Source organism: Aeromonas sp. R7-5 (assembly GCF_040908015.1).
Taxonomy (GTDB): domain Bacteria; phylum Pseudomonadota; class Gammaproteobacteria; order Enterobacterales; family Aeromonadaceae; genus Aeromonas; species Aeromonas caviae.
Map to the genome: position 1 here is coordinate 55606 of NZ_JBFOCZ010000035.1, position 56262 is coordinate 111867.

The 56262-nt window shown below is 63.1% G+C and carries 53 protein-coding genes and 3 pseudogenes (2 of these 56 cut by a window edge); 30 read left to right on the forward strand and 26 right to left on the reverse strand.

The genetic code is table 11. The features are described 5' to 3' along the window. The 3 genes and pseudogenes from glgA to rsmC form a co-directional block, all read right to left on the reverse strand. On the reverse strand, positions 1–1083 hold the 5' portion of the coding sequence (gene glgA / locus AB5Y53_RS20140) for a glycogen synthase GlgA (protein WP_368183040.1). The gene continues 378 nt to the left of window position 1, outside the view; 1083 of the gene's 1461 nt are visible here — the first part of the coding sequence; its start codon is at positions 1081–1083; its stop codon lies beyond the left edge, outside the window. Beyond that, a pseudogene (glgC, locus tag AB5Y53_RS20145) lies at positions 1073–2293 on the reverse strand (glucose-1-phosphate adenylyltransferase); the annotation flags it as partial. The pseudogene glgC and the gene glgA, both read right to left, overlap by 11 nt. Positions 2294–2439: 146 nt before the next feature. After that, positions 2440–3468: a 16S rRNA (guanine(1207)-N(2))-methyltransferase RsmC gene (gene rsmC / locus AB5Y53_RS20150; RefSeq protein ID WP_368183041.1), complete on the reverse strand. Its 1029-nt coding sequence runs from the start codon at positions 3466–3468 to the stop codon at positions 2440–2442. 278 nt (positions 3469–3746) lie between these two features. Between rsmC and dapA the strand changes: the two genes are divergently transcribed. From dapA to AB5Y53_RS20165, 3 genes are all read left to right on the forward strand, one after another. Continuing rightward, positions 3747–4619, forward strand: coding sequence for a 4-hydroxy-tetrahydrodipicolinate synthase (gene dapA, locus AB5Y53_RS20155; RefSeq protein ID WP_368183042.1), 873 nt, complete (start codon positions 3747–3749; stop codon positions 4617–4619). A gap of 95 nt (positions 4620–4714) precedes the next feature. Beyond that, a complete protein-coding gene (locus AB5Y53_RS20160) occupies positions 4715–6361 on the forward strand; it encodes a diguanylate cyclase (RefSeq protein WP_041211732.1) in 1647 nt (548 codons plus the stop codon). 182 nt (positions 6362–6543) lie between these two features. Continuing rightward, complete coding sequence (locus tag AB5Y53_RS20165; RefSeq protein WP_368183044.1) at positions 6544–7134, forward strand: HAD family hydrolase; 591 nt, start codon at positions 6544–6546, stop codon at positions 7132–7134. A gap of 136 nt (positions 7135–7270) precedes the next feature. On the opposite strand, the gene hfq is transcribed toward AB5Y53_RS20165, so the two are convergent. After that, positions 7271–7630, reverse strand: coding sequence for an RNA chaperone Hfq (hfq, locus tag AB5Y53_RS20170; protein ID WP_039040603.1), 360 nt, complete (start codon positions 7628–7630; stop codon positions 7271–7273). Positions 7631–7806: 176 nt separating this feature from the next. Here hfq and AB5Y53_RS20175 point away from each other — a divergent pair, with 176 nt between their 5' ends. From AB5Y53_RS20175 to AB5Y53_RS20185, 3 genes are read left to right on the forward strand one after another with little or no spacing between them, the layout of a single operon-like run. Further along, positions 7807–9078, forward strand: coding sequence for a paraquat-inducible protein A (locus tag AB5Y53_RS20175; RefSeq protein WP_043152840.1), 1272 nt, complete (start codon positions 7807–7809; stop codon positions 9076–9078). Next, positions 9071–10717 carry an intermembrane transport protein PqiB gene (gene pqiB / locus AB5Y53_RS20180; RefSeq protein ID WP_069651939.1) on the forward strand — a complete coding sequence of 549 codons (1647 nt, stop codon included), beginning with the start codon at positions 9071–9073 and terminating at the stop codon, positions 10715–10717. The genes AB5Y53_RS20175 and pqiB overlap by 8 nt, the downstream gene beginning before the upstream one ends. Then, positions 10717–11286 carry a membrane integrity-associated transporter subunit PqiC gene (locus AB5Y53_RS20185; RefSeq protein ID WP_043152838.1) on the forward strand — a complete coding sequence of 190 codons (570 nt, stop codon included), beginning with the start codon at positions 10717–10719 and terminating at the stop codon, positions 11284–11286. Before pqiB ends, AB5Y53_RS20185 begins: the two co-directional genes overlap by 1 nt. Positions 11287–11340: 54 nt before the next feature. Here AB5Y53_RS20185 and ompA read toward each other — a convergent pair whose 3' ends face one another. Both ompA and AB5Y53_RS20195 read right to left on the reverse strand, forming a co-directional pair. Next, positions 11341–12372, reverse strand: a complete 1032-nt coding sequence (gene ompA / locus AB5Y53_RS20190; RefSeq protein WP_010675746.1) for a porin OmpA — start codon at positions 12370–12372, stop codon at positions 11341–11343. 281 nt (positions 12373–12653) lie between these two features. After that, positions 12654–13661, reverse strand: a complete 1008-nt coding sequence (locus AB5Y53_RS20195) for an SGNH/GDSL hydrolase family protein (protein WP_368183045.1) — start codon at positions 13659–13661, stop codon at positions 12654–12656. A gap of 234 nt (positions 13662–13895) precedes the next feature. On the opposite strand from AB5Y53_RS20195, the gene AB5Y53_RS20200 reads away from it, so the two are divergent. Further along, the gene (locus AB5Y53_RS20200; RefSeq protein WP_039040598.1) at positions 13896–14276 is read left to right on the forward strand and encodes a YgiW/YdeI family stress tolerance OB fold protein; all 381 of its coding nucleotides are present in this window, start codon (positions 13896–13898) and stop codon (positions 14274–14276) included. Between the two features lie 57 nt (positions 14277–14333). Here the strand turns inward: AB5Y53_RS20200 and mltC are convergent, their stop codons facing one another. The 5 genes from mltC to AB5Y53_RS20225 all read right to left on the reverse strand — a co-directional run bounded on the left by mltC (position 14334) and on the right by AB5Y53_RS20225 (position 19405). After that, a complete protein-coding gene (gene mltC / locus AB5Y53_RS20205) occupies positions 14334–15437 on the reverse strand; it encodes a membrane-bound lytic murein transglycosylase MltC (RefSeq protein WP_010675743.1) in 1104 nt (367 codons plus the stop codon). A 119-nt stretch (positions 15438–15556) separates the two neighbouring features. Then, positions 15557–15829 (reverse strand): oxidative damage protection protein, encoded by a 273-nt coding sequence (locus AB5Y53_RS20210; RefSeq protein WP_010675742.1) that lies wholly within the window; start codon positions 15827–15829, stop codon positions 15557–15559. Next, a complete protein-coding gene (mutY, locus tag AB5Y53_RS20215; RefSeq protein WP_103259506.1) occupies positions 15826–16911 on the reverse strand; it encodes an A/G-specific adenine glycosylase in 1086 nt (361 codons plus the stop codon). Before mutY ends, AB5Y53_RS20210 begins: the two co-directional genes overlap by 4 nt. Before the next feature lie 167 nt (positions 16912–17078). Then, positions 17079–17762 (reverse strand): GspB family T2SS assembly factor variant ExeB, encoded by a 684-nt coding sequence (gene exeB, locus AB5Y53_RS20220; RefSeq protein WP_368183046.1) that lies wholly within the window; start codon positions 17760–17762, stop codon positions 17079–17081. After that, complete coding sequence (locus tag AB5Y53_RS20225) at positions 17762–19405, reverse strand: ExeA family protein (RefSeq protein WP_010675739.1); 1644 nt, start codon at positions 19403–19405, stop codon at positions 17762–17764. Before AB5Y53_RS20225 ends, exeB begins: the two co-directional genes overlap by 1 nt. 228 nt (positions 19406–19633) lie before the next feature. Here AB5Y53_RS20225 and AB5Y53_RS20230 point away from each other — a divergent pair, with 228 nt between their 5' ends. After that, positions 19634–20872: a multifunctional CCA addition/repair protein gene (locus AB5Y53_RS20230; protein ID WP_045522083.1), complete on the forward strand. Its 1239-nt coding sequence runs from the start codon at positions 19634–19636 to the stop codon at positions 20870–20872. A 102-nt stretch (positions 20873–20974) separates the two neighbouring features. Here the strand turns inward: AB5Y53_RS20230 and AB5Y53_RS20235 are convergent, their stop codons facing one another. Together AB5Y53_RS20235 and AB5Y53_RS20240 are read right to left on the reverse strand one after the other, a co-directional pair. Then, the gene (locus AB5Y53_RS20235) at positions 20975–22240 is read right to left on the reverse strand and encodes an inorganic phosphate transporter (protein WP_039040595.1); all 1266 of its coding nucleotides are present in this window, start codon (positions 22238–22240) and stop codon (positions 20975–20977) included. A 25-nt stretch (positions 22241–22265) separates the two neighbouring features. Then, positions 22266–22946 carry a TIGR00153 family protein gene (locus tag AB5Y53_RS20240; RefSeq protein WP_010675736.1) on the reverse strand — a complete coding sequence of 227 codons (681 nt, stop codon included), beginning with the start codon at positions 22944–22946 and terminating at the stop codon, positions 22266–22268. 169 nt (positions 22947–23115) lie between these two features. Here AB5Y53_RS20240 and AB5Y53_RS20245 point away from each other — a divergent pair, with 169 nt between their 5' ends. Then, entirely contained in the window at positions 23116–24069 is a 954-nt protein-coding gene (locus tag AB5Y53_RS20245) for an inorganic triphosphatase (RefSeq protein ID WP_368183047.1), read from the forward strand. A 77-nt stretch (positions 24070–24146) separates the two neighbouring features. Here the strand turns inward: AB5Y53_RS20245 and AB5Y53_RS20250 are convergent, their stop codons facing one another. The 7 genes from AB5Y53_RS20250 to hslR form a co-directional block, all read right to left on the reverse strand. Then, positions 24147–24617, reverse strand: coding sequence for a glycine zipper 2TM domain-containing protein (locus AB5Y53_RS20250; RefSeq protein ID WP_010675734.1), 471 nt, complete (start codon positions 24615–24617; stop codon positions 24147–24149). Positions 24618–24748: 131 nt separating this feature from the next. Continuing rightward, positions 24749–25201, reverse strand: coding sequence for an N-acetyltransferase (locus tag AB5Y53_RS20255; RefSeq protein WP_042014844.1), 453 nt, complete (start codon positions 25199–25201; stop codon positions 24749–24751). 137 nt (positions 25202–25338) lie between these two features. After that, a complete protein-coding gene (locus tag AB5Y53_RS20260; RefSeq protein ID WP_368183048.1) occupies positions 25339–27141 on the reverse strand; it encodes an aminopeptidase P family protein in 1803 nt (600 codons plus the stop codon). A 33-nt stretch (positions 27142–27174) separates the two neighbouring features. Then, entirely contained in the window at positions 27175–27840 is a 666-nt protein-coding gene (locus AB5Y53_RS20265; protein WP_029314822.1) for a GntR family transcriptional regulator, read from the reverse strand. Positions 27841–28013: 173 nt separating this feature from the next. Continuing rightward, positions 28014–29639, reverse strand: coding sequence for a phosphoenolpyruvate carboxykinase (ATP) (gene pckA / locus AB5Y53_RS20270; RefSeq protein WP_010675730.1), 1626 nt, complete (start codon positions 29637–29639; stop codon positions 28014–28016). A gap of 149 nt (positions 29640–29788) precedes the next feature. Further along, positions 29789–30673 carry an Hsp33 family molecular chaperone HslO gene (gene hslO, locus AB5Y53_RS20275; protein WP_010675729.1) on the reverse strand — a complete coding sequence of 295 codons (885 nt, stop codon included), beginning with the start codon at positions 30671–30673 and terminating at the stop codon, positions 29789–29791. A gap of 104 nt (positions 30674–30777) precedes the next feature. Next, a complete protein-coding gene (gene hslR / locus AB5Y53_RS20280; RefSeq protein ID WP_368183049.1) occupies positions 30778–31176 on the reverse strand; it encodes a ribosome-associated heat shock protein Hsp15 in 399 nt (132 codons plus the stop codon). Positions 31177–31389: 213 nt separating this feature from the next. On the opposite strand from hslR, the gene exeC reads away from it, so the two are divergent. The 14 genes and pseudogenes from exeC (at position 31390) to exeN (ending at position 43128) form a co-directional block, all read left to right on the forward strand. Next, positions 31390–32241 carry a GspC family type II secretion system variant ExeC gene (gene exeC / locus AB5Y53_RS20285; protein ID WP_368183051.1) on the forward strand — a complete coding sequence of 284 codons (852 nt, stop codon included), beginning with the start codon at positions 31390–31392 and terminating at the stop codon, positions 32239–32241. Between the two features lie 21 nt (positions 32242–32262). Beyond that, positions 32263–34317 (forward strand): GspD family T2SS secretin variant ExeD, encoded by a 2055-nt coding sequence (exeD, locus tag AB5Y53_RS20290; RefSeq protein ID WP_010675726.1) that lies wholly within the window; start codon positions 32263–32265, stop codon positions 34315–34317. Beyond that, positions 34317–35822, forward strand: a complete 1506-nt coding sequence (gene exeE / locus AB5Y53_RS20295) for a GspE family T2SS ATPase variant ExeE (RefSeq protein WP_042014784.1) — start codon at positions 34317–34319, stop codon at positions 35820–35822. The genes exeD and exeE overlap by 1 nt, the downstream gene beginning before the upstream one ends. A 1-nt stretch (position 35823) precedes the next feature. Beyond that, positions 35824–37044: a GspF family T2SS innner membrane protein variant ExeF gene (exeF, locus tag AB5Y53_RS20300; RefSeq protein WP_039040588.1), complete on the forward strand. Its 1221-nt coding sequence runs from the start codon at positions 35824–35826 to the stop codon at positions 37042–37044. 189 nt (positions 37045–37233) lie between these two features. After that, the gene (exeG, locus tag AB5Y53_RS20305) at positions 37234–37665 is read left to right on the forward strand and encodes a GspG family T2SS major pseudopilin variant ExeG (protein ID WP_010675723.1); all 432 of its coding nucleotides are present in this window, start codon (positions 37234–37236) and stop codon (positions 37663–37665) included. A gap of 47 nt (positions 37666–37712) precedes the next feature. Next, positions 37713–38276: a GspH family T2SS minor pseudopilin variant ExeH gene (gene exeH, locus AB5Y53_RS20310; RefSeq protein ID WP_010675722.1), complete on the forward strand. Its 564-nt coding sequence runs from the start codon at positions 37713–37715 to the stop codon at positions 38274–38276. A gap of 74 nt (positions 38277–38350) precedes the next feature. Continuing rightward, positions 38351–38695 (forward strand): GspI family T2SS minor pseudopilin variant ExeI, encoded by a 345-nt coding sequence (gene exeI, locus AB5Y53_RS20315; RefSeq protein ID WP_039040586.1) that lies wholly within the window; start codon positions 38351–38353, stop codon positions 38693–38695. Positions 38696–38739: 44 nt separating this feature from the next. After that, positions 38740–39381, forward strand: a complete 642-nt coding sequence (gene exeJ, locus AB5Y53_RS20320) for a GspJ family T2SS minor pseudopilin variant ExeJ (RefSeq protein WP_160836642.1) — start codon at positions 38740–38742, stop codon at positions 39379–39381. Between the two features lie 25 nt (positions 39382–39406). Continuing rightward, a pseudogene (locus tag AB5Y53_RS20325) lies at positions 39407–39481 on the forward strand (type II secretion system protein GspJ); the annotation flags it as partial. A gap of 25 nt (positions 39482–39506) precedes the next feature. Next, positions 39507–39581 (forward strand): annotated as a pseudogene (locus tag AB5Y53_RS20330) (type II secretion system protein GspJ); the annotation flags it as partial. Next, a complete protein-coding gene (gene exeK / locus AB5Y53_RS20335; RefSeq protein ID WP_201890335.1) occupies positions 39571–40590 on the forward strand; it encodes a GspK family T2SS minor pseudopilin variant ExeK in 1020 nt (339 codons plus the stop codon). The pseudogene AB5Y53_RS20330 and the gene exeK, both read left to right, overlap by 11 nt. A gap of 110 nt (positions 40591–40700) precedes the next feature. After that, positions 40701–41885, forward strand: a complete 1185-nt coding sequence (exeL, locus tag AB5Y53_RS20340) for a GspL family type II secretion system protein ExeL (RefSeq protein WP_183148953.1) — start codon at positions 40701–40703, stop codon at positions 41883–41885. Continuing rightward, a complete protein-coding gene (gene exeM, locus AB5Y53_RS20345; protein ID WP_010675717.1) occupies positions 41882–42373 on the forward strand; it encodes a GspM family type II secretion system protein ExeM in 492 nt (163 codons plus the stop codon). Before exeL ends, exeM begins: the two co-directional genes overlap by 4 nt. Then, the gene (gene exeN / locus AB5Y53_RS20350) at positions 42370–43128 is read left to right on the forward strand and encodes a GspN family type II secretion system protein ExeN (RefSeq protein ID WP_257711584.1); all 759 of its coding nucleotides are present in this window, start codon (positions 42370–42372) and stop codon (positions 43126–43128) included. The genes exeM and exeN overlap by 4 nt, the downstream gene beginning before the upstream one ends. 48 nt (positions 43129–43176) lie before the next feature. Here exeN and AB5Y53_RS20355 read toward each other — a convergent pair whose 3' ends face one another. After that, on the reverse strand, positions 43177–43986 hold the full coding sequence (locus AB5Y53_RS20355; RefSeq protein WP_052815529.1) for a helix-turn-helix transcriptional regulator: 810 nt from the start codon (positions 43984–43986) through the stop codon (positions 43177–43179). A 145-nt stretch (positions 43987–44131) separates the two neighbouring features. Here AB5Y53_RS20355 and tyrS point away from each other — a divergent pair, with 145 nt between their 5' ends. Then, positions 44132–45397 carry a tyrosine--tRNA ligase gene (gene tyrS, locus AB5Y53_RS20360; RefSeq protein ID WP_368183053.1) on the forward strand — a complete coding sequence of 422 codons (1266 nt, stop codon included), beginning with the start codon at positions 44132–44134 and terminating at the stop codon, positions 45395–45397. Here the strand turns inward: tyrS and AB5Y53_RS20365 are convergent. Continuing rightward, positions 45392–46297: a LysR family transcriptional regulator gene (locus AB5Y53_RS20365; protein ID WP_368183055.1), complete on the reverse strand. Its 906-nt coding sequence runs from the start codon at positions 46295–46297 to the stop codon at positions 45392–45394. The genes tyrS and AB5Y53_RS20365 overlap by 6 nt on opposite strands. 116 nt (positions 46298–46413) lie before the next feature. Between AB5Y53_RS20365 and AB5Y53_RS20370 the strand changes: the two genes are divergently transcribed. Then, positions 46414–47520, forward strand: a complete 1107-nt coding sequence (locus AB5Y53_RS20370; protein ID WP_368183057.1) for a HisA/HisF-related TIM barrel protein — start codon at positions 46414–46416, stop codon at positions 47518–47520. A 79-nt stretch (positions 47521–47599) separates the two neighbouring features. Here the strand turns inward: AB5Y53_RS20370 and yrfG are convergent, their stop codons facing one another. Continuing rightward, positions 47600–48268 (reverse strand): GMP/IMP nucleotidase, encoded by a 669-nt coding sequence (gene yrfG / locus AB5Y53_RS20375; protein WP_368183059.1) that lies wholly within the window; start codon positions 48266–48268, stop codon positions 47600–47602. A gap of 147 nt (positions 48269–48415) precedes the next feature. Between yrfG and nudE the strand changes: the two genes are divergently transcribed. The 3 genes from nudE (at position 48416) to AB5Y53_RS20390 (ending at position 51561) form a co-directional block, all read left to right on the forward strand. After that, positions 48416–49024 (forward strand): ADP compounds hydrolase NudE, encoded by a 609-nt coding sequence (gene nudE, locus AB5Y53_RS20380; RefSeq protein WP_039040577.1) that lies wholly within the window; start codon positions 48416–48418, stop codon positions 49022–49024. Positions 49025–49068: 44 nt separating this feature from the next. Further along, positions 49069–49881, forward strand: coding sequence for a 3'(2'),5'-bisphosphate nucleotidase CysQ (gene cysQ, locus AB5Y53_RS20385; protein ID WP_368183060.1), 813 nt, complete (start codon positions 49069–49071; stop codon positions 49879–49881). 411 nt (positions 49882–50292) lie between these two features. Beyond that, the gene (locus AB5Y53_RS20390) at positions 50293–51561 is read left to right on the forward strand and encodes an aromatic amino acid transport family protein (protein WP_368183061.1); all 1269 of its coding nucleotides are present in this window, start codon (positions 50293–50295) and stop codon (positions 51559–51561) included. 83 nt (positions 51562–51644) lie between these two features. Here AB5Y53_RS20390 and AB5Y53_RS20395 read toward each other — a convergent pair whose 3' ends face one another. From AB5Y53_RS20395 to metJ, 3 genes are all read right to left on the reverse strand, one after another. Further along, positions 51645–51983: a tRNA-binding protein gene (locus AB5Y53_RS20395; RefSeq protein ID WP_103243741.1), complete on the reverse strand. Its 339-nt coding sequence runs from the start codon at positions 51981–51983 to the stop codon at positions 51645–51647. An 84-nt stretch (positions 51984–52067) separates the two neighbouring features. Further along, on the reverse strand, positions 52068–52826 hold the full coding sequence (locus AB5Y53_RS20400; protein ID WP_368183062.1) for a helix-turn-helix domain-containing protein: 759 nt from the start codon (positions 52824–52826) through the stop codon (positions 52068–52070). Between the two features lie 35 nt (positions 52827–52861). Beyond that, on the reverse strand, positions 52862–53185 hold the full coding sequence (gene metJ, locus AB5Y53_RS20405) for a met regulon transcriptional regulator MetJ (protein WP_005327165.1): 324 nt from the start codon (positions 53183–53185) through the stop codon (positions 52862–52864). 223 nt (positions 53186–53408) lie between these two features. Here metJ and metB point away from each other — a divergent pair, with 223 nt between their 5' ends. Continuing rightward, a complete protein-coding gene (gene metB / locus AB5Y53_RS20410) occupies positions 53409–54587 on the forward strand; it encodes a cystathionine gamma-synthase (RefSeq protein WP_010675705.1) in 1179 nt (392 codons plus the stop codon). Beyond that, on the forward strand, positions 54587–56262 hold the 5' portion of the coding sequence (locus tag AB5Y53_RS20415; RefSeq protein WP_103259521.1) for a bifunctional aspartate kinase/homoserine dehydrogenase II. Its footprint extends 778 nt past the window's final position; the window shows 1676 of its 2454 coding nt (coding positions 1–1676); its start codon is at positions 54587–54589; its stop codon lies off the right edge, out of view. The genes metB and AB5Y53_RS20415 overlap by 1 nt, the downstream gene beginning before the upstream one ends.

The window sequence follows — 56262 nt, forward strand, 5'->3', positions numbered from 1 at the left end:
ATTGATGAAGGCAAACTTGTCGGGATGCTGCTGGGCAATGCATTGCAACTGGGCGGCGAGAGAGGGATCACCGGAGCCCACAATTACCACCTGGACCTGATGCTGCAAGAACTTGTCCAGCGCCGGGATGAGCAGGTGTACTCCTTTCTGCTCGGTCAGTCGACACACCATGCCATAGATGGGGAGGTTGCCGACGGGGAGCCCCGTCTCCTGCTGCAGGATGCGCTTGCAGGTGTGTTTGCCATCCAGGTTGTCGGCATCATAGGTGGCGGGCAACAGAGGATCGAAGGCGGGATCCCAGTCCTGATAGTCACAGCCGTTGAGGATGCCACGCAGGTCAGCTGCCCGCTGCTGGAATACGCTGGCCATGCCGTGAGCGCCCAGGTGTGTCAGCAGCTCGCTGGCGTAGTTGGGGCTGACCGCATTGATCTTGTCTGCGTAGAGCACACCGCACTTGAGCAGATTGATGTGACCATAGTCGTAGTTGATGCGCTGCTCGTAGTCGTGGATTTCCGGCACGGCCCAGAACTGCTGGCGATCGAACACGCCCTGAAAGGCCGCGTTGTGAATGCTGATGACCGACCGGGTGCGCTGGAAGAAGGGGTTGTGGGCATGACGGGTTTTCAGCAGCAGCGGCAGCAGACCGGTGTGCCAGTCGTTGCAGTGGGCGATGTCGGGAGCGAAACCCAGCTGTTCGCACGCATGCAGGGCCGCCGCGGCCAGAAAGGCAAAGCGTTCACCGTTGTCGGGATAGGCCTGGTTGTTCTCGGCATAGAGCTGGGGGCGGTCGAAATAGTGCGGGCAATCGAGCAGATAGACGCAGATCCCGTCCAGTTCCAGCTGATGGATGCGATAGCTGATATCACTGCGATCCTGGGGGGTGGGGAGCCAGCGCGAGGCGAGGAGGGTGGCCTCGTCCCGGCGCTTGATGGTCTTGTAGAAGGGCATAATGATGCGCACATCGTGCCCCTGACGGGCGAGATGCTGCGGCAGGGCCTTGGCCACATCTGCCAGGCCCCCGGTCTTCACCAGCCCCTCAACCTCCGAGGCTACAAACAGGATTTTCAGTGGGTTAATAGCCAACTCTTGCTCCCTTAGGTACCACGACGATACCGCCTTCGGATACGGTAAACCGCTCTCTGTCATGGTCCAGATTCTCACCGATCACGGTGCCGGGTGCAATTTCAACGTTTTTGTCGATGATGGCGCGGCGAATGGAGCAACCTTCGCCGATTTTCACATCCCCCAGCAGCACGGATTCACTGATGTGGCTGCAGGGGCCTATGTTGCAGCGAAATCCCAGTATGGATCGCTGGATCTGGCTGCCCTGAATGAAGCAGCCACCGGAGATCAGGGAGTTGGCGATCTTGACCTTGCAGTCGTCGGTATCGATGAAGGTGGCGGGGGGCAGGGGCGGGTAATGAGTGTGCAGCGGCCACTTGCGATTGTAGAGAGAGAAGGGGGCATCGTCGGCCACCAGGTCCATGTGTGCCTGCCAGTAAGAGTCGAGCGTCCCCACATCGCGCCAGTAGACGTTGGGCTTCTCGCCCGGGATCACGTTGGTGCTGTAGTCGTAGACATAGACGGGGGCACGGGGGAACAGGCTGGGAATGATGTCCTTGCCGAAATCGTGACTGGAGTTCTCCTCGGCGGCATCCCGCTTGAGCTCCCGATAGAGGGCCTCGGTCTCGAAGATGTAGTTGCCCATGGAGACCAGGGCCTGTGTGGGGTCGCCGGGGATGTGTTTCGGGTGACGGGGCTTTTCTTCAAAGCCAATCATGCGCCCTTCCTGATCCACCTCGATCACCCCGAAGGCGCTTGCTTCCTCGATGGGCATGCGCAGTGCCGCGACGGTCAGGGCGGCCGCTTTCTGCTTGTGGAAGCTCACCATCTGGCTCACGTCCATCTTGTAGATGTGATCGGAGCCGAAGATGCAGACGTGCTCGGGGTCGGAGATCTCGATGAAGCGCAGGTTCTGGTAAATGGCGTCTGCGGTGCCGTCATACCAGCGTTTGCCCATTCGCATCTGGGCCGGAATGGGGTCGATGAAGCGATCCGTGATGCCGACGATGTTCCAGCCCTTCTTCATGTGCAGATAAAGGGACTGGGACTTGAACTGGGTGAGTACATAGATGCGCAGGAAGTCGGCGTTGACGAAGTTGTTGAGCACGAAGTCGATCAACCGGTAACTGCCGCCAAAGGGTACGGAGGGTTTGCTGCGGGTGGTGGTCAGCGGTTGCAGTCGGGTACCTTCACCGCCTGCCAGTATCATGGTGAGTATGCCTGCCATCGTCGTTCTCTCCCTGAGATCATGATGTTGAAAAGGTTTTCATGTTGCTGCGAAAAAACACCCCTAAAGGGGTGGTAAACGTTTTCTTGGTACCTTAGCAGATCCCGTCTGGCACTCTCTACTTGTTTTATTACAACCGTTGCACTTCTTTAAGCTTTGCTCAGATACACCTTGAATTTGGCATCGCCCGCGATCACCTCGGTCTGTTTGAAGTGCGCATCCAGTATAGGCTGGTATCGCAGGAAGGCATTGGCGACTATGGTCAGGGCGCCATTTGCAGTCAGGTACTCAGGTGCCTTTGCCAGGAAGGTTTCGGTGGCGGCGTAGAAGGTCTTGAGCCCGGCATGGAAGGGGGGATTCGAGATAATCTGTTGGAATGTTTCGGCAATGTCGGAATAGACATCGGAGGCATGAACACGTCCCCTCAGACCGTTGACCGCCAGGGTTCGGCGGCTGGACTCCAGTGCCAGGGCATTGATATCCACCATGGTGACGGCCAGGGCCGGGTTGCGCTTGGCCAGCACGGAACCGATGACGCCGGCGCCGCAGCCAAAGTCGAGTAGCTTGCCCGTCACGGGGGGGAGGCTCGCCAGCAGCATCTGGGTGCCGAGATCCAGGCCGTCTGCACTGAAGACCCCGGGCAGGGCCATGACAGTCAGGGTGGTGTCGCCCGCCTGGCACTCATAGCGACTGAACCAGGCGTCCAGCTCGAAGGGGACGATCGGTTTGTCGAGCGTGCCGTGGTAGAGAGAGCAGCGGCGCGCAGAGTCGCGCTTGATCGGTTTCTCGCCATAAGGTGCCAGCAGCTTGTCTGCCCCGTTGATGCCGCCCCGGTTCTCGCCGGCGAGGAACAGGTCGGCCCCGCTTTCGAGCAGCGGCGTCATCATGGCCAGCAGGTATTGCGCCTCGGCCTTGGCCTTGGGCATCAGCAGCAGCAGGGCATCGAATCGGGGGGCGCCACCCAGCTGGTGATCGAACAGGATGGCGTCTCCCAGAACGGCCTGCTGGGTGCGGTAATAGCAGTAATCCGTGGTGAAGACGGTCAGGCTTTGTGCCAGCTCGGCCAGTTGACGAGGATAATCATCCTCCAGGGCACCGCACACCAACAGCCGCTTGCCGACAAAGAGGGCTTGGTTACGTTCCAGCATCTGACTGACGGCACTGACAGGACGGCTCATTGGGTCTCTCCACGCATTTTTGGGCGGCCATTATACATGGCCGCTTTCGCCTTGACATTTATGCCGTGTTCCCGAAATATGCCCAGACGCCTTATTTACCCAGAGATGATGCAATGCGGTCATGCGTATCGAAACGAAAGCATAAACACAGCCTGACAATCGGGCCTGCTGGCGTGCGCGCGTAACCTCTCATCCCTGAGACGATTCAAGCCCCGGTAGCGACTCCCGTACCGGGGCTTTTTATTGACCAATCCATCTGTTTAGGAGAAGGAAATCCCATGTTTCAAGGTTCGATAGTTGCCCTGATCACCCCATTTCGACAGGGCCAGCTGGACGAGGCCGCACTGGCTCGCCTGGTGGAGTGGCACATAGAGCAGGGAACCCATGGCATAGTGCCGGTCGGCACGACCGGGGAGAGCCCGACCCTGACCCACGATGAGCATTGCCGCGTGGTGGAGCTGGTGGTCAAGCTGGTGGCCAGGCGCATTCCCGTGATCGCAGGTGCAGGCTCCAACAACCCGGTTGAAGCCATTGAATACACCCGCTATGCCGAGCAGATGGGGGCGGATGCCACCCTGCATGTGGCCGGTTACTACAACCGCCCCAATCAGGAAGGGCTCTACCACCACTTCAAGGCGGTGCACGACGCCACCACCAAACCCATCATCGTCTACAACATTCCGCCCCGCGCCATCGTTGACGTGCAGCCGGCGACCCTGGCCCGTCTGGCCGAGTTGCCGCGCATTGCCGGCGTGAAGGATGCCACCGGTGATCTGGCCCGCCCCTGGGTTGAACGCCAGCTCATCAAGAAGCCGTTTGCCTGGCTCTCCGGTGAAGATGCCACCGCCGTGGCCTACAACATCGGTGGTGGCCAGGGTTGCATCTCGGTGACGGCCAACGTGGCCCCCAAGCTGGTGGCCGAGGTGCAGAACTTGGCGCTGGCCGGTGAGTGGCAAGCTGCCCGCGAATTGCAGGACAAGCTCATTCCGCTGCACCAGGCCATGTTCGCCGAGCCGAGCCCCGCAGGGGCCAAGTATGCGGTCTCCCTGCTGGGTCTGTGCAGCGAAGAGTGCCGTCTGCCGGTGATGCCGCTCTCCGAGGCCACCCGCGAGCGCATCCGCAGTGCCATGCAGGCATTGAATCTGTTGTAAAAACTGGGCTCTGGATCTCGCTTTTGATTGCCCGGTCAATTAATGGCCGGGCTTTGCCGATATACTCGCTTGGATACAACCAAGGATGATTTGGCATGGAAGAATGGGATCCGGAGCACTTCACCAGTTTTGAACATCTCTGTGAAGTGACCTTGTCTGCGGTCAGGGAAAAAACAGAGGCTGAACAGATCTATCTGTGGCTGCGTGCTCCGACGCCCCAGCTCTATCACTATCGCCCGGAACAGGGTCTGCTCTGCCTGAGCGCCGACATCCTCTCTTCCCTCGAGTTGCCCATCCTCTTCATCGAACGTTCCCTTGCGCTTGGCCAGTTGCTGGTGGAGCCCATCGCGCCGACCCGTGCCATCTGGGAGCGGGAGAGCGTCGAACCCGAGATCCCGCGCCTGCGCGCGAGCTTCCCCCTCAAGCGTCACAAGGGGCTGGAGGCCGTGGTCTATCTGGAAACCCGCCGTCGTCTCGATCGCCTGCCAAGACGCCAGCAGCAGAGCATCCAGCTGCTCATGCATTATCTCGCTGCCGAGCTCGAGAGTCGGCGACTCGCGGGACAGGTGGATCTGGAGCGGGATCAGCGGCTCCACACCCAGGCAGACCTCGTGCGCAGCCAGGCCCTGCAGGACTCTTTCCTCAGCATGCTGCAGGCGCTGCATCAGGTGGGGGTCAAACTCTCCCGCTGCGAGAGCGAGGATCGTTTGCTGCACGACGCGGTGGCACTGGCCCGCCAGGAGTTGCAGTTCGATCGCATCGCCATTTTCCTGACTGACAGTGAATTCAAGACCATGCACGGTACCTGGGGTACCAACGAGGCGGGTGAGCTCATCGACGAGCGCCATTTCATCAGCCCCATTCCGGATCACCCCACGGTGCAGGAGGCGCTGCGTCGCAAGGACTATGTCCTGGTGCTGGAGGACACGCCTCTCTATTACGAGAAGCAGGAGGTGGGTCGCGGCTGGAACGCCATGGTGTCGCTCTGGGACGGGAGTACCCCCATCGGCTGGATCGCCGCCGACAACCTGCTCTGGCGGCGCCCCCTCAAGGCGTATCAGAGCGAGATCTTCAAGCAGTATGCCGCCGTGCTCTCCCAGTTGCTGATCCGCCAGCGCACCCAGGAGAAGCTTGAGCGCTTCAATCGGGAGCTGGAGCTGAGGGTGCAGGAGCGGACCCGGCAACTGGCCGATACCAACCGGGCGCTGGAGGAGGCCAACCGGCGCCTCTCTCTGCTGTCTCTGGAAGATCCCCTGACTGGCATCGCCAACCGCCGCCAATGGGACATCACCATGGAACGGGAGTGGGAGCGGGCTCGCCGCCATCAAGGCGTGCTGGCGGTGCTGATGATCGATGTGGACGAGTTCAAGTCCTACAACGATCACTTCGGCCACGGCAAGGGGGATCAGTGCCTGCAGCGGGTGGCGGCACTGCTGCAGGACACCGAGCGGCGGCGCACCAACCTGGTGGCCCGCTATGGGGGGGAGGAGTTTGTCATCCTGCTGTGTTCACCGCAGCCGGGAGAGGCGGAGCGGCTGGCGGAGCAGATCCACCACGGCCTTGACGCCTTGCAGATTCCCCATCCGGCCTCCCGGGTGGCGGCGACACTCACCGTCAGCATCGGGTTCAGCTATCTGGTCCCGTCATCGGACAAGGAGTGGCAAACCCTGACCGAGCAGGCGGATCAGGCACTCTATCACGCCAAATCCCAAGGGCGGGCCTGTACCCTGGCCTATCGCTGACACCTGCGTGGGGGCTGCCTGCCCGGCATCAGATCCATGCTGATCTGTATACGTGTGGGCTTTCAGATCCACGCCGCCCTGTATAAATGAGGTAGCAAGCGTTTCTCGCCATCTGGCGCATGGCGATGCGCCCGCGCTCTGGCTAGAATGGGGGCCCATTTTTCACAGACAGATCCTGCACCATGACCCTATCCGGATTTCAAGGCCTGGTTTTCGACCTCGACGGCACTCTGGTGGACTCCATGCCCTTGCACCTGGCCGCCTGGGAGCACACCGCCCGCGAGTTTGGCTTTCGGTTCGACGCCGACTGGTTTTATGAGCTGGGAGGCATGCCCAGCCGCAAGATAGCCCGGCTGGTGGCCGAAGTGCAGCAGATCGCGCTGGATCCCCTGGTGGTGACACGCTGCAAGACCGAACACTATGTCGCCAACCTGCACAAGGCCACCCCCTTCCCGGCCATGCTGGATCTGGTGGAACGCTATCACGGCCGGATCCCCATGGGCATCGGGACAGGCTCCCCCCGTATCAATGCCGAAGCGGTGCTGCGCAACACAGGGCTGGATCGGTACTTCCCCGTGGTGGTCACCGCCGACGACGTGGAGCTGCACAAACCCCATCCAGACACCTTCCTGCTGGTGGCGCGACGCCTGGGGGTCGAGCCCGGTCAATGTCTGGTGTTCGAGGACACGGGCATAGGCGCACAGGCCGGTGAAGCGGCCGACATGCAGGTCTGCATGGTCAGAGAGGGAAAACCGGTCGGGTTGACCTACTGAGTGACGAAGACGAGCGGGTCAACAACCAGCTCGGGAGAGAAGCCCCACTCTCATACGGGACAGGCGAAACATGAGAGTGGGGAGCAGATGTCACTGGCTGACGCAGCGACACCGTCAGGATGGGCAGTGGCGAGATTTACTGCTCGCTGCCGCCACCCTGGTTGTCGTCATAACGGCTGGGTGCGCCATGGGGGCGCGGCGCCATGGAAACCCGTGGCTTGCGGGCCCGCTGGATGCTGACGGCAGGACGGCCGGAGTGCATGGCAATGGTGGAAATCTTGGCCTTGTAGACCAGTTGCTGATTGCCATGGGCATCGGTCAACAGCACGCTGTACTGGTCAAAACCGCTGATGGTCCCCTCCAGCTTGATGCCGCTCACCAGGAAGATGGCGACCTGGCTACGGTTTTTGCGCAACCAGTTGAGGGCAGAATCTTGCCCGTTCCCGAGGGAGAAGGCCTGCTCGATAGTGGAGTAGCTTGGGGATTCAGTTGTCATAAATTATTGTCCCGCGGAAAAAAAGTGGCGTTTGATTGTGCTAAATGGTCACTGCCTTGTCAAAGTCATTCTCACACCCGGGCAGGATGGACAACGACAGGGCTGGTCGGCAGGGGCCGCTGCTGCAATAATTGGCGGCTCTGGCCCCGTGGCGGGCCTCATGCTGGGGTCTTATCTTGCATCCGGTTTCACACCAACATCCACCCACCTATACCCATGACGCGACCGCCTGCGAAGAATGTGACCTGCTGGTGCCGGCCACCGAGCTGGCCGTGGGGGAGACGAGCAGTTGTCCGCGCTGCGGCCATACCCTGACTCGTCATCTGCCGGAGCAGGAGCGCAGGCCCATCGCCTATGGCTTTGCGGCCATCATCATGTTCGTGCTCTCCAACGCCTTTACCTTCATGTCGTTCTCGGCCAAGGGGGTGGGGCAGGAGATGACCTTCCTGCAGTGCATCACCACCCTGGTGGATCAAGGCTACCTGTTCCTCGGGGCCGTGCTGAGCATTACCCTGATCGGGTTGCCGCTGGTCTATATCGGCTCCATCATGCTGGTGCTGTGGCGCCTGGACAAGGATCTGCACAGCAAGGCCCTGCGCTCCCTTGGCCGCCTGCTGTGCCGGATCAAGCCCTGGCTGATGGTGGACGTCTTCCTCATCGGGGTGCTCATCTCGCTGGTCAAGCTGATGGGGATGGCCGACATCAAGATGGGGCTGTCGTTCTGGGCCTTCGTTGGCTACACCCTGCTGCTCATCAAGATGATCTCCTCTCTGGATCGGATGTGGCTGTGGCAGCGGCTGTTCGGCCCGACGGCGGCTAGGGAGCTGGATCCCGAGGAGAGCGCCCTGTCGTGCGGTCTGGTGGGCTGTCACATCTGCGGCGCCCTGAACGAGCAAGATGCCCATAGTTGCGTTCGCTGCGGGGATCACCTGCACAGCCGCAAGCCGGGTGGTCTGAACCGCACCTGGGCCCTGCTGATCACCTCGGTGATCCTCTATGTCCCAGCCAACCTGTATCCCATCATGGACACCGTGTTCCTGGGGGATGACAGCCCCTCGACCATCATGGGCGGGGTGGTGCTGCTGTGGGCCATGGGCTCCTACCCCATTGCCGCCGTCATATTCTTCGCGAGCGTGGTGGTACCGCTGGTGAAGATCCTGGCGCTGCTGTGGCTCTGCTACGTGGTGCAGCGCGGCCAGGGGACATCTCCCCTCGGCAAGCTCAAACTCTATCGCATGACCGAATTTGTGGGGCGCTGGTCGATGATCGACGTCTTCGTGGTGGCCATCCTGGCCGGTCTCATCCGGCTCGACAATCTGATGACCATCTACCCTGGCCCTGCGGCCGTCGCCTTTGCCGGGGTCGTACTGGTCACCATGGTGGCTGCCATGAGTTTCGATTCCCGCCTGATCTGGGATTTACAACAAGGAGAACGCGAACGTGAGTGAGCGTAAGACAAGGTGGAAACCGGGCTCTGATTTCATGAGTTCGGCCGCCGCTATCTGGATGGTGCCTTTGCTGGCGCTCTTCATCGGCGCCTGGATGCTGTTCCAGCACTGGTATTCACAAGGGCCGAGCTTCACCCTGACGGTGGCGACCGCCGAGGGCATAGTGGCAGGCAAGACGGTGATCCGTTCTCGTGAAGTGGAGGTGGGCCGTATCGAGACGGTGGAGCTCAGCGAGGACTACAGCCATGCCGTGCTCAAGGCTCGCCTGACCAATGCCGCCGCCGGCATGCTCAAGAAAGACAGCCAGTTCTGGGTGGTCAAGCCCAGGGTCGGGCGTGAGGGCGTTTCCGGTCTTGGCACCTTGCTCTCCGGTGCCTATATCGAGCTTTCTCCCGGCAAGAAGGGCAGGGCGCGAAGCGAATACGCCATGCTGGACAGGCCACCCCTGGCATCCCTGGATGCCAAGGGATTGCGGCTCTCCCTGTCCAGCCGGGATGCCAACGCGCTGGGCGCGGGCTCCCCCATCAGCTATCAGGGATTCACCATCGGCCAGGTCGAAGAGGCCAAGTTCCTGCCCGAGAAGAGCGAGATGCAGTACCAGCTCTTCATCAACGCGCCTTATGACGTCCTGGTGAGCAGCAACTCCCGGTTCTGGCTGACGCCCGGCTTCGAGGTCTCCATGAGCAGCGAGGGGATGAAGGTGAAGATGGACTCGCTGGAGAGCCTGATCAACGGCGGCATCACCATGGGGCTGCCTCCCGGCTGGTTGCCAGGGGAACCGGTGAAACAGAACGACGAGTTCGTGCTGTTCAAGGACGAGGAGAGCGTGCTGGCCGGTAGCCTGGATCAGTTCATCGACTATGTCTTCCTGTTCGACAATGATGTGGGCGGGCTGCATCCCGGCGCGGCGGTACAGTATCGCGGCATCCGGGTCGGTACCGTGATCTCGGCACCCTATCTCATCGACGACAAGGGCGTCCAGCTGTTCAAGAGCCGACAGATCCCGGTGCTGGCGCGCATCGAGGTGCAGCGTCTCTCCCACCGTTATGCCAATGCGGAGAAGGAGCAGTGGCGGGCCCTGTTCAACAAGCAGTTCAAGGAAGGGCTGAGGGCCAGCCTCAAGACCGCCAGCCTGCTGACGGGGGGCAAGGTGATCGATCTGAACTTCTATCCGGATGCGCCTGTCTATCAGCCGCTCAAGATGGCGGGCTATCAGGTCTTCCCGACCGCCCAGGCCGGGCTGGATCAGATCGAACGCAAGGTGAACCTCATCCTCGACAAGTTCGTCGACATGGACATGGCCACCACCCTCACTCAGGTCAACAGCACCCTGATGACGCTGGACAAGACGCTCAAGCATGTCAGTGCCGTGAGTGCGAATCTGGAGCAGTTTACCGGTCAGCAGTCGACCCAGCAGTTGCCGGCCTCCCTCAACCAGAGCCTCAAGCAGTTGCAGGAGACGTTGCAGACCTATGATGCCGGTTCCCAGACCAATCAGGAACTGCGCCAGTCGGTGCAATCCCTCAACCAGCTGATGAGCGAGTTGCAACCTCTGGTCCATTCACTGAACGAGCAGCCGAGTTCACTGATCTTTGACCGCGCTCGTCCGCGGGATCCCGAGCCCAAGCGAGGAAAATGATGAAAAAACGGATGATGACGCTGGCCTTGCTGGGCCTGCTGGCGGGATGTGGCAGTGCGCCGACGACGCTGCATTACTATTCGCTGGATGCCGACACGGCGCCGTCGAGTGTCACCACGGCGCAGCCGCAGCACCAGTTGGTGCTGCGCCCCGTCGCCCTGTCCGGTCAGCTTGACCGGATGAGCCTGGTCTATCAGCTGGAGGGAAAGGAGCTGCACTTTGCCGAGTACCATCGCTGGGCAGGTTCCCTCGATGCCCAGTTGAACCAGTTGACCCTCAATGGCCTCTCCAGCCGCCTGCCTGGCTGGGTGGTGCGTCAGGACGGGGCCCGCAAGGGGCCTGTGCTGAGCATCTCGGTCGAGCGTTTCCAGGGGCGGCACGACGGCCGCGCCCTGCTTAGCGGTCGCTGGCGCCTGCTGACGGAGGAGGGGGTCGTGTTGAGAGATGTTCCCTTCCAGCAGGAGCGGGTGCTGCCTGCCGATGGGTATGGCGCCCTGGTGAACGAGCTGGGGCAGGGCTGGCAACTGTTGCTCGATCAGATTGCGGCGGATGTGCGCACGCGCAGCTGAGGGAGCATAAAAAAAGACGGGAGGCCATGGCCTCCCGTTTTGTTTGGGTCGTCGTTATTGCTGTACTTCCGAGACGCCCTGTACCTTGACCTCTACCCGGCGATCCGGGGCCAGGCAGACGATCAGCTCGCGCTTGGATTTGCTGGTGCAGCTGTCGCCGGTGACGGGAGACTGCTTGCCACGCCCTTCCACATTGACCTTGCCGGCAGGCAGGCCCTTGCCAATCAGGTAATCGGCCACGGTCCGGGCACGCTGCTCGGACAACTTCTGGTTGTAGGCCTCGGAACCGATGCGGTCGGTATAGCCGATGACGGTGGCTGACCCGTCTTTGGGCCTGGCCTCTTCAATCTGGCTGTAGAGGGTATCCAGCGCCTGCCCGGCCTGGGGCTTGAGGGTGGCCTTGTTGAAGTCAAACAGCACGTCCGAGCTCAGGGTGAACTGCTTGTCGACCATCACGGGCTCGGGCGCGGGGGCGGGAGCTGCGACCGGCAGAGCCGGTGCAACCTGACCGAAGCGATAGACGGCGGCCAGGGAGAGCAGGCCGTTGTCCATGCGCAGGCCGGTATCGTCACGGCTGCCATACGGGGTGCTGTACTGGTATTCGAGGCGGGCTGCCCAATCCAGGCTCAGGGCATACTCCGCACCGAGCGCGCCGACGAAGGTGAAGCGGCTGTCGTTTTCCAGCTGATCGCTGTCGGTCCAGCCATAGCCGCCCCCGACACGGCCGTAAAGGTCCAGATTGTCCGCAACCGGGAAGCCCAGTTTCAGCGTGAGCTGAGCCAACTGGGCTTGCACGGAGTCATTGAAGGCCGCGCCATTGCGGGTGCCGCTGTACTTGAGCTTGCCAAGGTAGTCATAACCGAGTTCGACACCCAGATTCTGGTTGATCTGGTAACCGGCGAAGGCACCGGCGCCGACTTCATCGTCGTCTTTGTCGGTGATGGCGATGGCGTTGCTCTCATCGACACCGTAGAAGTTGGACCAACCCAGTTTGGCACCGCCATACCAGGTGTTGTCTTGTCCGGCTGCCTGGGCGTTGGCCGCAAGCAAGCCTGAAACCAGCAAGGTAATCAGTGTTTTGTTCATAGATGCCTCTGCAATCTTGTGTGTGGGGAGCGCGAATTCATGTCGCCTCGCCTCGTGGGTTGGGCCTGTGTTCGACCACAACACGTTTAAACTTAGCTCGCTTTTCTCGATCTACAAGCAACTGATATAAAACATATTGTGATATCCATCTGCATCATAGTGGAGACAGAAGACCGCCGGGGAACCGTGACTCGAATCTGTGATGGGTGTCATATGGGTTGTTTTTTTCCCTTGTCGGCAAGAGGGCCGGCGAAGCGCCGGCCCTGGCAGGATGGCCTCCGTTATCGAGGGAGGAATTCGTACTCCTGTTCGATGAAGGCGGCAGCCCGCTCGCTCAGGGCGGCGTGTACCACTGTGGTGGGGTGGACCTGGTCCCAGAACATCTTGCCTTCACAGTTCAGCTCGCCCGCACTGCGGCGCGCCATGGGCGTTGCGACGGCCTGAGCCAGCAGGGGGTTGCCGGCGATGGCAAGGCGCTCCTCGGGATTGAAGGGGGCCAGCCGACTGTCGGTGGCGGCGCGGCGGGAGGCAAACGGCTTCCACACATAGCCGCCGCCATAGCAGGCGTGTTCGGTGTCGCTCAGGCCGAAGTTCTGCGGCTCGCGCAGCATCTCGGCGAACTGCTTGTCGATCTCGAACAATTTCACCATGCCGGTGGGGGCCAGCTGGCGTGCCAGGTTCAGCAGCAGCTGGTTGTGGTAGGCGGAGACATGGCTGGCCGCCTCGACCACCTTCTGGCTGCGGGCCGAGGGGTTCTGGCCCAGATCAGGCAGGTTGAACAGCAGAACCTGCCTGGCACCGTTCAATACCATGCGGTTGGCCGCATCGCTGATGGCGTCGCGTACCCGCTTGGCATCCTGCTCGGTGTTCCAGCCATAGGCCAGGTAGTCGTTGGCACCGACCCAGAGGATCACCAGATCGTCGGGCTTGAAGCCATCCTTTTGCAGGAACTGGGTCACCTCGTAATCCAGGTTGTTGATGACCTGATACTTGGGGTTCCAGGAGATCTTGTTGTAGGCCACGGCAGTGGCGCCCCCTTCCGCCTCGTTGGCGATGGCGAGGCCCGGGAAGTGCTGGTTGAGCTGCTCCAGCCAGACCGGGCCGTTGGAGAAGCGGCCCTGATGGTAGGGCGGGCTGGAGGGGAGGTAACCACGCATCTTGTCGTACATCTTGCCGGTATCGGAGAGGCTGTCACCGAACATCACGATGCGGGAGAAGGGGGGGCGCGTCTCGGCGGCATGGGCCGTGAGGGCGAAGAGACCCAATAAACACAAAAGCCATTTGTTCATGTAGCTGTTCTCATGGATGGGGCAGGGCGGGCCTGCGGGCTGTTCCTCGATGGCGGCGGGCTGGGAACCCGCATGGCCAGGCGAGAAGGTATCCACTCGAATACATTTTTGCAGCATGCCGTGGCCATTTAATCGCTTGCGATCACATCACTCCTCCCTGAATGGGGAGGCTTCACGTTTGTTTCACGCGCCCCCGGGCAAGATGCCCTCATACCGCAAAGACAGGAGCATGAAATGAACAACGCAAAAGCAATCGCCCTGGTGGCCCTGATGTCCGTCTCTTCCTTCGCCATGGCGGCCTACACCGGCCCCAAGGAGCAGAACAAGGTATCGGTCGCCCAGTTGAAAGACGTGGCCGATGATCAGTGGGTGACCCTGGAAGGCAAACTGGTCAAACACCTGGGTGGCGAAAACTACCTGTTCCGTGACGACAGCGGCGAGGTGGAAGTGGAGGTGGATGGTGACGTGTGGCGCGGTACCGAGGTGGGCCCTGACGATCTGATCCGCGTGCGCGGCGAGGTGGACCACAGCTGGAACAAGACCGAAGTCGAGGTGGAACACCTGGAGAAGGTGGGGGCAGCGCCCCTGAGCAAGGGCGGCTTCATCGCCAAGTAAGCTTTCAGGCCACAGTAAATGGGAAGGGCGCTCCAGGAGCGCCCTTCTTGCATGCCATCAGCCAGCCCGGCTTGCGACGGTTCGCTTGAACCCCTTCTCGGCCTGATTGACCTTGTAGAGATAGCGGCGAGCCTCTGCCTTGGGATGTTGTTCGGTCAGTACCTGATAGACGGCCTCGGGGGAGAGGCGGTTGATCATGCCGGGGGCCGCCTTGCGATCGTTGGAGAAGGTGTTGAGCACCCCTCCCGCACCACCGTTGTAGGCGGAGATCACCGCATAGCGGCGGGACTGGGGATCCTGGATATCCGCCAGATAGACGGTCTGCAGCAGGTGCAGGTAGGCGGTCCCCACATCGATGTTGTAGGCCGGATTGAACAGATCTTCCCTGGTCGGCTGGCCATCCTTGCCCTTGACCCTCACATAGACATCCCGCCCAGCGGTAGCCGGGATCACCTGCATCAGGCCATAGGCGTTGGCGTGGCTGACCGCATAGGGGTTGAAGCTGCTCTCGGTCTTGATCACCGCGTAGATGAGACTCTCGGCGACGCCGTACTTGCGGGAGGCATCGCGGATGATGCTGGCGTATTTGTAGCCGCGCCTGTCTTCGTGGTTGGCCACCATGGGAATGTCGATGAAGAAGATGTTGCGGATCCCGAGGGTGCGCTTCTTCATCGCGTTGGCGATCAGATAGTCGGCATAACGCTCTGCACGCCAGCTGGAGCGGATCGCTTGTCCCTGGTTGTCCAGCACCTGGCCATAGAGGAAGGGCTCGCCACCTGGCATGATCTCACGGTCCGAATAGAGGTCGACCTCTGCCGGATCGTCCGGGGTCAGCAGGGTTTCGATGATGGCGCGACGCAGGTGGGCGCGGGGATCCAGACCCGAGACGGTCTCCACCATGATGTGACCGCTGGAGAAATCGATGTGGGCGCGGCTCTTGTACTGATCCGTGTATTTGACGTAGTCAAACTTGCCCGCGAACAGCGCCTCGCGCCCCCATATCTCGTTCACGTTATGGGAGAGCGCACTGATCATGTGTTCAAAACCGCGCACGTCCTTGCCGTTGACCAGATCATCATCGCCACTCCCGCTGGTCTGGGGTGTGGATGAACAGGCAGAGAGAAACAGCAGGGCGCACAGCAGCCCAAAAAAACGACCCATAAGATCCTCAAACCGGGCGGTGGGGCCGCCCGTCACTGACTGGCCTGAGCCAGGATTGGTGTCACCCTGCGGCATATTGACGACTCAGGGGGACGCTGGCCCTTTGACTCGATTCCCGCTCACTGGCTGGGAGGGGTGTAGCCGTCGATCTGGACTTCACCCGCGTCGAACAGATAGCTGACCATCTCTTTTTCCAGCAACTGGCGGTGCTCGAGATTCATCATGTTCAGCTTCTTCTCGTTGATCAGCATGACCTGCTTCTTCTGCCACTCGGTCCAGGCTTCCTTGCTGATGTTGTCGAAGATCCGCTTGCCGAGTTCACCGGGGTAGAGTTGGAAATCGAGACCCGGCGCTTCTTTCTTCAGGCGCAGGCAAAATACGGTACGGCTCATGTTGACCTCTGTGGTTGCAAGTCTGGTTGTAAGTCCGGGTAGGCGAGCAGACGGGCCGTGGCCGCCGCCAATCCCACCTCGGCAGGATGGCGTAAGTTATACCAGAGTCGGGTATCCGCTTCCATGAGCAGGGGGGCGGGCGGAACAGCCATTTCGATCAGCAAAGGGCGGATATCGAGGTGGAAGTGGCTGAAAGTGTGACGAAATCCAGCTAGCTCCTGATAAGCGGCATCCTCCAGCCCCAACTCCCGCAGTCGTCCGGTCACCTCGGTGAGGGATTCCACCTGCGGGAAGCAGTAAAGCCCGCCCCAGATCCCTTGCGGCGGACGCTTCTCCAGCAGCAGCTGATCGCCGTGGCGGATGATCAGCATAATGCCGTTGCGTGCCGGAATGCTCTTCTTCGGCTTGCTGTGAGGGTAGGAGGTGGGGTTGCCCTGCGACAGCCCCTGGCAATCGGCCTGCACCGGGCAGCGCTCGCAGGCGGGCTTGCTGCGGGTGCAGACGGTGGCCCCCATGTCCATCATGGCCTGGTTGTACTGGGCCACTCCGACGCGCGGGGTGAGGCGGGTCGCCAGCTCCCAGAGATCGTGCTCGACCTGCTTCTGACCCGGCCAGCCCGCCAGCGCCAGCCAGCGGGTGAGTACCCGCTTCACGTTGCCATCCAGGATGGCGTGGGGCTGGCCCAGAGAGAGGGAGAGGACGGCCCCGGCGGTGGAGCGACCGATGCCGGGCAGAGCCATCACCTCTTCCAGTTGTTCCGGAAAGAGGCCGCCGTGCAGATCGCGGATCTGCTGGGCAGCCTTGTGCAGGTTGCGGGCGCGCGCGTAGTAGCCAAGCCCGGTCCAGTGATGCAGCACCTCGTCGATGGGGGCGTTGGCCAGGGCCAGCACGTCGGGGAAGCGGGCCATGAACCGCTCGTAATAGGGGATGACAGTGGCAACCTGGGTCTGTTGCAGCATGATCTCGGAGACCCAGACCCGGTAGGGGGTCTTGTCCTGCTGCCAGGGCAGGGTCTTGCGGCCGTGGATCTGGTACCAGTCCAGAATGCGGGTGGCGAAGGTGGTGTTGTCTGAGTGGCTCACAGTGTGCTCATGTTCTGATGATAAGTCCGCCCGCCATCAGGAGGGCGATCCCCGACCCGGCGCATGGCAAAGGTCGAGTGTAGGTTATTGATTAAAAAGGGGAGCTCTCGGGCTCCCTCAGAATGGGCGGTGACCCTCCCGGGGGAGGGCCACCGGATGCCGGCAGATCAGCCGCGCCAGTCTTGCAGCGCCTTGAGGCTGGCATACTGGCCGCCGACCTGCAGGACGATGTAGTCCTGGGCGATGGCTGCCAGGATGACACCGGGGGCGATCTCATTGCCCTCGCGCCACTCCCGTCCATTGAGCACGACGGCCCGCTTGGCCGGGTCGGAGGAGTAGTTGTGGGCACCATAGGTCAGGGACGGTACCTGCTGTTTCAGGGCCGGGGCCAGGGCGCCGAGGGGGATGGCACTGGTCTGGACTTGAGCCTGGGGCGCACTCTCTTCCACCAGCGGCGTGTTGTTGAGGGCGGCCATCAGCCGTTCTGCCAGACTCTGTCCCCCCTGGTTTGCGGTAGTCGCAGCCGGGGTTGCGGCAGGTCTTGGAGTGACCACGGGCTCCGGCAAGGGGGGCGGCAGCGGCCGGGTGATCATGGGCCTAGGTTCGACCCGCACGAAGGGAGGAGTCACCACTTCCTTCACTTCGACCTGCTGTTCCACGGGTTTGAGGTGATAGAGGTGCCAGCCATAGTTGGCTGCGGCGCCCATCACCAGGGCCAGGGGCACCAGGGCCCACCAGATCCAGCGGCGGTTGGGCTCCTCTTCCTGGCTCACGGGCAGGCCCATGAGCGGCATATGGGGGGTGAACTGGGGCTGGTCGGCCCGGCGCAGGGCCTTGAGCAGGGTGGACATCAGGAGGCCTCCTCGACCATGGGGTCCGTCTCATCATCTGCCACGCTGTCGAGATCGACCGGCGTGCTGGCTCGCAGGGATTCATCCTCCAGCCTGGGCATGGGTTCGCCGGAGGCCACATTCAGCCGCAGCAGGGTGTTGCTGCCGGCGATGCCGTCCGGGGTCAGTCCCTGCTCGCGCTGGAACTGTTGCAGCTTGTTCTTGAGGGTGGCATCAAAGCGGCTCACCTTGCGATCGGGTTGCTGCATGGCGCGGCTAAGGGCGTTGTCCAGCCACTGCACCTGGGCAGCCCCGGCATTGCTCGCTATCAGGGGCACGTTGCCCCTGGGCATGCGCCAGAGCAGGGTGTAGCTGCCGCCCCAGGCGTCGGAGAGCCACTGCCTGTCCACCTGCCAGCTCTGGTTGCCGATGAGCAGGGAAGCCTTGTCCGCCCCCAGGCTGACCAGGGTGGCGTAATAGAGGCCGCCGGTCTCGTCGGTGAGACTGATGAGGGCCGGATATTGCAGCGCCTGCAATTGCGCCAGGGAGGCTTCTCCCTCCTGGCAGCGCAGGCCCGCACGGGGGGCATTGTCGCAGGTTGCCTCCTCCAGCTCGGCCTGGTAGCCCCATACCTTGTAGAGATTCTGCATGGCGACGTCCGGCTCCAGCGCCTGATTGATGGCGCGGGTCAGCTGGGCTTGCTGCTCCGGCGTGTCATCCACCTTGACCGGTACCTCGACCTTGACCAGGGGGCGGGCTGGAAAGAATCCGAAGAATTGCCAGCCCCACCAGCCGGTGGCGACCAGCAGGGCGCCCACCAGGGCGACCGTGAGGCCGGATTGCCAGCTTCCCTCGTCGCGAATGCCGCTCACCTCATACGCGGACTGGCTGATGTCCCCGTGCACTATCTTGTGGCTGCCACGGGCGAAGGCGGCGATGAGGGCGCGGTCGCAGATGAGGTTGATGAGACGGGGAATGCCCCCGGAGAGGCGATGCAGGGTCTGGATGGCCCTGGGGGTGAAGATGGGCTGGACGCAGCCTGCGACCTGCAACCGGAAGCGGACATAGGCATCCACATCCTGGCGCGACAGCGGCAGCAGGTGATAGCGGGCGGTGATCCGCTGCGCCAGCTGGCGCAGCAGGGGCTGGCGCAGCATCTGTTGCAGCTCGGGCTGGCCGATGAGCACCACCTGCAGCAGTTTCTTCTCGTCTGTCTCCAGATTGGTGAGCAGTCGCAACTGCTCCAGCACGCCGGGCAGCAGGTGCTGGGCTTCATCCACCAGCACCACGCTGCGCTTGCCTGCCGCCAGATTCGCCAGCAGATGATCCCGGATAAGGTCGAACAATTGCTTGAGGCTGGCCTCTTCGCCGTAGGGCAACTGGAATTCGTCGCAGATGGCGGCCAGCAGATCCCGCTCGGTCAGAGAGGGATTGAGGATGTAGGCGATCTCGGTGTCGGCGGGCAATTGCTGCAGCAGGCAGCGGGAGACGGTGGTTTTTCCCGTACCCACTTCCCCGGTCAGCAGCACGAAGCCGCCACCGTCCTGCAACCCGTAGTTGAGGTGGGCGAGGGCCTCCCCGTGACGCTCGCTCATATAGAGGTATTTGGGGTTGGGCGAGATGGAGAACGGGGGCTCCGACAGACCGAAGAACTGTGTGTACATAAGGATCCATTCCATTGTTATGGGCGGCAGGTTAAAGCCTCCCAAAAGGGATGTCAAAGACCCGGATACCATAAGGGGAGCTGGCTCGAACCACGGGCTGAGTCGCCCGGGACGATGACGGAAAGCGGCCGCCCGGCCGAGTGATGACGAGCCCGGTGCGGTGGGGCACATCGTCTCTCTTGGCCAAAAGCGGTATCATCGGGGCAAGTTTATCGAGGGAGAGTGCGCGTGCAGATTTATCTGGTAGGAGGGGCGGTACGGGATCGCCTGTTGGGACTGCCCCAGGGTGACAGGGATCACCTGGTGGTCGGCGCCACGGTGGAGCAGATGCTGGGTCTCGGATTCACCCAGGTGGGCCGGGACTTTCCGGTCTTTCTTCACCCCAAAACTCAGCAGGAGTACGCCCTGGCGCGCACCGAGCGCAAGCAGGGGCAGGGTTACACCGGCTTCGTCTGCCATGCTGCCCCCGAGGTGACGCTGGAGCAGGATCTGCTGCGCCGGGATCTCACCATCAACGCCATCGCCGAAGATGAGGACGGGCAACTGCACGATCCCTACGGCGGCGTGCAGGATCTGGAGGCGCGGTTGCTGCGCCATGTCTCGCCGGCCTTTGCCGAGGATCCTCTGCGCATCCTGCGGGTGGCGCGCTTCGCCGCCCGTTTCCATGCCCAGGGGTTCGTGGTGGCCCCCGAGACGCTGGGGCTGATGCGCGAGATGACGGAGGCTGGAGAGCTGGCCCACCTGACCCCGGAGCGGGTCTGGAAGGAGCTGGAAAAAGTGCTGCTGGGGCCGACACCCCAGATCTTCTTCGAGGTGCTGCGCGAATGCGGCGCCCTCAAGGCGCTCTTCCCCGAGCTCGATGCCCTGTTCGGTGTGCCGGCCCCTGCCAGATGGCACCCGGAGATCGACACCGGCATCCACACCATGATGGTGCTGGCGCAGGCATGTCGTCTCTCCCCCGAACTGACCGTGCGCTTCGCGTCCCTCTGCCACGACTTTGGCAAGGGGCTGACCCCGCCCGCCTTCTGGCCGAGCCATCACGGCCATGGTCAGAAGGGGTTGCCGCTCATTCGCGATTTTTGCGAGCGCTTCCGGGTACCGAACGAGTGTCGCGACCTGGCGCTGCTGGTGAGCGACCTGCATACCCATATCCATATAGCCTTCGAGCTCAAGCCCGCGACCCTGCTCAAGGTATTCGACAAGGCCGATGCCTGGCGCAGACCGGAGCGCTTTGCCCAGCTGCTCGATGCCTGTCGCGCCGACTTCCATGGTCGTACCGGCTTCGAAGAGAAAGTCTACAGCCAGCCGGACTATGTCGCCGAGGCCCTGGAGGCGGCGCAGGCTGTGCCGGTCAAGGAGATAGTGGCGGCCGGCTTCAAGGGGGAGGCAATCCGCGAGCAGCTTGCCAAGCGGCGGCTCGATGCCATCAGCCGGGTGCGCGACGAGTGGACCTTCATCGAGGAGTAAACGCCGAAACCGATCGACGCTGAATAGACGGCGTGATATGCGCGAATCATAAAAAAAGCCCGGGTCAATGACCCGGGCTTTTTGTCGTGCGGCGTGGGCTGCTCAGGAGAAGCAGGCCTGCAACACGTAGAAGATGGCGATGGCCAGGATGGCGCCCGCGGGCAGGGTGATGACCCAGGAGACCACGATGTTGCGCAGCACGCCCAGGTTAAGGGCCGCGATGCCCCGTGCCAGACCGACGCCCATGACGGCACCCACCAGGGTCTGGGTGGTGGAGATGGGCAGACCGGTGCCGGAGGCGATCACCACGGTGGCGGCGGTGGCCAGCTGGGCGGCGAAGCCACGGCTCGGGGTCAGGTGGGTGATGCCGGTGCCGACGGTCGCCATCACCTTCTCGCCCATGGTGGCCAGACCGATGACGATGCCGATACCGCCAAGGGGCAGGATCCACCAGGCGATGTGGGAGCTGCCGCCGATCTCGCCGCCGGCCGCCACGATGGAGGCGACTGCAGAGAGCGGACCGATGGCGTTGGCCACGTCGTTGGAGCCATGGGCGAAGGCCATGGCACAGGCGGTGATGATCATCAGGATGCCGAACACCTTCTCCACGTTGGCGAAGTGCATCTTGCTGTCATCTTTCGGGTTGTACTGCTGGCCGCGGATATAGATCCAGCCAGCAAACGCCACCGCGATGGAGATGGCGACGGAGAGCAGCGCGCCTTCGCCATTGCTCAGGTGCAGACCGACGTGGGTCAGCCCTTTCTTGATGGTGACCAGGCAGATGACCAGGGACGTCAGGAACATGTAGAAGGGGACATAGCGCTTGGCGTTGTCCAGGGGATTGTCCGTGTTGAAGATGAGCTTCTGCACGCTGATGAACATGAAGTAGGCGATGATGCCCGAGATGGCCGGCGTGACTACCCAGGAGCCGACGATGCCGCCAAACTTGTTCCACTGTACCGCTTCCGGACCGATGCTCACCACGGCGAAGCCCACGATGGCGCCGATGATGGAGTGGGTGGTGGAGACGGGCCAGCCGAAATAGGAGGCCAGGATCAGCCACAGACCCGCAGCCAGCAGGGAGGCGATCATGCCGAGCACCAGCAGATCCGGCGTGTCGGCAAAGGCGTTGCTGTCAATGATGCCGCTGCGGATGGTTGCCGTCACTTCGCCACCGGCCAGATAGGCACCGGCAAATTCAAAGATCATGGCGATGATGATCGCCTGACGGATGGTCAGGGACTTGGTGCCGACCGATGTGCCCATGGCGTTGGCGACGTCGTTCGCACCAATGCCCCAGGCCATCAAAAAGCCGAACAAGGCCGCCACGAGCACCAAGGTGGTGCCGTAATTTGCGATAATGTCCATTAGTAGTGTTTACCCAGTCAGTCGATTACGAACGAGCCAGCATCAATTCCAGACGGGCGCCAACGCGCTCTGCCTGATCAGCCAGGTCACCTACCCATTCGAGGATCTTGTAGAGGAACATAACGTCGATCGGATTGTATTTGTGCTCAACGGCTTGCAGCTGTTGGCGCAGTCCGATCTGCATGGTGTCAGTATCGTCCTCGATGAGATCCAGCTGGTGGATCATCTCGGCAACCATTTCAACTTCACGTCCTTTAAAGCCGGTTTCGAGCAGCTCATCGAGTTCTCCGATGGCTTTTTCGGCTTGGGCGGTCGCATCGATACAGCGTTTGAGATAGGCCATGAAATCGGCGCGCATCTCGGTGGGGAATTCCATCTTGCGGCCAAGCATGCGACCGGAAATATCCTTGGCACGGTTGGCAATCTTGTCCTGCTGGGTCAAGAGCTCCAGCAGATCGGTACGGGCGACCGGCAGGAACAGGCCGCGAGGGAGTTTCAAGCGGATTTCGCGCTTGAGGATGTCCGCTTCTTTTTCCAGCTGGGCGATCTGTTGCCGGATCTTCTCGGCATCTTCCCAGCGGTCTTCGGCAACGGCATCAAAGAAGGGAATGAGCTGTTCGCAGCACACGTGAACCTTGACGATATGCTTCTGCAGCGGCTTGATGGGGGACTTGGCAAAAAGACCCAAAATAGTATTTACTGGCATGGCCAAACCTGTGTCGGTGAAAAAACACTCGATACGATTTTATGAGGGGCGCATGTTAACCGAACTGTGCCATCAATAAAACCGTGAATTAATCGTGAACTGTCGCTGGCATTATATCCTCGCGACCCTGAACATGCCCCCCAAAGTTGCCCGCCAGCCCGGAATGACTATGCAAACTGAGATCGAGATAAAGTTTTTCGTCACCAGCAATATTCAAGAATCACTCTCCAAGCTTCTGAATTCACTAGAGATTATCTCTTCCAATCAAGCCACTCTTGGCAACGTCTATTTCGACACGCCCGATCTGGGTTTGCGTGGGCTCGAGATGGGGTTGCGCATTCGTCGCAGCGATGATTTTTCCGAGCAGACCATCAAGTGCCGGGGGCAGGTCGTGGGCGGATTGCACGCCAGACCCGAGTACAACGCCCCGGTGGAGGGCACCATTCCGACCCTGTCTGCCTTTCCTGCCGATATCTGGCCGAGTCTGGCGGTGCGCGATGAACTCCAGAGCCGTCTGGTGGCCCAGTTCAGCACCGATTTCCTGCGCCGCCACTGGCTGATCGCATTCGGAGATGCCGAGATCGAGCTGGCCTGGGACCAGGGGGAGATTGCCGGTGCCCTGGGGCGTACCGGGATCGACGAGCTGGAGCTGGAGCTGAAATCCGGCGATGCCCGCGCCCTGTTCACCCTGGCGAGCAAGCTGGCGGCGCTGGGAGGATTGCGGCTGGGTGCCCAGTCCAAGGCGCAGCGCGGATACAGGCTGGCTGGGCTTGGCAAGCCACTGGCCGTGCAGCTCCTGCAAAGGATTGAGGGCAAAGATCAGAAGGCCAGCATTACCCTGGGTCTGCAGCACTGGCAGCATCATGAGCAGCTCTGGCTCGAGAGTGGCGATGCTGGCGAACAACAACGGGCGCTGCATGCTCTGCTCGAGGGGGTATCCCTGGTTGCCGAGGCGGCAGGCACGCTGACGGTGCCCCCCTCCTGGCTGGCCGACCTGCAGGCGCAACAGCGTCTGATGATGCAGGTGGCCGGGGATCGTGCATCACTGCATGCCCTGTTCCACCATGCCGACCTGGTGGGCCTGCAGCTGTCCATCGCGGCCTGGCTGCATCTGGGGGCGTGAATCCTCAGTGGTGCAGAGCGCAAAAAGGTGAGCCCGGGCTCACCTTTTTTATGGCAGTTGCACCTTGAGCGGCGCTATCAGTTCACCACGGCCACGTTGATGGTGCCGTTGCCCTGGGTCATGCGGACCCGGGCGCCAGGCACAAAGGTGGGGCTGGCCTTTTGTACCACCACGATGGATTCGCCGTTCTCTTTCTTGATCTCGAGCTCGACCCCGTCAACCTGGTTGAGTTTGTCCCCTGCCGCCTTGCCGGCCGCCGCACCCGCGATGGCGCCACCGGCCGCCGCGATGTCACTGCCACGACCGCCGCCTATGGTGCTGCCGAGCAGGCCGCCGACCACGGCACCGCCAATGGTGCCGATCAGGGAGTTCTCATCGGCCTGGATCTTGACGGGGCGGGTGGAGAGGATGGTGCCATAGCTGACGGTCTGTACCTGCTTGGCGCGATCCTTGGTGTAGACATCGCCGGAGTAGACGTCGCTGTTGGCACAGCCGGTGATGGCGGTGGTGGCCGCCAGCAGGGTGACGAGAGCAATACGTTTGAACATGATGGGCCTCCTGGGCGGGCATCGGATTAATCTGGTGATGAATTGCACTTTACGCCAACCAGATTGCGCATTAAACCCGCAAAGTGTAACCAATTATGTGGCCGGAAGGCTCCCGTGCCGGTGACGGATGGTCAGGTCAGGGCTTTTTCCAGCAGCAGGCGATCCTCGCCCGGCCCGAAGTAGCCTCTCTCTTCTGCCAACTGCTGATAACCCAGCCTGAAGTAGAGGCGCTGGGCCGGATTGGCGGGATCAACGGTCAGTCTGACCCGCTCAACTTCCAGTTTCAGCAGTCCCTGCTCCACCTGCAACATCATTTGTTCGGCAAGGCCGAAGCCGCGCGCTTCGGGGCGCACCGCGAGGGAGAGCAGCCAGCCCTGCGACCGATCCTGACCAAGCCCCCCCAGGGCATAGCCCAGCAGCCGGCCTTCCCGCTCCGCGACGACCAGCAGTTCGGGCCACAGATCCATGGCCTGGCGAAAGAAGAAACCGGGGTAGACATCCTCGCCGAAGACATCGGCATCTATCTGCCAGATGGCGTGCATGTCGGCGTGGGTGGCAAGGCGCAATACGGGGGACGAGTGCATCGGGGCTCCTCTGATCGGGTCTCTGCTGCGGGGCAGCCAAAAAGGAGGCACAGGGTAGAAGGGGCGGGGAGTCGATGCAAGGGGGGCATTTGTGGCATGCCGCAGATAAAGAAACAGGGCCCGCAGGCCCTGTGTCATCAGAGGAGGCTGGTCGCCTGCTCCAGCCAGGCGAGATCCTCGCCCTCCAGCTGCGGGCTCAGACGGCGGTAGACCTCCGCATGGTATTCGTTGATCCAGCGGAACTCCGCCGGACTCAGCAGGCTGCGATCGATGAGGCGGATGTCGAACGGCACATAGGTCAGTCGCTCGAAGCCCAGCATGGCGAGCTCGCCGCGGGCTTCCTGCTCGGTCACCACCACCAGGTTTTCACAGCGGATGCCGAAGGCATCTTCGCGGTAGTAGCCCGGCTCGTTGGAGAGCACCATGCCCGGCTGCAGGGCCACCAGGCTGCCCTTGGGGGCGATGCGCTGCGGGCCTTCGTGCACGCTGAGGAAGTGGCCGACTCCGTGTCCGGTGCCATGGTCGTAGTTGTAACCGGCTTGCCACAGGGGCATGCGGGCCAGCACGTCGAGCTGGATGCCGGCAGTGCCACGGGGGAAGCGGGCCTGATCCAGGGCAATATGACCCTGCAGTACCCGGGTAAACATGGCTCTGTGCTCGTCGGTTACCTCACCCACCTTGACGGTGCGGGTGATGTCGGTGGTGCCGTCCAGGTACTGGGCGCCGGAGTCCACCAGATAGATGCTGTCCTGGCCGAAGGCGCGCGGGGTACCGTTGGTGTGGCGGTAGTGGCACATGGCGGCGTTGGGGCCGAGTGCCGAGATGGTGTCGAAGCTCGGCTCCACATAGTGCTCCTGCTCGTGGCGGAAGGCTTCCAGCTGGTCGGCCAGGGTGCCTTCGTCCACACCGTCGAACTCGCCGCTGGCGATCAGGCGATCCAGCCAGGCCAGGAAGCGGGTGACGGCAACGCCGTCGCGCAGGTGGGCGGCACGCATGCCGGCCAGCTCCACGGGGTTCTTGCACGCCTTGGGCAGCATGGTGGGATCCTGGCCGGCCACCAGAATGGCGCCCGCCTCTTCCATCACGAGCTGGGTCCAGGCGTTGGCGGTGTTGGGGTCGGCCAGCACCTTCTGCTGATCCTCGCCGATGCGCTGCAACACGTCACCCAGCTTGTCGATGGGGTAGACGGAGACATCCTGCCCCACGTGCTGACTGAAGGCGAAGCAGTCGATCTTGTCGGTATCGACGAAGAAATCCATGGTGGTGTTGGCGTAGAGCACCGCAAAGCCCAGCACCACCGGCAGGCGTTCCACGTCGCGACCACGCAGGTTGAGCAGCCAGTTGATGGGTTCGGCCTGGGTCAGCAGCACCGCATCCAGCCCGCGCTTGCGCAGATCGCTGGCCAGCATTTCGCGCTTGGCCTGGCTGGACTGGCCCGCCAGCTCCTCGCTGTAGAGGATGACAGGGCTCTTGGTCGGAGCGGGACGATCGCTCCAGTGCAGATCGATGGGGTTCTCGTCGATGCGCACCAGCTCGATGCCGCGCTCGGTCAGCACGGCGTTGGCGTTCTGATACCAGGCCAGGCTGTGCAGGCGGGCATCGAAACCGACCCGGGAGCCTGAGGGCAACTGCTCCGCCAGCCACTGCACGTGGGGGTCTTCATTGAGGTGGAGAAACTCGAACAGCTCGGCCGGCGCCTGCATGCGCGCCTGCACGGTATAACGACCGTCGATGAACAGGGCCGCCCGATGCGCCATGATGATGGCGAGCCCGGCGGAGCCGTTGAAACCCGTGATCCAGTCCAGCCGCTCGGCATAGGCGGGAATGTACTCCCCCAGATGCTCGTCGTCGTGAGGAACGATGAAGGCGTCCAGCTCCAGCGTGGCCAGTGTGGCCCTGACCTGGGCGACGCGGGTTTCAATAATCTCGAAATGGTTCATGTCGTTATTGCCAGCTTGTGGTGATGTGAGTGTTCATTGATGGTGGCCGCTTGCCAGGATCTGTCTGATCGATTGGCCTGCCGCCTCGATGTGTTGCTTGAGCAGTACCACTGCCTCGTGCTTGCGCCGGGCGCGGCACAGTTCAAGGAGTCGGGCGTGCTCCCGCTCGGCCTTGTCCACGCCGCCCTGGGCGAACAGCAGTTCGAAACGCACATAGCGGTCGCAGCTCAGATTGATCTGGGCGATCAGTTCCAGTGCCTGGGGGCGATTGGCTGCCTGGTAAAGGGTGGCGTGAAAGCGGTGATTCAACTCGGCCCAGTGTTCGATCTGGGTGCCAGACTCCAGCGCCAGATCAAACTGGGCGAGGATGGCTTGCGCCTGGGCGAAGGTCTCCTCCGTCATCAGGTCGACGGCGTGGAACAGGGTATCGGCTTCGAGCAGTGCCCGCAAATAAAAGAGCTCCTCGATGGCCGAGGCATCCAGCATGGTCACCACGGCGCCGCGATGGGCCTCGAACTTCACCAGCCCCTGGGCTTCCAGTTGCATCAGGGCTTCCCGCACCGGGATGCGGCTCACCGCCAGCTCCTTGGCGATGGCGTCCTGGCGCAGGGGGGCGCCCGCTGCAAACTCGCCACGCAATATCCGGCCGCGGAGGTTCTCCATCACCATCTGGGTTCGGGTCTTGTAAGGTGGGGTCATGCTGGGGTCACGGGCAGGTTGCAAAATTGTATATTGTATAAAGTTTGGCTGAATCTAACGCGCAAGGGCCGTCAAGGCAAGGCTTGGCGGGAGCCATATGCCGCGCATCGGCCAAAAAAATACCGGCCAGCAGGGCTGACCGGTACGGGATTGCGAGACGCGAGGCGCGTTTCTTACAACTGCGGGCCCGCCGCGACCAGGCGTTTGCCTTCGTCGTTGTCGGTGAAGCGCTCGAAGTTCTTGATGAAGCGCCCGGCCAGATCGGCCGCCTTGGCATCCCACTCGGCCTGGTCGGCGTAAGTGTCTCGCGGATCCAGGATGGCGGGGTTGACGCCCGGCAGCTCGGTCGGCACTTCCAGATTGAACACTGGCAGTACCTTGGTCGGCGCCTTCTCGATGGAACCATCCAGGATGGCGTCGATGATGCCACGGGTATCCTTGATGGAGATCCGCTTGCCGGTGCCGTTCCAGCCGGTGTTGACCAGATAGGCTTCAGCCCCTGCCGCTTCCATCCGTTTCACCAGCTCCTGGCCGTACTTGGTCGGGTGCAGGCTGAGGAAAGCCGCGCCGAAGCAGGAGGAGAAGGTCGGGGTCGGCTCTGTGATGCCGCGCTCGGTACCGGCCAGTTTGGCGGTGAAGCCGGACAGGAAGTGGTACTTGGTCTGCTCCTTGGTCAGCTTGGCGACCGGGGGCAGCACACCGAAGGCGTCTGCGGTCAGGAAGATCACCTTGGTGGCGTGACCCGCCTTGGAGACCGGCTTGACGATGTTGTCGATGTGATAGATGGGGTAGGAGACCCGGGTATTCTCGGTGCGGGAACCATCGTCGAAGTCGATGGTGCCATCGGCGGCCACGGTCACGTTCTCCAGCAGCGCATCGCGGCGGATGGCGTGGTAGATGTCCGGCTCGGCCTCTTCGGAGAGCTTGATGGTCTTGGCGTAGCAGCCCCCTTCGAAGTTGAACACGCCGTGATCATCCCAGCCGTGCTCGTCATCGCCGATCAGCTGACGCTTGGGATCGGTGGAGAGGGTGGTCTTGCCGGTGCCGGAGAGGCCGAAGAAGATGGCCACGTCCCCATCCTTGCCCACGTTGGCGGAGCAGTGCATGGAAGCGATGCCGCGCAGGGGCAGGAAGTAGTTCATCATGGAGAACATGCCCTTCTTCATCTCGCCACCGTACCAGGTGCCGCCGATGAGTTGCATCTTCTCGGTCATGTTGAAGGCGACGAAGTTCTCGGAATTGAGACCCTGCTCCTTCCAGTTCGGGTTGGTGCACTTGGCACCGTTCATCACCACGAAGTCCGGTTTGAAGGTCTTCAGCTCCTCTTCGCTCGGGCGGATGAACATGTTCTTCACGAAGTGCGCCTGCCAGGCCACCTCGGTGATGATGCGCACCGCCAGGCGGGTGTCCGGGTTGGCGCCGCAGAAGCCGTCCACCACGAACAGACGCTTGCCGGAGAGCTGTTTGGTGACCAGCCCTTTCAGATGTGACCACACTTCCGGGGTAATCGCCTTGTTATCGTTTTTACCCTGGTCAGACCACCACACAGTATCCTGGGTAGTGGCATCTTTGACGATATATTTATCTTTAGGGGAGCGGCCGGTAAAGATGCCGGTGTTGACGTTGACGGCGCCAAGCTCGGTGACGACGCCACGTTCGAAGCCCTCAAGGTCTGAGCGGGTCTCTTCAGCGAAAAGCTGCTCATAGGAGGGGTTGCGAACGATTTCCTGGCTGTTTTTGATACCGTATTGGTCCAGCTTCAGTTGTTGGGCCAGGGTGGGTTCTACCACGATTGTCATTGTATTCTCCTGGGTTCAGAGGTGTGTAGGGTTCTATCTGACGATCATGCTACCACCTAGGTGGTAGTTTTTAGCGATCGCCATCAAACTTTATAAAATAGGGTATTTTTTTGTTATTTAAGTTAAAGGCGGGTTTTGCCCGCCTTTGATTAGTGTAACTGGTTTGCATCATTACCGGGAGCCCTGCTGAACAGGGTTTCGATGTCTATCCCGTCGAATTCGTAGTGGGCGCCGCAGTAATCGCAGTGCATGTCGATCTTGCCGAGCTCCTGCACCATGGATACCGCTTCCTCCTTGTCTATCTGCAGCAAGGCCCCTTCGCAACGGGCGCGGGAGCAGGTGCAGCGGAACTCGATGGCCTGGGGATCGAACACCCGTACCTTGTCCTGGTGGTAGAGGCGGTAGAGGATCTCTTCCGCGTCCAGACCGAACAGCTCCTCGTCCTTGATGGTGGTGGTGAGCTGGACCAGGTGGTCGAAATCTTCGCTGTGATCCTCGCTCTGGGCCGGCAGCTCCTGCAGCAGGATGCCCGCAGCACGGGGCTCGCCCTCGTGGTGGCCGGTGCGGATCCAGAGGCGGGTGGCCAGTTGTTCGGACTGGGCGAAGTAGTGCTCCAGGCAGGCCGCCAGGGTGTCGGCCTCCAGGGCGATGATGCCCTGATAGCGCTCTCCCTGATCCGGGGTGATGGTGATGACCAGATGGCCGTTGCCGATCAGGCTTTGCAGCTTGCCGTCCGTAGGTAGTTCCCCTTCATAGCGTGCCACGCCGCGCAATTGCTGGTTGTTGTCGCCGTTGATGACGGCCAGACGCACCGGACCGTCCCCCTGCAGCTGCACCGTGATGGAGCCTTCGAACTTTAGGGTGGCGGTCAGCAGGCTGGTGGCAACCAGCAGCTCGCCCAGCAGGTGCTGCACCTGTACCGGGTAGTTCTGGGCGTCGATGATGTGGCGGTAGGTACGATCCAGCTGGACCAGCTCCCCACGCACTTCGTACTCTTCGAACAGATAGCGATACAGGAGGTCTTGGTTACTCATCATGGTTTCCTAGGATGTTCTTGGGGAAAAATAAACACATTGTTAAACAGGTGGTTAGGAACTAATTCCTCCACCTGTCGTCATAAAGGGGCCACAGACGCGGATTAGGATTGCTTGACCCGGATAAGCTGGCGTCGCTCCTGCTTGTCGGGTCGGCGCTCCGGGCTTGGGGCAAACTGGCTGTTGAAGCGGCGGGCTTCGCTGTTTTCGGCCCGTTTCTTCAGGCTGGCCTCTGTCTCTTCATAGAGTTGCTGGGCCAGCGGGGCGGATTTGCGCTGCTCGCTCACCTCGAGCACCCGCACCTCCCGCTCGTCCTGGCCTTGCCAGAATCGAACCAGGGCGCCGACCTCGACCGCCTTGCCCGGCTTGGTGCGCTGGCCGTTGTAGTGCACCTTGCCGCCGTCGATCTGATCCCGCGCCAGACTGCGGGTCTTGTAAAAGCGGGCGGCCCACAGCCACTTGTCGAGACGGACCTGAGTGATGCTTTGTGCTGGATTCGACATGGATCGGCTCCGGGATGGCTGAAAAGGTGCCTGATTATACCAGAGGCGGGCCCCGGGATAGAAACAGGGGGCATCCGGGTGTGACGGAAACTGAATTTTCACCCCTTGGTCCCATCCGGTCGGTTGTCTCTGGGTCCATTGCCGTACACAATAGCCAACCGACTTGGATGCCAGACAATTTTGAGAAAGATGACGCTACCGTTCAGGGATGATTTGTTGACTTCCCTTCTGGCTCGCTGCAAGGCCATGCCACTCTCCCGTTTCAGCCAGCCCCTGTTCTGGCTTCTGCTGCTGTTGCTGGCCCAGCAGAGTGCCGTGCTCACCTGGCGCCTGTACGAACTGGCCCAGCCCGCTCCCCTGACCCCCTGGCAACCCTCGGTCACCTCGGTGCAGGGGAGTGGTGGCGATCGCCTCGATCTTGGCAACCTCAGCCGCCTCTCTCTCTTTGGCAAGGCGCTGCAACCCCAGGCGGACAAGGCGGCAGAGACGGTGGCGGCGGATGCCCCGAAAACCCAGCTCAACGCCCAGCTCAACGGGGTGCTGGCAAGCTCGGATCCCGCCAAGTCCATCGCCATCATCGCCCATAACGGGACACAGAACTCTTACGGCATCGGGGACTACATCGACGGTACCCAGGCCAGGATCCGCCAGGTGTTTGCCGATCGGGTCATCATCGCCCGGGACGGCCGTGACGAGACCCTGATGCTGGACGGGGAAGAGTATGGCAAGCCCCTGCCCAAACCGGCCCGCCAGGAGGGGCTCTCCTCCGTGCGCAGCGAACTGCTGGGCAACCCGGGCAAGATCACCGATTACCTCAATATTTCTCCGGTCCGGGTGGACGGTCGCATGACCGGCTATCGCCTCAACCCGGGTCGCAATCCGGAACTGTTCAATCAACTCGGACTGGTCGCCAACGATCTGGCGGTCAGCATCAACGGCCTGGATCTGCGTGACAACGCCCAGGCCATGCAGGCGATGCAGCAGGTGGCGGGCGCCACGGAAATGACCGTCACCGTCGAGCGGCAAGGACAGCTCTACGACGTCTATGTCGGCTTGTCAGAATAATGAATTGGAGTAGCACCAAGAATGACAAATAAAGGGAAGGGCTGGCGTCTGGCCACCATGGCGGCAGCCTTGATGATGGCCGGTTCTGCCTGGGCCACCGAGTATTCCGCCAGTTTCAAGAACGCCGACATCGAGGAGTTCATCAACACGGTCGGCAAGAACCTGAACAAAACCATCATCATAGAGCCATCGGTACGCGGCAAGATCAACGTGCGCAGCTATGACCTGCTCAACGAGGATCAGTACTACCAGTTCTTCCTGAGCGTGCTCGACGTTTACGGCTTTGCCGTGGTGCCCATGAACAACGGCGTGCTCAAGGTGGTGCGCTCCAAGGATGCCAAGACCTCGGCCATCCCCGTGGTGGATGACACCAACCCCGGCGTGGGTGACGAGATGGTGACCCGGGTGGTACCGGTGCGCAATGTCTCGGTCCGTGAACTGGCCCCCCTGCTGCGTCAGCTCAACGACAACGCCGGCGGCGGCAACGTGGTCCACTACGAGCCCTCCAACGTGCTGCTCATCACCGGCCGCGCCGCCGTGGTCAACCGCCTGGTGGAGGTGGTTCGCCGGGTGGACAAGGCGGGGGATCAGGACATGGACGTCATCAAGCTCAAGTTCGCCTCCGCCGGCGAGATGGTGCGGCTGGTGACCAACCTCAACAAGGATGGCAGCAATCAGGGGGCCAACGCCTCGCTGCTGCTCTCCCCCAAGGTGGTGGCCGACGAGCGCACCAACTCCGTGGTCATCAGCGGCGAGCCCAAGGCCCGTGCCCGCATCATCCAGATGGTGCGCCAGCTCGACCGGGATCTGCAGAGCCAGGGCAACACCCGGGTCTTCTACCTGAAATATGGCAAGGCCAAGGATCTGGTGGACGTCCTCAAGGGGGTCAGCTCCAGCATCGCCGCCGACAAGAAGGGCGGGGCGGCTGCCACGGCCACGGGCGGCGCCAGCATCGGCGGCGGCCAGCTCGCCATCTCCGCCGACGAGACCACCAATGCCCTGGTGATCACCGCCCAGCCGGACGTGATGGCCGAGCTGGAGCAGGTCATCGCCAAGCTCGACATTCGCCGTGCCCAGGTGCTGGTGGAGGCCATCATCGTCGAGATATCGGATGGTGACGGCATGAACCTCGGGGTGCAGTGGGCCAACACCAATGGCGGCGGCACCCAGTTCACCGACACCGGTCTGCCCATCGGCTCCCTGGCCATCGCCGCCAAGGATTACAAAGACAACGGCAACACCGACGGCCTGTCATCCCTGGCGGGCAGCTTCAGCGGCATGGCGGCAGGCTTCTATCACGGGGACTGGGCGGCGCTGGTGACGGCGCTCTCCACCAACAGCAAGAACGACATCCTCTCCACCCCGAGCATCGTCACCATGGACAACAAGGAAGCCTCCTTCAACGTCGGTCAGGAAGTGCCGGTGCAGAGCGGCTCCCAGAGCTCCACCACCAGCGATCAGGTGTTCAACACCATAGAGCGCAAGACGGTGGGGACCAAGCTGGTGGTGACGCCCCAGATCAACGAAGGAGATTCCGTGCTGCTCAACATCGAGCAGGAGGTCTCCAGCGTGGCACAGAAGCAGGCGACCGGGACCGCCAACCTGGGCCCCACCTTCGATACCCGCACCGTGAAGAACGCCGTGCTGGTCAAGAGCGGCGAGACAGTGGTGCTGGGTGGCCTGATGGACGAACAGACCCAGGAGCAGATCTCCAAGGTGCCCCTGCTTGGGGACATTCCGGTGCTGGGTTACCTGTTCCGTTCCTCCAAGACCTCCACCGCCAAGCGCAACCTGATGGTCTTCATCCGCCCGACCATATTGCGTGACGCCAATGTCTACTCCGGGGTCTCCAGCAACAAGTACACCCTGTTCAGGGCCGAGCAGCTGAGCCGGGCTGCGGAAGAGGGCTATGCCACCTCGCCGGCTCGCCAGGTGCTGCCCGCCTATGGCCAGGACGTGATGATGTCCCCCGAGGTGCAGCAGCAGATCCAGAGAATGCAGGCCCAGCAGCAGGCGACCGCCACCGGCGTGCGCGCCCAGGTGCAGGAGCAGCCCTTCGTGCAGAGCAAGCCCTGATGGCCGCCTACCAGCTCGATGGCAGCGAGCTGCCGGCTCCCCTGCCGGAACTGCCGTTCGCGTTTGCCCGCAACTTCGGGGCCATCCTGACCGAGCGCCAGGGTGCCCCGGTGCTGCTCTGTCGTCAGGGGATCTCTCCCCAGACCCTGCTGGAGGTGCGGCGGGTGGCGGGCTGTGCCTTCGCGGTGGAGCAGCTTGGCAACGACGAGTTCGAGACGCTCCTGATGGCCCACTATCAGCGTGACTCCTCCGAGGCGCGCCAGCTGATGGAGGATCTCGGCAACGAGATGGACTTCTTTGCCCTGGCCGAAGAGCTGCCCCAGAGCGAGGATCTGCTGGATGCCGACGACGACGCCCCCATCATTCGCCTCATCAATGCCATGTTGAGCGAGGCGATAAAAGAAGAGGCGTCCGACATCCACATCGAGACCTTCGAGCGGGCCCTGGTGATCCGTTTTCGCATCGATGGGGTGCTGCGGGAGATCCTGCGCCCCCATCGCAAGCTCGCCTCCCTGCTGGTGTCGCGCATCAAGGTCATGTCGCGCATGGACATCGCCGAGAAGCGGGTGCCGCAGGATGGTCGCATCTCACTGCGCATCGGCGGCCGGGCGGTGGACGTGCGTGTCTCCACCATGCCCTCCAGCTACGGCGAGCGGGTGGTATTGCGACTGCTCGACAAGAACAACGTGCGCCTCGAGCTCAAGCAGCTCGGCATGACGCTGGCCAACCGCAACATCATCAGCGAACTCATTCGCAAGCCCCACGGCATCATCCTGGTGACGGGCCCGACCGGTTCGGGCAAGTCCACCACCCTTTATGCGGCCCTCTCGGAGATCAACTCCCGGGATCGCAACATCCTGACCGTCGAAGACCCCATCGAATATGACCTCGAAGGGGTGGGCCAGACCCAGGTCAACAGCAAGGTGGACATGACCTTCGCCCGGGGCCTGCGCGCCATTCTGCGCCAGGATCCGGACGTGGTGATGGTGGGGGAAATCCGTGACCTCGAGACCGCCCAGATCGCAGTGCAGGCATCCCTCACCGGTCACCTGGTGATGTCGACCCTGCACACCAACACCGCCATCGGCGCCATCACCCGGATGCGGGACATGGGGATCGAGCCCTTCCTGCTCTCCTCGTCGCTCCTGGCGGTACTTGCCCAGCGGCTGGTGCGCACCCTCTGCCCGGATTGCCGCGCACCGCACCCTGTCACCGAGCAGGAGCGTGTTGCCATGGGCATCGAGCTTGCGCCGGATCAGCAGATCTGGCGTCCGGTGGGCTGCGAGCAGTGCAACCACACCGGCTATCGCGGCCGGACCGGCATCCACGAGCTGGTGGTGGTGGACGAGGCGGTGCGCGAGGCGATCCACAGCGCCAGCGGCGAGCTCGCCATCGAGCGGCTGATCCGGGGTCACACCCCCAGCATCCGCCGCGACGGCATCGACAAGGTGCTCAAGGGGCAGACCAGCCTCGAAGAGGTGCTGCGCGTGACCCGGGAAGACTGAGATGGCGGCATTTGAATACAAGGCCCTCGACGGCAAGGGGCGCAACAAGAGCGGCGTGCTGGAAGGGGATTCCGCCCGCCAGGTGCGCCAGTTGCTGCGCGAGCAGGGGCTGACCCCCCTCGAGGTGAACGAGACCACCGAGAAGGCCAAGCGGGAGGCGAACCGCTTCGTGCTGTTTCGCCGTGGCGCCTCCACCGCAGAACTGGCCCTCATCACCCGCCAGCTGGCGACCCTGGTGGGGGCCGGTCTCACCATCGAAGAGGCCCTCAAGGCGGTCGCCGAGCAGTGCGAGAAGGCCCACCTGCGCAGCCTGGTGGCGACGGTGCGCAGCAAGGTGGTGGAGGGGTATTCCCTGGCCGATTCGCTGGGGGCCTTCCCCCATGTGTTCGACCAGCTGTTCCGCTCCATGGTGGCGGCCGGCGAGAAGTCCGGTCACCTGGAGAAGGTGCTCAACCGTCTCGCCGATTACACCGAGCAGCGCCAGCACATGCGCACCAAGCTGCTGCAGGCGATGATCTATCCCATCGTCCTCACCCTGGTGGCGGTGGGGGTCATCTCCATACTGCTCACCGCCGTGGTGCCCAAGGTGGTGGCCCAGTTCGAACACATGGGCCAGCAACTGCCGGGCACCACCCGTTTCCTCATCGGCACCAGCGAGCTGTTGCAGCACTACGGCCTCTGGTTCCTGCTGCTCCTTGGCATTGGCGGCCTGATCTGGCGCTGGTGGCTGACCGACGACAAGCGTCGTCGTCGCTGGCACCAGGTGATACTGCGCCTGCCGGTGATCGGTCGGGTCAGCCGCGGTCTCAACACCGCCCGCTTTGCCCGCACCCTGAGCATCCTCAACGCCAGCGCCGTCCCCCTGCTGGAGGGAATGAAGATCGCCGGCGAAGTGCTCTCCAACGACTATGCCCGCATGCGCATCGGTGAGGCCACCGAGCGGGTGCGGGAGGGGACCAGCCTGCGCAAGTCGCTGGATGAAACCAGAATTTTTCCGCCCATGATGCTGCACATGATCGCCTCGGGCGAGCAGAGCGGCGAGCTCGACAGCATGCTGGAGCGGGCGGCGGACAACCAGGACAGGGAGTTCGAAACCCAGGTGAACATCGCCCTCGGGGTGTTCGAGCCCATGCTGGTGGTCTCCATGGCCGGGGTGGTGCTGTTTATCGTGATGTCGATCCTGCAGCCGATCCTGGAGCTCAACAACATGGTGAATTTGTGAGGCTGGCGTGCGTGTGACATCGGTCGATCCCGCGGTCAACTCGCTCGAGCTCAACAATATGGTGAATCTGTGAGGGTCGGGTGCCCGAATAGGCTTCGCCATTCGAACCTGCAAATTCAATCGAACGATCGTGGTTTAACAGTTAATCGTTGATGGCTCATGCCATCTCATTTCGTTAGGGAGTCAGTCATGCAAAAGCGTCGTCAATCGGGTTTTACCCTGCTGGAAGTGATGGTGGTCATCGTGATCCTGGGGATCCTGGCCAGCCTGGTGGTGCCCAACCTGATGGGCAACAAGGAGAAGGCGGATCAGCAAAAAGCGGTCTCCGACATAGTGGCGCTGGAAAACGCCCTCGACATGTACAAGCTGGACAACAACCGCTACCCGACCACCGAGCAGGGGCTGGATGCCCTGGTCAACAAGCCGACCGCATCCCCTGAGCCGCGCAGCTACCGTGAAGGGGGCTACATCAAGCGCCTGCCGCAGGATCCCTGGGGCAACCAGTACCAGCTGCTGAGCCCGGGCCAGTTCGGCAAGATCGACATCTTCTCCATGGGGATGGACGGCGAAGCCGGGACCGATGACGACATCGGCAACTGGAACCTGAAGGACTTCCAATAAGTGATTCTGCCGCGTCGTGCTCACCGGGCCACCCCGGGGCTGCCTGCATGAAGGTGGCCTCTTCGGCCCGTCACCAGGCCGGTTTTACTCTGCTGGAAGTGTTGCTGGTGGCCATGTTGATGGGACTGGTGGCGACCGCCGTCACCCTCAGCATGGGGGGCGCCAGAGGGGATCGGGAGCTCGACAAGCAGGCGCGCCGCTTCATGGCGACCCTGCAGCAGGCCCAGGAGTATTCGGTCATGGATGGCAGGCTGCTGGGGCTGCGGGTCGAGGAGAACGGCTGGCAGTTTATGTCCCGGGATCCCAAGGATCGCAAGTGGCGCGCACTGACCGGTGACAAGCTGCTGGGGCCGGTGACGTTGCCGGAGGGGATGACCCTGGCGGTGGAGCTGGAAGGTTTCAACTGGCGTACTGCGTCGGACGAACGCCAGGAGCAGGGTCGGGACGAGCGCGAGCGGACACCCCAGATCCTGGTCTTTCCGGGGGGAGAGCTCTCTCCCTTCGTGCTGACCCTGAGCCAGCAGGACGAGGATCTGCACTACCTGCGCACTGTCAGGGGGGACGAGTTCGGTCGTCTCTCCCTGTTGCAGGATGAAGAGGAAGAAGAGTGAGGAGCGTCAGGCCCGCAGGGGGCGTTCTAGCGCGTCGCACCGCTCTGTCGGGCGGCCCCGCCCAGGGGCGCGGCATGACGCTGCTGGAGGTCATGGTGGCCCTGGCGGTGTTTGCCATCGCCGGGCTGGCGGTGATGAAGACCGCGAGCGAACACCTGGCCGGCCTCAATTATCTGGAGCAGAAGACCCTGGCGACCTGGGTGGTGGAGAATCAGCTGGTGCAGCAGAAGCTCGAAGGCAAGTGGCCGGGAGACAGCTGGGTGGAAGGGGACGAGGAGATGGCTGGGCAGACCTGGTACTGGCGCTATCGCGGCGTCGCCACGGCGGACAGCAACTTCAGGGCGCTGGACATGGAAGTGCGCACCGCCCCCAAGGCCGAGAGCCCGGTGGCCATGATCCGGACCTATCTCAGCCGATGAACATTCATCAACGTGCGTCCATGATCCGGAGCCGGTGTCAGCCGATGCTCCAGAGCAACACCCGCCCATCGCACCACCGCGGCTTTACCCTGCTTGAGATGCTGGTGGCCATCGCCATCTTCGCCACCCTGAGCCTGGGGGCCTATCAGGTGCTGCAAGGGGTGCTGACCAGCGACGAGGTGGCCAAGCGCAAGGAGGCCCGCCTCTCGGAACTGCAGCTCGCCTTCAGCCTGCTGGAGCGGGACGTCACCCAGATGGTGCCGCGCAGCGGTCGCATCGACGGCGAGAACAACAAGGTGCTGCTGGCGGCGTCCCGCTTCGGCCAGCAGAGCGACGATTGGGGCATGGCCTTCATTCGCGGCGGCTGGCTCAATCCGGACGGCATACTTCCGCGCTCCGGCCTGCAACGGGTGGGTTGGCGTCTCAAGGGGCAGACCCTTGAGCGGTTGAGCTACCTCTATCCGGATCCGGCCATTGGCACCGAGCCGCGCATTCAGCCCGTGCTGACCGGCGTGACGGCGCTGCGCCTCTATTTCTACGACAAGGGACAGTGGAAGGAGGAGTGGACCCAGCGCGACCTGCTGCCCTACGGGCTGGCGGTGGAGCTGGAGCTTGAAGATTACGGCACCATCCGTCGCCAGTTCCTGATCGGAGCCGGTGGCCAGAGGGCAGAGAATGGTAACTGATCGTCGTTTTCCCCTGTCCGTCACGGAGGATGACGGCACTATTCGACGTCGCCAGTTCCTGATCGGAGCCGGTGGTCAGAGGGCAGAGAATGGTAACTGATTGCCGTTTTCCCCTGTCCGTCACGGAGGATGACGGCACTATTCGACGTCGCCAGTTCCTGATCGGTGCTGGTGGCCAGAGGGCGGACAATGGCAATTAAGCGCCCCCGCCCTCCTTTGGCCCCCGGCAGACAGCGGGGCATGGCCCTGCTGGTGGTGTTGCTCATCCTCGCGGTGATGGTGATCGTCGCCAGCAACATGAGCGGCCGCCTGCAACTGGAGCTGCGCCGCACCGCCAACCTCACCCTGGGCAAGCAGGCCTGGTGGTATGCCATGTCGGCGGAGGCCCTGGTGATCAAGGTGCTGAACCAGGACTTCAAGGATGACCCGGATCGGGTGAGTCTGGGACAGAACTGGGCGCGGGAGGACGGGGTCTTCCCGGTGGAGGATGGCACCCTCTCGGGCCGGGTGCGGGATCTGCAATCCTGCTTCAACCTCAACAGCCTGAGCGTGCCCCTCAAGGAGGGGGAGAACGGCGACGATCTCGAGGCCCAACCTTACCAGTTCAAGGTGTTCCGGGCCCTGCTCGCCCAGCTCGAGGTGGATGATTACGAAGCGGTACAGCTGACGGACGCCATCCGCGACTGGACCGACAAGGATACCCAGCTGGTCTCGAGCAACGGGGCCGAGGATGCCTACTACGAGGGACTCAATCCCCCCTACCTGGTGGCTAACCAGCGGATGCTGGGCACCGACGAATTGCGGGCGGTGCGCGGGGTGAGCGCCAGCCTGTACGCCCGGTTGGCCCCCTATGTGTGCTCCCTGCCCAATGACAAGCTGGTGGTGAACATCAACACCATCCGGCCGGAGCAGGCGGCCCTGCTGGTGGGGCTCTACCAGGGGAAGATCGGGCTGGACGATGCCAAGCGGGTGCTGACCAGCCGCCCCAAGAAGGGGTGGAAGAACAAGCAGGAGATGACGGAACAGTTGCAGGTTCAGCCGGGTGCCATCACCGGGCTGGATGGCGCCCTGGACATCAAGAGCAGCTTCTTCGAGGCCCGCCTGCTGGCGGAAGTGGGGGAGACCCGCGCCAGGCTTGAGACCGTCTTCCAGCGTGGCAAGGACAACAAGCTGGTGATGCTGCGTCGCCTGAGCGGCGGCGCCGAATAACAAGGGGGCGTGGGGCGGTTCAGCTGACCTGCGCATCTCCCGATTGGACTGCAACCCATGGCTGTGCGCCCGCCCCCTGAGGGGGCGCGGGCATGGCAGGAGAGACATTAGTGAGCGAGAGTCTGGTCATCCGTCTGGGGACCAATGCGCAGCAGCCAGTGCACTGGCTGGTCTGGTCGGCGCAGGAGCAGGAGATCATCGCCTCCGGCATCCTGGCCTCGGCGCACGCCCTCGGCGAGCTGCAGGAGCGTGCCGGTGGTCGCCCCGTGGTGACCCTGGTGCCCGGCAGCGATCTTATCTTCCGGCGGGTCAATCTGCCGGGCAAATACAGCCGCCAGAGTGCGGCGGCCCTGCCCTATCTGCTGGAGGAGCAGATCGCCTCAGACGTGGACGATCTGCACCTGGTGGTGCTCGGCCATCAGGGCCGCGAGGTGGATCTGATGGCGGTGGACAAGGGGAAGATGCAGTCCTGGCTCGGCTGGCTGGAGCAGGCAGGGCTCAAGACCCTGCACCTGCTGCCCGACGTGCTGGCGCTGCCGCTTGCCGCCGATGGCTGGTCAGCCCTGCAACTGGGGGAGGAGTGGCTGGTCCGCCAGGGCCCCCGTCAGGGCATAGTGGCGGAGGAATCCCTGCTGGCCATGCTGCTGGCAGCGCAGACCGAACCCGTCACCCTTCACTGCCATACTCCCATCCCCGCCATGGCGGCGGGCAACTGGCAGGGGGCTGACCCGGAACTGCCCATGCTGTTGCTGGCGAAAGGGGCGCTGACCTGCCAGGCCAACCTGCTGCAGGGGCCCTATCGTCCCCAGACCGAATACGCCCGCTACTGGTTGCAGTGGCGCAAGGTGGCGGTGCTGGCAGGCGTATTGTTGCTGGTGGCCCTGGTGCAACGCGGTGTGCATCTGCACCAGCTGACGGAACAGGACAAGGCCCTCAAGGCGGAGATCCGGCAGGTCTACACCCGGATCTTCCCGGGGGAGACGCGCATCGTCAACGTGCGCAGCCAGATGACCCAGCACCTCCAGCAGTTGGGGCAGGCTCCCCAGGATGGCGTCCTGTTGCTTCTGACCGAGCTGGCCCCGGTGTTTGCCGAGGTGCCCGGCCTCAAGCCCGAGGTGCTGCGCTTCGATGCAGCCCGGGGCGAGCTGAGGTTGCAGGTGACGGCCCCCGGCTTCACCGAGATCGAACGTTTCCGCGAGCTGGCGGGCAAGCGCTTCGAGGTGCAGCAGGGTGAGGTGCGAAGCACCGAAGGCAAGGTCGAAGGGGCGCTGGTGCTCAAGGGGAGGTCGTCATGATGGATAAACTGCAGAGCTGGTGGCGCGGCATCAGTGCCCGCGAGCAGCGGCTGGTGGCGGTGGGGGGCAGCGTGCTGCTCATCGGACTCTTCTACTGGGCGATCTGGCAGCCGGTGGCAAATCGCATTGCCGAGCGCGAGCGGCAGGTGGTGAACCAGCAGCAGACCCTGGCCTGGCTCAAGGAGAAGGGACAGGAGGTGCTGGCGATGCAGGGGGGACAGGGGCGCCAGATCGATACCGGCGGTACCCTGGACGGTGTGGTGAACCGCACCGCCTTCAACCAGAAGATCAAGATTGCCCGCTTGCAGCCCCAGGGTCAGGAGCTGCAGGTATGGATAGACACAGTGCCGTTCGATGATCTGCTGATCTGGCTTGCGACCCTCTCGGATCAATACGGCGTCCAGGTGCAGATCATCGAGCTGGCCCGCGAGGGGCTGGCCCCCGGGCTGGTCAAGGTCAGACGTTTGCAGTTGAGTCGTTCCCAATGAAGCGAAAAATAGTGATCGCCAGTCTCTTCCTGCTGGCCTATCTCGGTTTCCTGCTGGCCCAGTTGCCTGCATCCCTGGTGGTGCGCCATCTGCCGCTGCCCCCCAATCTGGTGCGGCTGGAGGGAGTGAGCGGCACCCTCTGGAGCGGTCAGGCCGCCCGGGTGCAATATGCCAGCGAGTCCCTCACCCAGTTGCGCTGGGATCTCGATGGCTGGTCCCTGCTGCGGCTGGCGCCCGAGGTGTCGGTGCGCTTTGGCGAGCGCAGCGGACTCAACGGGCAGGGGATCCTGGGTTGGAACGGTGCCGCTTTCGGGCGCGACATCACCCTGAATGCGCCTGCCCCCTGGGTGCTGGAGAGGGTGCCAATGAGACCCCCCTTCCCGTTGACGGCGACGGGTCAGTTGCAGCTCAAGATCGACCAGTTTGCCCAGGGCAATCCCTGGTGCGACAACCTTTACGGGGATCTTCACTGGTATGACGCACAGGCGGACACCCCGGCGGGCAAGCTGGCCCTGGGGGATCCCGAGATCACGCTCACCTGTCTCGACTCCCGGCTGGTGGCCGAGATCAAGCAGGGCTCGGAGGCGGTGCAGGTGCTGGGCAAGCTGGAGTTGCAGGCCAATCGCCAGTACCTGTTCCAGGGCACTCTGAAACCGGGTCCCGAGCTGCCGGACCAGATGAAACAGGGGCTCCCCTTCCTCGGCCAGCCCGATGGGCAGGGGCGCTTCCCGCTGCGTTATCAGGGCCGCATCTGACGGCGTTGCCCATGGTTTGAACCACCCCGCCCCGGCGGGGTGGTGTCGTTATGGGGGCGCGCCGGCTGGCGCCGTGATGAGGTGATTGAGGAAGAAGCTGAACAGCTCGGCCCGGGAGTGCAGGTTCAACTTGGCGTAGAGATGCTTGCGGTGATTCTTCACCGTGCCGCTGCCGATGCCGAGCGCACCGGCAATGGCCTCGGTATCCAGCCCCTGCAACAGCAAACCCGCCACCTGGCGCTCCCGCCGGGTTAGCTGATCTCCCCCCACACTGGCGATAGCCTGCTCCACGGCTCCCTTGAGGTCAGTGCCATCTGACCTGGCCGGGCTGCGGGCCAGGCGGGGTGTCTCTTCCCGCCAGTGCTGGCGACACAGGGAGTGGACCAGCGGGAACAGTGCCTCCAGCCTGGCCAGCTCGTCACGGCTGAGGGAGCTGCGCTTGTCGAGGCGGCCCAGAAACAGCATCAGGGTGAGGCCGCCGCGCACCGGCAGGATCAGCCCCACCTCCTCCTGCCAGCCGGTGGCCTGATAGAAGTGGTGGCGATACTCGGGGTCGAGCCGCCCCCGCGACACCTGCGCCAGGGTCCAGACCCCGGCACCCAGCCCCTGCTCCAGCGCCTGCATGAAGGGATCCTGACTGAAGTGGCGGGTGAGGTAGCGGTCGAACAAGAGGGCCCGCTGATGATGCAGGTTGTCGTAGAGGTAGACGGGGCGCAGCCCCACCCCGAGCAGCAGGGCACAGTCGAACGCCACCTGTTGCTGGATGAGGCGCACCAGGGCTGCTGGGAAGCCGCTGCCGTGCAGGGCATCGACGGCGGCGGTCAGGCTCAGGGTATCCGTGGCAGGAGACGGGGGCATGGCGATGGGCTCCGGGTCAGGGAATGGCTTCCCCACGATGGCAGGATGCTAGCACGGGAGTGGCAAAACTGTCCCCTGGGGGACATATCTGCCAGCACCGCAAACGGCGAGGATGGCCCTCTTTCTCTTGCTGTTGGAGCCCCCCATGATAAATCCTCACCTGCTCGATGAGCTGACCCAGCGCGGCCTGGTGGCCCAGAATTCCGACCCGGTGGCGCTGGCCGACCATCTTGCCACTCCGCGCACCGTCTATTGCGGCTTCGATCCCACCGCTGGCAGCCTGCACATCGGCCACCTGGTGCCACTGCTGATGCTGCGCCGCTTCCAGCTGGCGGGCCACACCCCGGTGGCCCTGGTGGGCGGGGCCACCGGCCTTATCGGCGATCCCAGCTTCAAGGCAAGCGAGCGCACCCTCAACAGCGCCGAAACGGTGCAGGGCTGGGTCGCCAGCCTGTCGGCCCAGATAAGCGCCCTGCTGCCGGCGAGCGACGGGCTGGCGGCGCCGCTGCTGGTCAACAACGCCGACTGGATGGGGCAGATGTCCGCCCTCGATTTTCTGCGGGACATCGGCAAGCACTTCTCGGTCAACGCCATGCTGGCCCGCGAATCGGTGCGCCAGCGCCTGGCCCGCCCGGATCAGGGCATCTCGTTCACCGAGTTCTCCTACACCCTGCTGCAATCCCAGGACTTCGCCGTGCTCAACCAGCGCCTCGGCTGCACCCTGCAGATCGGCGGCAACGACCAGTGGGGCAACATCACCAGCGGCATGGACCTCACTAGGCGGCTGCATCAGGCCCAGGTCTATGGCATGACGCTGCCGCTCATCACCAAGGCCGATGGCACCAAGTTCGGCAAGACCGAGGGGGGCGCTATCTGGCTCGACCCGGCGCTCACCTCACCCTACGCCTTCTACCAGTTCTGGCTCGGCACCGCAGACGAGGATGTCTACCGCTTCCTGCGCTACTACAGCTTTATGCCGCTGGCCGAGATTGAGACGCTGGAAGCGGAGGATGCGAAGCGGCAGGGGCGCAAGCTGGCCCAGCAGGTGCTGGCGGACGAGCTGACCGAACTGGTACACGGCAAGGGGGCGCTGGCGGCGGCGCAGCGCATCAGCGAATCGTTGTTCAGTGGCGAGGTAGCGCGCCTTGGGGAGAGCGATCTGGCCCAGCTGGCGCAAGATGGCATGCCAAGCAGCCCGATCAAGGGGGAAACGGATCTGGTGACCCTGCTGGTGGAGTGCGGCCTGGCCAACTCGAAGCGGATCGCCCGCGAGCTGCTGGCGGCGGGAGCCGTCAGCGTCAACGGTGCGATCCGCCAGGATGAGCCGCTCACCGCCGACGATCGGCTGTTCGGCCGCTACCTGCTGCTGCGCCGGGGTAAGAAGCAGTACCACCTGGTGATCTGCTCATGAAGGGGTGAGCGCCTCGATGACGTAGTCGAGGAAGTGGCCGACCAGGGCCGACTCGGCCCGGCGCTGGGTATAGAGGGCGTAGAAATGGGCCCCCTTGGGGCGATAGTCCGGCAGCACTTCGCGCACCACCCCCTCGGCCAGCTCGGCCGCCACCAGGTAGCGCGGCAGGCGGGCTATCCCCAGTCCCTGGCGCATCCCCTGGTGAATCGCCTTCTTGTTGCTGAAGGCCAGTTCGCCCGTTACCTCGAGAGGGATCTCGCGCCCCTGGGCAAGCAGGGGCCAGCGCTCGTGGCGGCCGTACTCCTGGCTGCGGGTGATGAGGCTGTGCTGGTGCAGATCCTGCGGTGTGGTGAGGGGCGGGTGGCGGTCGAGGTAGTCGGCGCTGGCGCAGAGCACCAGATCGTCCACCGCGATGGGGCGCGCCAGGTAGGGCTGGGTGCCGAGCTCAGTGCTGCGAAACGCCACGTGCAGGTTGTCGCGCAGCAGGTCGGCCGGGGTATTGCTGAAGTCGGCGATGATCCGCACCTCCGGGTGGTCGGCGCGAAAGCGCAGCAGCACCGGAGTCAGCACCACTTCTCCCCAGAGATCCGGCGCCGTGATGCGCAGCTCCCCGCACAGTGCCGAGCGGCGGCGCTGCAGGCCGTCCAGCAACTGCTCGTGCAGGGCGATCATCTGGTCGGCCTGGCGGTAGGCGAGCTCTCCTGCGTCGGTCAGTTGCACCCGGCGGGTGGTGCGGCTCAGGAGCACGCTGCCGAGGCTCTGCTCCAGGTGGCGCAGATCTTTTGACGCCTTGCTCGGGGTGATGCCGAGCTGGGCCGCCGCCGCGGCGAAGGATCCACAGCGGACGATGGCGACCAGCAGGCGCATCAGGTAGAGGGTGTCGAGCTTGTGGTGCCGCATGAGGGGTGGCCTATTGTGTCTTGCTGGGAATGAATGTCTTGCTTGTGTGCCTGATTATATCCTCATAGCCCGAGTTTATAGTGGCCGCCATGCCATTGCGATCCCGGGAGAGGACGATGAACAAGACACTGGGCGACAGCTTCCACTTCGAGCGAGCCGGATTGCGGCTCAAGAACCGGGCCGTGCTGGCCCCTTTGACCCACAACATGAGCGGCGCAGGCGGTGATCCCGGCCAGGCCGAGCTCGACTGGCTGGCGCGCTGCGCCCGTGGCGGCTTCGGCCTGCTCATCGCCGCCGCCACCCAGGTGCAGCCCGGCGGGCGCTGCTGGGCGGGGCAGCCTGCCCTGATGACGGACGCCCAGCAGCAGGCCTTCACGGCCCTGGCCGACAGTGCGCGGCAGGCCGGGGCACTGGCGGTGGTACAACTGCATCACGGCGGGATGCGGGCTCTGCCCGAGCTGAACGACGGGGCGCCGGTCGGCCCGTGCGCGCTGGCGCCGGGCGGGCGTTACCCCCTCGGGGTCAAGGGGCTGAGCGAGGCGGAGATTCTGACGCTCATTGACGCCTTTGTGAGCGCTGCGGAGCGGGCCCATGGCGCCGGCCTGCACGGGGTCGAGCTGCACGCAGCCCACCACTTCCTGCTCTGCAACTTCCTCAACCCCCTGCACAACCGGCGCACCGACCGCTGGGGTGGCAGCCTCGCCAACCGGGCGCGGATCCTGGTGGAGATAGTGCGCGGCATTCGCGCCCGTCTACCCCGGGGTTTCCTGGTCGGGGTGCGTCTCTCCCCCGAGAGCTATGCCCATATCCAGGGCATCGAACTGCCCCATCAGCTGGCGGTGGCGCGCCTGCTGGCGGACGAGGGGATCGACTACCTGCACTTCTCCATGGGGGACAGCTTCAAGGCGGTGGCGGGGGATCCCCACGGCGGCGCCCTGCTGGAGGCGGTAAGGGTCGGGTTGGCCGGGCGGGTGCCGCTCATGGTGGCAGGCAAGATTAGCGACGCAGATTCGGCGGAGCGGGCTCTGGCCGGCGGCGCCGATCTGGTGGCGGTGGGCACGGCGGCCCTTGGCAATCCGGACTGGATGGAACGGGTGAGCCGCGGCCTGCCTCTGCATGCAGCCCCTTTCACGGCGGCGCACCTCACGGAGGTTGGCTTCACCCCAAGCGCCCTCGACTACCTGGCCAGCATGGGGGTGCTGGCCCCGCGCGATGCGGCCTGAGGGCTTTCATGAACGGGATGCGCTCGGCAGGCTGTTGAGCTGATGTGACAAGGCCCTCGTGAAGAGGGCCTTGTGCGTGTCAGGCGCCGAGAGGGAGCAGGTCGGCGTAGTCCTCGAGCGCCGGGAAGTGCTGGAAGGTGAGCGGCGGCATCTGGCTGTCGGGGTGACGGATGCCGAGCTGGTGAGCGATGCCGAACTCGGCCGAGGCGGCCAGGATCCGCTCGCTGTCATCCACGAAGAGGGTGCGGACCGGGTCGAACGCCAGTCGCTCGGCCAGTGCCTGCCAGCAGTACTGGCTCTCCTTCGACCACCCGAGCTCATGGGTGCTCACCATCAGATCGAGGTGCTGGGCGAGGCCGAGGCGTGCATCCTTCACCGACAGGCTGGCGGGATGGGCATTGGTGAAGAGCACCACCTGCTTGCCGGCGGCCTTGAGTGCGGCAAGGAAGGGAATGACGTTGGGGCGCCACTGGATCTTCTCCAGGATCTCCTGTTTGAGGGCGCGGATGTCGAGCCCGAGCGTCCGGGTCCAGTAATCCACGCAGTACCAGTCGAGCGTGCCGTTGACCGCATGATAGTGAGTGTCTATCTGCGCCTTCGCCTCGGCCAGCGGTAGGCCGAGTCGCTCGGCGTAGCGCGCCGGCACCAGGGTTTGCCACAGATGGCTGTCAAAATGGAGATCGATCAGGGTGCCATCCATGTCGAGCAACACGGTATCAATCTGGTGCCAGGGCAGGGGAGTCGACATGGGGCCTCGCGATGTCTGTGGTGATGGGAAAAACGGGGCGCATTATAACGGATTTTTCAGACATCTTTCCCCTCTTTGCCCCGTGGTGTTCGGCAGGGGAGTCGTTTACTCTTGAAACACGATTTTTTAACGAGCAGTCAGCCCCCGATGAGCGATCCCCACAAGCGCAATCCCGTCCACCTCAGTGTCGAGACCATGGCCCATGACAAGAGCAAGCCGGAGATCCTCAAGGCCGAGATCGTGGCCGAGAGCCGGCTGTTCAAGGTGGAGTCCCTTCACCTGAAATTCTCCAACGGCGAGGAGCGGGTCTACGAGCGGATGCGCGGCGGCAATCGGGGTGCCGTCATGGTGGTGCCCCTGTTCGATGCCCACACCCTGCTGCTGGTGCGCGAGTACGCGGCGGGCACCCACTCCTACGAGCTGGGTTTCCCCAAGGGATTGATAGACCCCGGTGAAAATGCCTTCGAGGCGGGCAACCGGGAGCTGATGGAGGAGGCGGGCTTCGGGGCGAGCAGCCTGACCCTGCTCAAGCAGGTGTCGCTGGCGCCGGGGTATTTCTCCAGCCGGATGGACATCTTGCTGGCGCGGGATCTCTACCCCGAGCAGCGGGTCGGTGACGAGCCCGAGCCTCTCGAGGTGATCCCTTGGCCCCTCAACCGGATCGATGAGTTGCTGGCACGACCGGACTTCACCGAGTCGCGCAGCATCAGTGCCCTGCTGCTGGCCAGCAAATGGCTGGCGGAGCAGGGAAATTAGCCCGCAGAGGGTCTGTTTGGCAATCAGAGGCAGAGGTAAGCACCATGCAGGAGTTGTTGGCCTGGATACCCGAGGTCAAGGAGATCGCCCGTGAGGCGGGCAGGATCCTTCACGAGATCTATCGCGACGGTCAGTTCGAACGCCAGTTGAAGGAGGATGCGACCCCGGTCACCAGTGCCGATCTTGCTGCCGATGCCTACCTCAAACAGGCGCTGACGGCGCTCACTCCTCACGTTCCCGTGCTGACCGAAGAGGCGGCCGACATCCCCTTCAGCCAGCGTGCCAACTGGCGCCAGTACTGGCTGGTGGATCCCCTCGATGGCACTGGCGAGTTCATCGCAGGCAGCGGCGATTTCGCCACCCTGATCGCCCTGGTGCGGGACAATGTCCCGGTGCTCGGGGTAATCTATGCCCCCGAATCCGATCTGCTCTACTGGGCGGTGCGTGGTCACGGCGCCTTCAAGGAGGCGAACGGCGAGAGCCGTCCCATCAGCGCCATCCATCATGAACACGATCAGCCTGACTCCCTGGTGGTGGCCATCAGCCGCCGCCAGAAACTGGAGAACCTGACCCGTCGCCTCAACCCGGCCATCCACTACGAGCTGATCCCGCTCGGATCCAGCTCCCTCAAGTCCTGTCTGGTAGCGGAAGGCGTGGCGGATTGCTACGTGCGCCTGGGCCCCACCGGGGAGTGGGATACCGCTGCCGCCCAGTGCATCGTGGAGGCGGCAGGGGGGCGCATCCTCAGCCTGGCGCTGCAACCGCTGAGCTACAACGAGACGGAGTCGCTGGAGAACCCGGACTTCATCGTGATGGGGGACCCGGATCTCGCCTGGGGTCGCATTCTGGCCCACTGACGAGTCGACCAGCTCGCAGGGAATGCAATCAGGCGACCACAGGGTCGCCTGATTGCATTGGTGTGATCCACTGGCTGGTTACGGGGATTTCAGGGAGATTCACTAGTGATGGCAATAACGGCAGTGGATCATCACATCCAATCTGGCTGCACTGGCATAAATTTCATTTAATTCTGAAAACATGCATTTCATCGAAACAAAAAATCGACGTCGGTTTTAATTTTGGTTTTATATTCCTAACTTTTGGTTAATGTCAGGATTAATTGAATAATCCGGGGTGAAATTTCCTCCCAATCTCACTGGTGGAACAGGGCTTTGCCAGTGAGATCTGCCAGTCTCCATTTTTGAGAATTAAATGCTAAAGGAGCACAATGTTTTTAGATTTTAATACTACGTAAAAGTGATTTATCGATGAGTTTATCTGCAAACGTCTCACGGGAGCTGTCCGGTTCCCACTCCACCATGGCCAGCACCGGCTGGCGTCGCCACGACACCCACTGGGTCATCAGCCTGTTCGGCACCGCCGTCGGCGCCGGCATTCTGTTCCTGCCCATCAACCTGGGTCTGGGGGGGATCTGGCCCCTCATCATCGTCGCCGTGCTGGCCGGTCCCATGACCTTCCTGGCCCACCGCGGGCTGGCGCGTTTCGTGCTCTCGTCGTCGCGCCCCCAGGCCGACTTCACCGAGGTGGCCGAGGAGCATTTCGGCAAGATGGCCGGGCGCCTCATCTCGGCGCTCTATTTCCTCTCCATCTTCCCGATCCTGCTCATCTACGGCGTCGGGCTGACCAACACGGTGGAGAGCTTCATGGTCAATCAGCTCGGTCTGGCCTCCCCGGATCGGGTGATGCTCTCCGGCGTGCTGGTGTTCGCCATGATCGCCGTGATGCTGGCCGGCGAGAAGGCGATGCTGCGGGCCTTCGCCGTCATGGTCTACCCGCTGGCTGCGATCCTGCTGGCCCTCTCCTGCTACCTCATTCCCCAGTGGCAGTGGCCGGAAGTGACCGCCTTTGAAGGCACCAGCTTCCTCAACACCGTCTGGCTGGCGCTGCCGGTCACCGTGTTCGCCTTCAGCCACGCCGCCGCCATCTCGGGCTTTGCCAACGTGCAGCGCCGGGAGTACGGGGAGCAGGCCGAAACCAAGAGCGGCCTGATCCTGCGCAACACCACCGTCATGCTGGTGGGCTTCGTGCTCTTCTTCGTCTTCTCCTGCGTGCTGAGCCTCTCCCCGGCTCAGTTGGCCGAGGCCAAGGCCCAGAACGTCTCCGTGCTCTCCTATCTCGCCAACATCACCGATAACCCGGTGATCGTGACCCTGGGGCCGCTCATCGCCTTCATCGCCATCAGCTCCTCCTTCCTCGGCCACTTCCTCGGTGCCCGCGAGAGCCTGAAAAGCCTGATCGCCAAGCCCACCGGCCTGCCGTTGGCGAAGGCGGACAAGCTCGGCATCGCCCTGATGTTCTTCGCCATCTGGGGCGCCGCCATCATCAACCCGGGCATTCTGGGGTTGATGGAGACCCTCTCCGGCCCCGTCATCGCCATGATCCTCTTCATCATGCCGGTGGTGGCCATCTACAAGGTGGAGGCGCTGGCCCGTTTCCGTCACCGTTGGGTCAACGGCTTCATCCTGCTGACCGGTGCCCTGGCGGTCTCGGCCCTGCTGTTCAGCCTGCTGAAATAAGCCAGGCCGTCAGCATCAAACAAGAGAGGCGACCCCGGGGGTCGCCTCTCTTGCTTCTGCTCTCTGGTTGCCTTGCCGTCGTCTCACCCCAGCTTGGCGCCGTTCTCCACCGTCTGCTCGGGGATGGCGATCACCACGGCGCCATCCGGGCGATAGAAGCCGGTCAGCAGAAACTCCGACTGGATGGGGCCTATCTGCTTGGGGGGAAAGTTCACCACGGCGACGATCTGGCGGCCCACCAGATCCTCCGGTCGATAGAGGTCGGTGATCTGGGCGCTGCTCTTGCGCACCCCGAGCTCGGGGCCGAAATCCGCCCACACCTTGTAGGCGGGGCGGCGCGCCTCGGGGAAGGGCTCGACCCGCACCAGGGTGCCCACCCTGAGCTCCACCATCTCGAAATCCTGCCAGCTTATGGTCTGCATCTTGGCTCCTCATTGCCCATACCTTGCATGAGCCTCAGCATGCCTCGAATGCCCGGGGATTGTCTTCGGCAAAGAGCCGACTGATTACGGCAGGCAGCCGTTTTGCTGGCGCCAGAGGGAAGGAGTCAGTCCGGTCTCGGCCAGAAAGCGCTCGGCAAAGGCCCCCTGGTTCTGGTAGCCGCAGCGGCTGGCCACCTCGCCTATGGGCAGGGCGGTCTGGGCCAGCAGAGTGCGGGCCAGCGCCATGCGCCGCATCCTGAGGTAGTGGGAGACGCTCGTGCCCACCTGCTGGCGAAAGGCGTGTTTGAACTGGCTCAGGCCGAGGCAGGCGATGGCGGCGAGCCCCTCGTTGGTGAGGGGGTCTGCGAGGTGGGCATCCATATGACGCTGCACCTTGGCGATACGAGGGGCTATGCGGGGAGCGACGGCGGGGCCCATGCCGCGTCCCTCGGTCAGCAGCCCGAGCCACATCTGATCCATGCCGGCCACGTGGCGCCCCTCGGCCACCATGCGGTGCAGGAAGGCGAGGTAGTGGCGCTGGGCCTCATCCAGCTCGACGAAGGGGTGGTCCCCCAGGGCTGCCAGCAGCCAGTGGCTCTCCTGCACCAGAAACACGTGCGCCGGGTCGGCGGCGTAGTCGTGGCGAAGGCCAGGGGCGATGATGCAGGCAAAACCGGGGGCGAGGCGACATCCCCGGCCCTGCACCTCGATCTCGAGGGGGCCGACGAGGGGGATCACCAGCTGGGCGTGGTCATGACTGTGGCTCTGCATGTCGCTCTGGTAGTGACGCAGGCTGAAGGGGGAGGCGGCAGATAAGCATGACGCGGCACCGGGCCGCGTCATTGAAAGGGATGCATCGTTTGCCATGGGCAGCCGCATTACTCGGCGTCGAAGTCTTCGATCTCTTTGCCAAGGGCTTCCATGATGGCGCGGGCCTCGGCGGGGACGCTGTCCGGATGATCCTTGCGCAGGTCGTCGTCACAGGGCAGCGGCTGGCCGGTGAAGGCGTGCAGGAAGGCTTCGCAGAGCAGCTCGCTGTTGGTCGCATGACGCAGGTTGTTCACCTGGCGACGGGTGCGCTCATCGGTCAACACCTTCAGCACCTTGAGCGGGATCGAGACGGTTATCTTCTTGACCTGTTCGCTCTTCTTGCCGTGCTCTGCATAGGGGCTGACGTAGTCGCCGTTCCACTCTGTACCCATGTTCCACCTGTAGTCGTTTGGCCGTGAGCGCGGATTTTAACCCTTAAGGAATTCAATGGCAATCCAACAGCAAAGCCATTTAGACGTCTAGAAGTGTTGACGGCTTTTTTAAGGTGGCGTAGTGTGGTGCACCATGGGCCGGCAGTCCGGCCAGCGAAAATGAGAGCGGGGCTGGACGACCCACGAGGCGGACCGGCTCCGGCAACCCATCAAGGAGAGTGACATGACCCACAAGGCCACCCTGGCGGTACGCACCGGGATTGAGACAGACACGCAGCACGGTGCCGTGGTGCCCCCCATCTACCTCTCCAGCAACTACACCTTTGCCGACTTTGGCGAGCCCCGTCAATACGACTATGCCCGCTCCGGCAACCCGACCCGCACCAATCTGGCGGATGCCCTGGCGGCCCTGGAAGGGGGGGCCGGCGCCGTGGTGACCGGCACCGGCATGGGGGCTGTTCACCTGGTGACCACGGCTCTGCTCAAGGCGGGGGATCTGCTGATCGCTCCCCACGACTGCTACGGCGGTACCTGGCGTCTGTTCGAGTATCTGGCGGCCAAGGGCCACTACCAGGTGCAGTTCGTGGATCAGGGGGACGAGGTGGCGCTGGCCGCCGCGCTGGCCCAGAAACCCGCACTGGTGTGGGTGGAGACCCCCTCCAACCCGCTGCTGCGGGTGGTGGACATCGCCGCCATCGCCGAGGCCTCCCACGGGGTGGGGGCCCAGGTGGTGGTGGACAACACCTTCCTCTCCCCCTTGCTGCAACAGCCCCTGGCCCTTGGTGCCGATGTGGTGGTCCACTCCACCACCAAGTACATCAACGGCCACTCCGACGTAGTAGGGGGGGTGGCGATCGCCAAGGATCAGGCTCTGGCCGACTCCCTGGTGTGGTGGGCCAACTGCCTGGGGCTCACCTCCGGTGCCTTTGACTCCTACCTCACCCTGCGGGGCCTGCGCACCCTGGCCCCGCGCCTGCGCACCCATCAGGAGAACACGGATCGCATCCTCGCCTTCTTGCAGCAGCAGCCGCTGGTCAAGCGTATCTATCACCCCAGCCTGCCGAGCCATCCAGGCCACGACATTGCGCGCCGTCAACAGTCCGGCTTTGGCGCCATGCTAAGTTTTGAGCTCGATTGCAACGAGACGGGGCTGCGCGCCTTCCTCGCGGGGCTGCGTCTCTTCTCGGTGGCGGAGTCCCTCGGCGGTGTGGAGAGTCTGGTGGCCCATCCGGCCAGCATGACCCACAGGGCCATGACCCCTGCGGCCCAGCAGGCGGCGGGTATCAGTGCCCAGTTGCTGCGCCTGTCGGTGGGGATCGAACACGGTGAGGATCTGGTGGCCGATCTGGCCCAGGGGTTTGAACAGGCGCAGTTGGCACAACAGGCAGAGCAGGTGAAGTAATGGAACAACAACAAGGAGAGTGTGTGGTGGCAACAGAGGCAGTCTTCAAGCGGCGCCATGTACACAAGTTCGGCGGCAGCAGCCTGGCGGATCCGGTCTGTTATCGCCGGGTCGCCAGCATCGTCGAGCAACAGGTGGGGGGCAACGAGCTGGTGGTGGTCTCCGCCGCGGGCAAGACCACCAACCGGCTGATCCAGCTGGTGGAATTGGCGGAAGCGGGGGATGAGGCCGCAGGCGAAGCCATCACCGCCCTGCACGCCTATCAGCAGAGCCTGATCGACGGCCTGCTGGAAGGGGAGCTTCACCTCGATCTGAGCCAGCAACTGACGGACGACATGCAGCTGATCGCCAAGACCCTGGAGGGGCAGTTTGACCGCTTCGAGCGCAACGGCCTGCTCGCCTTTGGCGAGGTGTGGTCCGCCCGCCTGCTGGCTGCCCTGCTCACCAGCCGGGGTGAGGCGGCCGCCTGGCTCGATGCTCGCAGCTTCCTGCGCGCAGAAGACGGCGCCCTCATCAAGGTGGATACCGCCCTCTCCAGCGAGCTGCTCAAGGCCCGCCTGGCCGAGCACGCCGGTCGCATCGTGGTGACCGGCTTCATCGCCGCCGACATGGAGGGGCGTTCCCTGCTGCTGGGGCGCAACGGCTCCGACTACAGTGCCAGCCTCCTGGCGGCGCTGGCGGACGGGGAGTCCACCACCATCTGGAGCGACGTGGCCGGGGTCTACAGTGCCGACCCGCGCAGGGTGAAAGAGGCGCGTCTGCTGGAGCGCCTGAGCCTGGCCGAGGCCAACGAGCTGGCGCGCCTGGGCTCCTCGGTGCTGCATTCGCGTACCCTGCAGCCGGTGGCCGACAGCCGTCAGCGCCTCACCCTGCGCTGCAGCTACAATCCGGACGAAGGCTGCACCCACATCCTGCGCCGGGCGCCCCGTTCCGGCGGTGCCCGCATCGTTTCCTCGGTGGATCAGATAGCCCTCATCGAGCTCAAGGTGCTGCCGCAGACTGACTTTGAGCAGACAGTGGCGGCCATCGAGGCCCATCTGGCCCGCCATCGCCTCCATCCGCTCACCCTGCAGCGCCAGCCGGATCGGCGGGTCCTGCGTCTGGCCTACACCCTGGAGGTGGCACAAGGGGCCTTCGAGGTGCTCCGTGACTTCCAGTTGCAGGGCAACTTTACCGGCCTCATCCAGAAGGAAGGGTTCAGCCTGGTCGCCCTGGTGGGGGCCGGCGTCACCGACAATGCCGAGCAGTGCCACCGTTTCTACCAGCTGCTGGCGGATCAGCCTCTGGAGTTCGTGCAGGTGGCCAAAGACGGCCTGAGCCTGGTGGCCGTGCTGCGCCAGATCGTGCTGGAGCCGCTGCTCATCGCTCTGCACAGTGCCCTGTTCAGCCGCCCGACCCGGGTCGGGCTGGTGGTGTTCGGCAAAGGCAATATCGGCGGTCACTGGCTGGGGCTCTACGCCCGCGAGAAGGCGCGCCTCGAGCATGAGCTCAATCTGGCGCTCACCCTCTACGGGGTCTTCGACTCCAAGGGCGGGCTGCTGGACGAAGAGGGGCTGGATCCCCTCAAGGTACAGGACAACTTCAACCCCAAGCCGCTCATCTGGCCGGAGCTGCTCTCCCAGTTGGAGCAGCACAGTTTTGACTCCCTGATCGCGCTCGACATGACCGCCAGCGA

Bases quoted from the DNA above. Each gene is read 5' to 3' on its own strand.
- mltC (WP_010675743.1), bottom strand. From the start codon at position 15,437: ATGGGTCGTTTTTTTGGGCTGCTGTGCGCCCTGCTGTTTCTCTCTGCC.
- exeF (WP_039040588.1), top strand. From the start codon at position 35,824: ATGGCGGCATTTGAATACAAGGCCCTCGACGGCAAGGGGCGCAACAAG.
- AB5Y53_RS20165 (WP_368183044.1), top strand. From the start codon at position 6,544: ATGACCCTATCCGGATTTCAAGGCCTGGTTTTCGACCTCGACGGCACT.
- rsmC (WP_368183041.1), bottom strand. From the start codon at position 3,468: ATGAGCCGTCCTGTCAGTGCCGTCAGTCAGATGCTGGAACGTAACCAA.
- AB5Y53_RS20390 (WP_368183061.1), top strand. From the start codon at position 50,293: ATGAGTTTATCTGCAAACGTCTCACGGGAGCTGTCCGGTTCCCACTCC.
- AB5Y53_RS20255 (WP_042014844.1), bottom strand. From the start codon at position 25,201: ATGCACTCGTCCCCCGTATTGCGCCTTGCCACCCACGCCGACATGCAC.
- AB5Y53_RS20185 (WP_043152838.1), top strand. From the start codon at position 10,717: ATGAAAAAACGGATGATGACGCTGGCCTTGCTGGGCCTGCTGGCGGGA.
- AB5Y53_RS20250 (WP_010675734.1), bottom strand. From the start codon at position 24,617: ATGTTCAAACGTATTGCTCTCGTCACCCTGCTGGCGGCCACCACCGCC.
- AB5Y53_RS20355 (WP_052815529.1), bottom strand. From the start codon at position 43,986: ATGCCCCCGTCTCCTGCCACGGATACCCTGAGCCTGACCGCCGCCGTC.
- metJ (WP_005327165.1), bottom strand. From the start codon at position 53,185: ATGGGTACAGAGTGGAACGGCGACTACGTCAGCCCCTATGCAGAGCAC.
- nudE (WP_039040577.1), top strand. From the start codon at position 48,416: ATGAGCGATCCCCACAAGCGCAATCCCGTCCACCTCAGTGTCGAGACC.
- exeM (WP_010675717.1), top strand. From the start codon at position 41,882: ATGATGGATAAACTGCAGAGCTGGTGGCGCGGCATCAGTGCCCGCGAG.
- AB5Y53_RS20160 (WP_041211732.1), top strand. From the start codon at position 4,715: ATGGAAGAATGGGATCCGGAGCACTTCACCAGTTTTGAACATCTCTGT.
- tyrS (WP_368183053.1), top strand. From the start codon at position 44,132: ATGATAAATCCTCACCTGCTCGATGAGCTGACCCAGCGCGGCCTGGTG.
- hslR (WP_368183049.1), bottom strand. From the start codon at position 31,176: ATGTCGAATCCAGCACAAAGCATCACTCAGGTCCGTCTCGACAAGTGG.
- AB5Y53_RS20365 (WP_368183055.1), bottom strand. From the start codon at position 46,297: ATGCGGCACCACAAGCTCGACACCCTCTACCTGATGCGCCTGCTGGTC.
- AB5Y53_RS20240 (WP_010675736.1), bottom strand. From the start codon at position 22,946: ATGCCAGTAAATACTATTTTGGGTCTTTTTGCCAAGTCCCCCATCAAG.
- AB5Y53_RS20225 (WP_010675739.1), bottom strand. From the start codon at position 19,405: ATGTACACACAGTTCTTCGGTCTGTCGGAGCCCCCGTTCTCCATCTCG.
- hfq (WP_039040603.1), bottom strand. From the start codon at position 7,630: ATGACAACTGAATCCCCAAGCTACTCCACTATCGAGCAGGCCTTCTCC.
- AB5Y53_RS20235 (WP_039040595.1), bottom strand. From the start codon at position 22,240: ATGGACATTATCGCAAATTACGGCACCACCTTGGTGCTCGTGGCGGCC.
- exeK (WP_201890335.1), top strand. From the start codon at position 39,571: ATGGCAATTAAGCGCCCCCGCCCTCCTTTGGCCCCCGGCAGACAGCGG.
- metB (WP_010675705.1), top strand. From the start codon at position 53,409: ATGACCCACAAGGCCACCCTGGCGGTACGCACCGGGATTGAGACAGAC.
- exeE (WP_042014784.1), top strand. From the start codon at position 34,317: ATGGCCGCCTACCAGCTCGATGGCAGCGAGCTGCCGGCTCCCCTGCCG.
- exeD (WP_010675726.1), top strand. From the start codon at position 32,263: ATGACAAATAAAGGGAAGGGCTGGCGTCTGGCCACCATGGCGGCAGCC.
- AB5Y53_RS20400 (WP_368183062.1), bottom strand. From the start codon at position 52,826: ATGACGCGGCCCGGTGCCGCGTCATGCTTATCTGCCGCCTCCCCCTTC.
- dapA (WP_368183042.1), top strand. From the start codon at position 3,747: ATGTTTCAAGGTTCGATAGTTGCCCTGATCACCCCATTTCGACAGGGC.
- exeJ (WP_160836642.1), top strand. From the start codon at position 38,740: ATGCTCCAGAGCAACACCCGCCCATCGCACCACCGCGGCTTTACCCTG.
- hslO (WP_010675729.1), bottom strand. From the start codon at position 30,673: ATGAGTAACCAAGACCTCCTGTATCGCTATCTGTTCGAAGAGTACGAA.
- exeI (WP_039040586.1), top strand. From the start codon at position 38,351: ATGACGCTGCTGGAGGTCATGGTGGCCCTGGCGGTGTTTGCCATCGCC.
- yrfG (WP_368183059.1), bottom strand. From the start codon at position 48,268: ATGTCGACTCCCCTGCCCTGGCACCAGATTGATACCGTGTTGCTCGAC.
- AB5Y53_RS20210 (WP_010675742.1), bottom strand. From the start codon at position 15,829: ATGAGCCGTACCGTATTTTGCCTGCGCCTGAAGAAAGAAGCGCCGGGT.
- exeG (WP_010675723.1), top strand. From the start codon at position 37,234: ATGCAAAAGCGTCGTCAATCGGGTTTTACCCTGCTGGAAGTGATGGTG.
- AB5Y53_RS20265 (WP_029314822.1), bottom strand. From the start codon at position 27,840: ATGACCCCACCTTACAAGACCCGAACCCAGATGGTGATGGAGAACCTC.
- cysQ (WP_368183060.1), top strand. From the start codon at position 49,069: ATGCAGGAGTTGTTGGCCTGGATACCCGAGGTCAAGGAGATCGCCCGT.
- ompA (WP_010675746.1), bottom strand. From the start codon at position 12,372: ATGAACAAAACACTGATTACCTTGCTGGTTTCAGGCTTGCTTGCGGCC.
- exeH (WP_010675722.1), top strand. From the start codon at position 37,713: ATGAAGGTGGCCTCTTCGGCCCGTCACCAGGCCGGTTTTACTCTGCTG.
- AB5Y53_RS20200 (WP_039040598.1), top strand. From the start codon at position 13,896: ATGAACAACGCAAAAGCAATCGCCCTGGTGGCCCTGATGTCCGTCTCT.
- AB5Y53_RS20395 (WP_103243741.1), bottom strand. From the start codon at position 51,983: ATGCAGACCATAAGCTGGCAGGATTTCGAGATGGTGGAGCTCAGGGTG.
- AB5Y53_RS20195 (WP_368183045.1), bottom strand. From the start codon at position 13,661: ATGAACAAATGGCTTTTGTGTTTATTGGGTCTCTTCGCCCTCACGGCC.
- AB5Y53_RS20370 (WP_368183057.1), top strand. From the start codon at position 46,414: ATGAACAAGACACTGGGCGACAGCTTCCACTTCGAGCGAGCCGGATTG.
- pckA (WP_010675730.1), bottom strand. From the start codon at position 29,639: ATGACAATCGTGGTAGAACCCACCCTGGCCCAACAACTGAAGCTGGAC.
- AB5Y53_RS20245 (WP_368183047.1), top strand. From the start codon at position 23,116: ATGCAAACTGAGATCGAGATAAAGTTTTTCGTCACCAGCAATATTCAA.
- exeB (WP_368183046.1), bottom strand. From the start codon at position 17,762: ATGTCCACCCTGCTCAAGGCCCTGCGCCGGGCCGACCAGCCCCAGTTC.
- exeN (WP_257711584.1), top strand. From the start codon at position 42,370: ATGAAGCGAAAAATAGTGATCGCCAGTCTCTTCCTGCTGGCCTATCTC.
- AB5Y53_RS20260 (WP_368183048.1), bottom strand. From the start codon at position 27,141: ATGAACCATTTCGAGATTATTGAAACCCGCGTCGCCCAGGTCAGGGCC.